Below are 57,671 nucleotides of genomic sequence, written 5' to 3'. Positions count from 1 at the left end.
GGGACCTGCCGACCCGTTCCGCCACCCACGATCTGCTCACTTCGCAGGTACGTCTCGGCCGGTACGCGGAGATCGACCGCAACCCGGCCGCCCGCCGGGGCGCGGGTGCCGCCGTCGACCCTCGCTCCCTGGGGTCATCGCTGCTCGCGGTCGGTCCCTTCGGCTCGGGCAAGACCCGCCACGTGGTGCGGCCCGTGGTGGAATCCCTCGCCCTCCAGGCGCTCGCCGGGAAGGCGGCTGTGGTCGCGGTCTGCGCCGCGGGAACCCAGCTCGGCCCCGACAACGGTTTCGACGTGGTGGTCAAGCCGGGGGACCCCGCCTCGGTCCACGACTTCGACCTCTACGGCGGGACCGACAATCCCGACGAGGCGGCGGCCATGCTGGCCGAGGCTCTCGCCGGGGACCTGCCGGAGGTGGACGTACAACGTGCCGCGACCGCGCTCGCCCAGCTCATCGGGCCCTACCGTGCCGTCCACGGACGCTTTCCGGCCGTCCCGGTGCTGCGTGAGCTGCTCGACGGCTCGTCGGCCGAGGCTTCGGACCTCCGTGCCCGGCTGGACGCGGAAGCGCACCACTCGTACATCCGTGAGCTCGACGCCCGTACCCGGCAGTCGGGAGCGCCGGGTGACCCGGGACTGACTCTCGCCGACCGGATCGCGGTCCTGGACCGGCCGGCCTTCGCGGGGTTCTTCGACACGACGGGGGAGAGCCGGCCCTTCTCGCTCCGCACCCTGGAGCACCCCCTGCGGGTCCGCGTCGACCTGCCGGAGCGGGGCCACCCCGAGGCCTCGCACATCATCACCAGGCTGGTGCTCGCGCAGTTCACCTCGGGCGCGGCCGCCCGCAGGGACCGCTCGCTGTTCGCCTTCCTGGTCCTGGACGACGCGACCCACGCCGTCACGTCCGAGTCCGTACGGGCCGTACAGCGCCTGCGGAACTCCAACGCCGGAGTCCTGTTCACCCTGCGCGCACTCGGCGACGTGCCGGAGAATCTGCACACCGCGCTGCTCGGCTCGGTCGGCTGTCACATGACGTTCTCGGGGGTGACGACCTGGGACGGACAGCTCTTCGCGAAGGCATGGGGCACCGAATGGGTGGAGACCACCGAGGTCGCCAAGCACACGGTCTTCGCCGACCAGCCCCTGACCCGCGCCATGCACGCGTTGCGCAAACTGGCCACGGGCAAGGCCGTGACGACCGACGCGGTCACCGTGCGCAAGGTCGAACGTGAGCGCTGGTCGGCCTCCGATCTTGCGCATCGCGTGCCCAACGGCCACGCGGTGCTCTCCCTGACCACGGTCCGCGGCGAGCACGCACCGCCGCTCCTGGTGGACCTGCGCGACTGAACGAGCAGGGCACACCTGTCCGTCCTGGCAGAATCGGGGTGAGTCGTTCATACGCGGTGGCCAAGGCCGACGCGGATGGCGGCCGACGCCGACATGCGGAGTGGCCCATGCTGTGTCCGATGCCGTGCACGATGCTCCCCGCCCCCTCCCAAAGGTCCCCCGATCCCCATGCCCCCCACGCTCGCCTCGCTCGTCCAGCACTCGGCGCTCAAACTCACGGTGCGTGCGGGGGCGGACCGGCTCGACACACCGGTGCGCTGGGCGCATGCCAGTGAGCTGGCCGACCCCGTCCCCTACATGGAGGGCGGTGAGCTGCTGCTGGTCACCGCGACCAACCTGGACGCGGAGAACCCGGAGGCCATGCGGCGGTACGTGCGACGGCTCGCCGGAGCCGGCGTCGTCGGACTGGGCTTCGCCGTCGGCGTCACCTACGACGACGTACCGCAGCCCCTGGTCGACGCCGCCGAGGAAGCCGGGCTGCCCCTGCTGGAAGTGCCGCGCCGCACCCCGTTCCTCGCCATCGCCAAGGCCGTCTCCTCGGAGATCGCCGCCGATCAGTACCGGGCCGTCACCGCGGGCTTCGAGGCGCAGCGGGAACTCACCAGGGCGGCCCTGGCCGGCGACGGCCCCGCCGAGCTCCTCACCCGGCTCGCCGCGCACATCGACGGCTGGGCCGCGCTGTACGACGCCTCCGGGGCCGTCGTGGCCGCCGCCCCCGACTGGGCGGCCCGCCGCGCCGCCCGGCTCACCCCCGACGTGGAACGCCTGCGGGAGCGCCCGGCACCGGCCAGCGTCGTCGTGGGCGGGGCCGACGACCGCGTCGAGCTCCAGTCCCTGGGCACCGGCCGACGGGGCCGGGGCGCACTGGCCGTGGGCACCGGAGCCGCGCTCGGCACCGCGGAGCGCTACGCGGTGCACTCGGCGGTCGCCCTGCTCACCCTCACGACGGCCCGTTCCCGTTCCCTCCAAGGCGCCGAACAGCGGCTCGGCGCCGCCGTACTGCGTATGCTCCTGGCCGGTCAGCCCGACCACGCGCGCGGCGTCGCCGGGGATCTGTACGGCGGTCTGCTGGACGCGCCCTTCCGGCTGCTGATCGCCGAGGCCGCCGAAGCGTCGGCCACGACGCCGCTCACCGAGGCCATGGAGACCGCAGCCGCCCGCTCCGGGGAAACGCTGCTGATGGTGCCCGAGGGCGGACGCCTCGTCGTGCTGGCCGCCGACGGGGGTGCCGCGGTCGCCGCCTGCGCCGCCTACGCCGAGGCCCAGGAGGCCGCGCCCCCGCACGAACCGGCCGCGGAGGACGGTGAGGTGGTCGTCGGCCTCTCCGCCCCCGCGGGACCGATCGCCGTCTCGGCCGCGTACAAACAGGCCGAGCAGGCCCTCTCGGTCGCCCGTCGCCGAGGAAGAGCCCTGGTCGAGCACGAGGAACTGGCGGCCGGGTCCGTGCTGCCGCTGCTCGCGGACGACGCGGTCAGGGCCTTCGCCGACGGCATGCTCCGTGCCCTGTACGAGCACGACGCCAAGGGGCGGGGCGACCTCGTCGCCTCCCTGCGGGCCTGGCTCTCCCGCCACGGCCAGTGGGACGCGGCCGCCGCGGACCTGGGCGTCCACCGGCACACCTTGCGCTACCGCATGCGCCGGGTGGAAGAGATCCTGGGCCGTTCGCTGGACGACCCGGACGTACGGATGGAGCTGTGGCTGGCGCTCAAGGTCGCGAGCCCTCCCACGGCCTCGTAGGCAGGCCACCGCCGACCTGCCGGAGCTACCCGTAGCCCTGTGACGACCGCCGGTCCGCCGGAGCCCTCCCAGTGCCTCGTCGGTCACCGCCGGCCCGCCCTTCCGTCCGGTCTCGTCGGATCTCATCCGACAAACCGGCGCACCCCGGCCCGCCTGTGCTCCATGCCGGACAAACGCCAGGCGGGTGCGGCGGCTCTACGGTGGGGACGGAACACCCCACGACATCGAAGGGCCGGAACCTCCATGACCTCCACCCACGCCTTCTGGCTGGCCGGCCGCGAGGCCACCGGCGAGGAAAGCTTCGACGTCACCAACTCCTGGGACGGGCGCCTCGTCGGCACCGTCAGCGTGCCCACCGAGGCCCAGGTCGAGGAGGCGGTCGCCGCCGCACACGCCGTGCGCGACGAGTTCGCCGCGACCCCGGCCCACGTCCGGGCCGCCGCGCTCGACCACGTGGCACGGCGCCTGACGGAGCGCACCGAGGAGATCGCCCAGGTCATCTCCGCCGAGAACGGCAAGCCCATCAAATGGGCACGCGGCGAGGTCGGCCGTGCCGTCTCCGTCTTCCGCTTCGCCTCCGAGGAGGCCCGCCGTTTCAACAGCGGCGACGCCCAGCGTCTGGACACCGACGCCGGCGGCACCGGCCGTCTCGGCCTGACCCGCCGCTTCCCGCGCGGCACGGTCCTCGGCATCGCCCCCTTCAACTTCCCGCTGAACCTGAGCGCCCACAAGGTCGCCCCGGCCATCGCGGTCGGCGCCCCGATCATCCTGAAGCCCGCCCCGGCCACCCCGATCTCCTCGCTGATCCTGGGCGAGCTGCTGGCCGAGACCGACCTGCCGGCCGGCTCCTGGTCCGTGCTGACGGTCCCCAACGACCGCATGCCCGCGCTCGTCCAGGACGAGCGCCTGCCCGTGATCTCGTTCACCGGGTCCGCCCCGGTCGGCTACTCGATCATGGACTCGGTGCCGCGCAAGCACTGCACCCTGGAGCTCGGCGGCAACGGCGCCGCGGTCGTCCTCGGCGACTACGCGTCCGAGGCGGACCTGGACTGGGCCGCGACCCGTATCGCGACCTTCTCCAACTACCAGGGCGGCCAGTCCTGCATCTCGGTGCAGCGCGTGATCGCGGACGCCGCTGTCTACGACCGGCTCGTGCCGAAGATCGTCGCGGCCGTCGAGGCCCAGGTCACCGGTGACCCGTCCGACGCCGCCACCGACGTCGGCCCGCTCGTCGACGAGAAGGCCGCCCGGCGCGTCGAGTCCTGGGTCGACGAGGCCGTGCAGGCCGGCGCCCGGCTGCTGGCCGGCGGCAAGCGCGACGGGGCGACGTACGCGCCGACCGTCCTCGCCGAGCTTCCCGACGGCGTCACCCTCTCCCACGAGGAGGTCTTCGGACCGGTCCTGTCGGTGCAGAAGGTGGACGGCGAGGCCGAGGCGTTCGCCTCCGTCAACTCCTCCCAGTACGGCCTCCAGGCGGGTGTGTTCACCCACGACCTGCAGACCGCGTTCCGCGCCCACCGCGCGCTGGAGGTCGGCGGCGTGATCATCGGCGACGTCCCCTCGTACCGTGCGGACCAGATGCCGTACGGCGGTGCCAAGCAGTCCGGCGTCGGGCGCGAGGGCGTCCGTTACGCGATGGACGACTACACCTACGAGCGCGTCCTGGTCTTGACCGGCCTCGCCCTGTAGGTCCTGCCGCCGTATCTCCGCCCGGACAGCGAGACGACAGGCGGCAGGTGAACGGCCCGAACCCCCTGCGCGGGGTTCGGGCCGTTTCCGTTGGCAGGCGCGCGGCCGGCCGGTCCCGGAGCGGTTCCCCGTTCCGTGTCCTGCCCCAGGACACCGGCCGGTCACCACGCCGTGCCCAGGACGCCCGGTCGGCCGTCCCGCACGTCCCGGCGGGCAGTGGAGTGGAGGCCGACCCGATCGGCGTCCGGAGGGTGGTGACCGGTTCAGGAATCGGGTACATACGGACGAGTAGAGACCGATGGGCGCGTACGCACGGCCCGGCCGCCCGTACGGCCCGTCGGAACCACCCACCCGACGACGCGGCGAGGTGAGCTCCTCATGTCCGCACCATCCGCACAACGTCCGTCCGCACCCCCGCATCCGCCCAAGGTCACCGAACGCGAAGCGCGACAGGTGGCCGAGGACGCACGCGAGCAGGACTGGCGCAAACCCAGTTTCGCCAAGGAACTCTTCCTCGGCCGTTTCCGGCTCGACCTCATCCATCCGCATCCGCTGCCCGCCGCCGAGGACACCCGGCGCGGCGAGGAATTCCTGGCCCGGCTGCGCGAGTTCTGCGAGACCCGGATCGACGGCGCCCTGATCGAGCGCGAGGCGAGGATCCCCGACGAGGTGGTCAACGGCCTCAAGGAGCTCGGCGCGCTGGGTATGAAGATCGATACGAAGTACGGCGGGCTCGGGCTGACGCAGGTCTACTACAACAAGGCCCTCGCCCTGGTCGGCTCCGCCAGCCCCGCGATCGGCGCCCTGCTCTCCGCCCACCAGTCCATCGGGGTGCCGCAGCCGCTGAAGATCTTCGGCAGCCAGGAGCAGAAGGACACCTTCCTGCCCCGGCTGGCCCGTACCGACATCTCGGCGTTTCTCCTCACCGAACCGGACGTGGGTTCCGATCCGGCGCGGCTCGCCACCACTGCCGTCCGGGACGGGGACGACTACCTCCTGGACGGCGTGAAGCTGTGGACGACCAACGGGGTCGTGGCGGATCTGCTGGTCGTGATGGCGCGCGTACCGAAGTCGGAGGGGCACAAGGGCGGCATCACGGCCTTCGTGGTCGAGGCCGACGCCCCCGGCATCACCGTGGAACACCGCAACGCCTTCATGGGGCTGCGCGGTCTGGAGAACGGGGTCACCCGCTTCCACCGGGTGCGCGTCCCCGCCGCCAACCGCATCGGGCCGGAGGGCGCGGGGCTCAGGATCGCGCTGACCACCCTCAACACCGGCCGGCTCTCGCTGCCGGCGATGTGCGTCGGATCCGGCAAGTGGTGCCTGAAGATCGCCCGCGAATGGTCGGCGGTCCGTGAGCAGTGGGGCCGCCCCGTGGCCCGGCACGAAGCCGTCGGCGCGAAGATCTCCTTCATCGCGGCGACCACCTTCGCTCTCGAGGCCGTGGTCGACCTCTCCTCGCAGATGGCGGACGAGGACCGCAACGACATCCGGATCGAGGCCGCGCTCGCCAAGCTGTACGGCTCCGAGATGGGCTGCCTGATGGCCGACGAGCTCGTCCAGATCCGCGGCGGCCGGGGCTTCGAGACCGCGGAATCCCTCGCCGCTCGCGGCGAACGGGCCGTCCCCGCCGAGCAGATGCTCCGTGACATGCGGATCAACCGGATCTTCGAGGGCTCGACGGAGATCATGCACCTGCTGATCGCCCGCGAGGCCGTGGACGCCCACCTCAAGGTCGCGGGCGACATCATCGACCCCGACAAACCGCTCTCCGCCAAGGCCAGGGCGGGCGCGAACGCCGCCGGGTTCTACGCGAAGTGGCTGCCGAAGCTCGTCGCGGGACCGGGACAGCTCCCGCGCACCTACGGGGACTTCCACCCGGCCGGCCACGCCGACCTGTCCACGCACCTGCGTCACGTCGAACGGGCCTCCCGCAAACTGGCCCGCTCCACCTTCTACGCCATGTCCCGCTGGCAGGGCCGGATGGAGACCAAACAGGGCTTCCTCGGCAGGATCGTCGACATCGGCGCGGAACTCTTCGCCATGAGCGCCGCCTGCGTCCGGGCCGAACTCCTGCGATCCCAGGGCGACCACGGCCGCGAGGCCTACCAGCTCGCCGACACCTTCTGCCGCCAGTCCCGCATCCGGGTCGAGGAGCTCTTCACCCGTCTCTGGTCCAACACCGACGACCTCGACCGGCGGGTGGTCGACGGCGTCCTGTCGGGCACGTACACCTGGCTGGAGGAGGGCGTCATCGACCCGAGCGGCGACGGCCCGTGGATCGCCGACGCGACTCCGGGCCCCTCGGCCCGGGAGAACGTCCACCGGCAGGTCCGCTGAGTTCCGGACACCGGACCGGCGGGGGCGCCCACCCGATGGACGCCGTGCGCGTGGCACGGCAGGATGGGCGCCCGTGACCGTCATCCATGTCCCCGGCTCCAAGTCCGTCACCGCGCGCGCCCTCTTCCTGGCCGCCGCCGCGAACGGCACCAGCACCCTCGTACGTCCGCTTCACTCGGACGACACCGAGGGGTTCGCGGAAGGGCTCACCGCCCTCGGCTACGAGGTGAAGCGGGAGGACGAGGCCTGGCACCTCACGGGCCGCCCCACCGGGCCCGGCGTCACCGACGCCGATGTCTACTGCCGGGACGGCGCGACCACCGCCCGGTTCCTGCCGACCCTCGTGGCGGCCGGCACCCGGGGCAGCTTCCGCTTCGACGCCTCCGCCCAGATGCGCCGCCGCCCCCTCGCCCCGCTCACCGAGGCGCTGCGCACGCTCGGCGTCGACCTCCGCCACGAGGGAGCCGAGGGCCACCACCCGCTGCGCATCGAGGCCGCCGGCATCAAGGGCGGCGAACTGACCCTGGACGCCGGGCAGTCCAGCCAGTACCTCACCGCGCTGCTGATGCTCGGGCCGCTGACCTCGGAAGGGCTCACGATCACCGTGACCGACCTGGTGTCGGCGCCGTACATCGAGATCACCCTGGCGATGATGCGCAGCTTCGGCGTCGAGGTCACCCGCGGCGGCCCCGGAAACGCGGTCTTCACGGTGCCGCCCGGCGGCTACCGGGCCACCACCTACGGCATCGAGCCCGACGCCTCCACCGCCAGCTACTTCTTCGCGGCGGCGGCCGTCACGGGCGGCGAGGTCACCGTTCCCGGCCTCGGGAAGGGCGCACTCCAGGGGGATCTGCAGTTCGTCGACGTCCTGCGCAGGATGGGCGCGGAGGTGAACATGACGGCCGACGCCACGACGGTCCGCTCCCACGGCGGTCTCGCCGGCATCACGGTCAACATGCGCGACATCTCCGACACCATGCCGACGCTGGCCGGCATCGCCCCGTTCGCCTCGGGACCGGTCCGCATCGAAGACGTCGGCAACACCCGGGTGAAGGAGTGCGACCGGCTGGAGGCCTGCGCCGAGAACCTTCGGCGGATGGGCATCACGGTCGACACCGGCCCGGACTGGATCGAGATCCGGCCGGGCACACCCCGGCCCACGGAGATCGCCACCCACGGCGACCACCGCATCGTCATGTCGTTCGCCGTCACCGGCCTGCGGACACCGGGCATCACGTACGACGACCCCGGCTGCGTCCGCAAGACGTTCCCGCGGTTCCACGAGGCCTTCGCCGAGTTCGCGCAGCGCCTGGTCGGATAGCGGAGCGGGCCGGCCGATCGCCCAGCACGGTCCGAACGAGAGGTACTAGGCTCCGCGCCATGATGTCCGCCGCCGATGTGCTGTCCGTTCTGTCCGTGCTGCGCGAGGCCGGTGCGGAGGTCGTGATCGCCGGTGGCTGGGGAGTCGACGCCCTGCTCGGCGAGGAGACCCGCAGTCACAAGGACCTCGATCTGCTGCACCGCCACGAACAGGAGACCGCTCTCGTCGCAGCCCTGGCGGCGGCCGGCTACGCGGAGGCACTCGACTGGCGCCCCGCACGGTTCGTCCTCAGCCACCCCTCCGGACTCGACATCGACCTGCACCCCCTGCGGTTCGCTCCGGACGGTTCAGCGACGCAGTCCTCGCTCGACCCGGCGGAGCCGTTCCACTACCCGGCGGAGTGCTTTGTCACCGGCACCATCGGCGGCACGCGGGTGCGCTGCATCTCGGCGCTGCGGCAGGCCGAGTTCCACCAGGGGTACGAGCCGGGCGCAGCCGATCTGCACGACATGGCGCAACTCCGCCGGAAGTTCGGCGTGACCACGCACTTCTGAGCCGGGGAGCCGCCCCGGCGCCGCCTTCGGCCCGGTGCCGGTGCGGCACCATCGGGCGTCGGCCGGGAGTGCGACGAAGCAACACGGCAATCAGGGAATCGGGAATGGGGACGGGCATGGACGGGGCGAGGAACCCGCGGAAGCGGTGGCGCGGTTGGGCGGGCATCGGGATCGTGGCCACGATGGCCCTGGGCGCAACGGCCTGCGGCGACGAGGACGAAGCGGGTGCTTCCGGCAGCTCGGCAGGCGCGGGCAGGGACGGCAAGGCCTCGGCCGCGCCGTCCGCGCCCGCGGCCCCCGACAAGGCGCGGCTGACAGCCGCGTCCTTCACGGACGGCGAGAAGGTCGGCACGTACACGGCGTCCGAGTACGTCCTCGACGGCCCGCTCAGTGACGTGTACACCGCCGCCCCGGCGGGCTGTCAGCCGCTCGTCAGCCTCGCCGGAGAGGTCAGCGACCCGGCCCCGGCCGTCCAGGTCCAGCGCAAGGTCGACGTCCCGGAGGAGCTGCTCGGTCTCACCGTCGACGTCACCCTGCGCGGCTACGCGAACGGTGGCGCGGCCACCGTCATGAAGGCGCTCGGCAGGGCCGGCCAGGACTGTGCGGGCGGATTCACCGAGGAGCGGGCCGTAGCGGCCGCGAAGTATCTGAAGGTCGAACCCGCCGAGCCCCCCGCCTTCGCCGCCGAGGCCGACGAGTCGAAGGCGTACCGCTTCACCATCCTCGACGTGAAGGGCAAGGAGAAGCTGTACGAGTACCTCACCGTCGTCCGCTCCGGCTCCACGACCCTCGCCTTCCGGGCGGAGATCACCTCGGCCAAGGACATCGGCGGAGTGCCTCCCGAGGTCATGGCCGCCCAGTGGGCCAAGTTCCGTGCGGCGAAGGGCTGAGACCGGTATGAGTGAGCAGTCACGACGCGGCGCGGGGGACGCCCTGTCCTCACCCACAGCCGAAGCGGCAACAATGGGGGGCATGAGCGACAGCCCCGCCCCCCTCGCCGACCCGCACCTCGTCTTCGACGCCGTGGAAGGCCGCCGGGATCTCGTCATCCTCGGCTCCACCGGGTCCATCGGCACCCAGGCCATCGACCTGGTGCTGCGCAACCCCGACCGCTTCCGTGTCACCGCGCTCTCCGCGGCGGGCGGCCGGGTCGCCCTCCTCGCCGAGCAGGCCCGCCGGCTGGGGGTGCGCACGGTCGCCGTCGCCTCCCCCGACGCGGTGCCCGCCCTGCGCGAGGCGCTGGCCAAGGAGTACGGAGCGGGGGAAACGCCCCCCGAGATCCTTGCCGGACCCGACGCCGCGACGGAGCTGGCCGGCAGCGAGTGCCACACCGTGCTGAACGGGATCACCGGCTCGATCGGCCTCGCCCCCACCCTTGCCGCGCTGAAGGCGGGCCGCACCCTCGCGCTCGCCAACAAGGAGTCGCTGATCGTCGGCGGCCCGCTGGTCAAGGCGCTCGCCGCGCCCGGCCAGATCATCCCGGTCGACTCCGAGCACGCCGCGCTCTTCCAGGCGCTCGCGGCCGGCACGCGCGCCGATGTGCGCAAGCTGGTCGTGACCGCCTCCGGCGGCCCGTTCCGCGGACGCACCAGGAGTCAGCTCGCGGACGTCACGCGGGAACAGGCACTCGACCACCCGACCTGGGCGATGGGCCCGGTCATCACGGTCAACTCGGCCACCCTGGTCAACAAGGGTCTTGAGGTCATCGAGGCGCACCTCCTCTACGACATCCCCTTCGACCGGATCGAGGTCGTGGTCCACCCCCAGTCGTACGTCCACTCCATGGTGGAGTTCACCGACGGCTCCACCCTTGCCCAGGCCACCCCGCCCGACATGCGCGGACCGATCGCCATCGGCCTCGGCTGGCCGCAGCGCGTCCCCGACGCGGCGCCCGCCTTCGACTGGACGAAGGCCTCCACCTGGGAGTTCCACCCGCTCGACACCGAGGCCTTCCCGTCCGTCGGACTCGCGCGGCACGTGGGCACGCTGGGCGGTACCGCACCCGCGGTGTTCAACGCGGCGAACGAGGAGTGCGTGGACGCGTTCCTGGCCGGGCGGCTCGCCTTCAACGGCATCATGGACACCGTCACCGCGGTGGTGGAGGAACACGGAACGCCCGCTGCGGGAACTGCCCTCACCGTCGCGGACGTCCTTGAAGCGGAGACCTGGGCACGGACCCGGGCCCGGGAACTCTCGGCCAAGGCCACCGCGGAGGCGCGCGCATGAGCATGACGACGATCCTGCTGACCATTCTCGGCATCGCGGTCTTCGCCTTCGGCCTGCTCTTCTCCATCGCCTGGCACGAGCTGGGCCATCTGTCGACCGCGAAACTCTTCGGCATCCGCGTCCCCCAGTACATGGTCGGCTTCGGGCCGACCATCTGGTCGCGGAAGAAGGGCGACACGGAGTACGGGATCAAGGCCATCCCGGCAGGCGGCTACATCCGCATGATCGGGATGTTCCCGCCAGGACCGGACGGACGGCTGGAGGCACGCTCCACCTCGCCCTGGCGCGGCATGATCGAGGACGCCAGATCCGCCGCGTTCGAGGAGCTGGAACCGGGCGACGAGAAGCGCCTCTTCTACACGCGCAAGCCGTGGAAGCGCGTGATCGTCATGTTCGCCGGCCCCTTCATGAACCTGGTCCTGGCCGTGGCGATCTTTCTCGGCGTGGCCATGACCTTCGGATTCCAGACACAGACGACCGATGTCGCCGGTGTCCAGAAGTGCGTGATCTCCCAGAGCGAGAAGCGGGAGACCTGCGAGAAGTCCGACCCGGTCTCGCCGGCGCAGGCCGCCGGCCTGAAGGTGGGCGACAAGATCGTCGCCTTCAACGGCCAGAAGATCGACGAGTGGTCCGTACTCTCCGACAAGATCCGCGACACGATCGGCCCGGCCACCATCACGGTCCGGCGCGACGGCCAGGAGAAGACCCTGCACGCCGTGCTCCAGAAGAACGCGGTGGCGAAGAAGGACTCCGAGGGCGAGGTGATCCCGGGGAAGTTCGTCTCCGCCGGCTACCTCGGTTTCGCGGCGGAGACGAAGATCATCCCGCTCTCCTTCGGTGACTCCGTGGTCCGCATGGGCGACATGATCGAGAACGGCGTCGATTCGATCATCGCCCTGCCGTCCAAGATCCCCGCTCTCTGGGACGCGGCCTTCAGCGACGGCGAGCGCGCGGCCGACTCCCCGGTGGGCGTCGTCGGCGCGGCCAGGATCGGCGGCGAGGTGATGACGCTGGACGTACCGGCGCAGAACCAGGTCGCGATGATGCTGTTCCTGCTGGCCGGCTTCAACCTCTCGCTGTTCCTCTTCAACATGCTGCCCCTGCTGCCGCTCGACGGCGGCCACATCGCGGGGGCGCTGTGGGAGGCCCTGCGCCGGAACGCGGCGCGCCTCTTCAAGCGCCCCGACCCCGGCCCGTTCGATGTCGCCAAGCTGATGCCGGTCGCCTACGTGGTCGCCGGGGTCTTCATCTGCTTCACCCTGCTCGTCCTGGTCGCCGACGTCGTCAACCCGGTCAAGATCTCCTGACCGGCCCGCCCGGGGGTCATGCGTACCCCGAGTGACGACGGATGCGCGCACCGCGTCCGGGAGCCCATATTTTGCCCGGGTTCCCGGACGCGGTGTGCTTCGTGGCGGGCCCGGTGCCGTAACCTCGAAGGCTGGAGCCCGCCGAATTCGGGACCTCGATCCACACCTTGGGGATGCTCAGCGCATGACTGCGATTTCTCTCGGAATGCCCACCGTTCCGACCCAGCTCGCCGTACGGCGGGTCAGCCGCAAGATCCAGGTCGGGTCGGTGGCGGTCGGCGGGGACGCGCCGGTCTCGGTGCAGTCGATGACGACGACGCGTACGTCGGACATCGGCGCCACGCTGCAGCAGATCGCGGAGCTGACCGCCTCGGGCTGCCAGATCGTGCGGGTCGCGTGCCCGACACAGGACGACGCGGACGCGCTCGCGACGATCGCCTCGAAGTCGCAGATCCCGGTGATCGCGGACATCCACTTCCAGCCGAAGTACGTGTTCGCCGCGATCGACGCGGGCTGCGCGGCAGTGCGTGTGAACCCGGGGAACATCAAGCAGTTCGACGACAAGGTCAAGGAGATCGCGCGGGCGGCCAACGACGCCGGGACGCCGATCCGGATCGGCGTGAACGCGGGCTCGCTGGACGCGCGGCTGCTGAAGAAGTACGGCAAGGCGACGCCGGAGGCCCTGGTGGAGTCGGCGCTGTGGGAGGCGTCCCTCTTCGAGGAGCACGGCTTCCGGGACATCAAGATCTCGGTGAAGCACAACGACCCGGTCGTCATGGTCAACGCCTACCGGCAGCTCGCCGCACAGTGCGACTATCCGCTGCACCTGGGTGTGACCGAGGCGGGCCCGGCGTTCCAGGGCACCATCAAGTCGGCCGTGGCCTTCGGCGCCCTGCTCAGCGAGGGCATCGGTGACACGATCCGGGTCTCGCTGTCCGCGCCGCCGGCCGAGGAGGTCAAGGTCGGACTCCAGATCCTGGAGTCGCTGAACCTGAAGCAGCGCCGGCTCGAGATCGTGTCCTGCCCGTCCTGCGGCCGTGCGCAGGTGGACGTCTACAAGCTGGCGGACCAGGTCAGCGCCGGTCTTGAGGGCATGGAGGTGCCGTTGCGCGTCGCCGTGATGGGCTGTGTCGTCAACGGCCCCGGCGAGGCGCGCGAGGCGGACCTGGGCGTGGCCTCGGGCAACGGCAAGGGCCAGATCTTCGTCAAGGGCGAGATCATCAAGACGGTGCCCGAGTCGAAGATCGTCGAGACCCTCATCGAGGAAGCCCTCAAGATCGCCGAACAGATGGAGAAGGACGGCGTCGCCTCCGGCGAGCCCGAGGTCTCCATCAGCTGAACCATGACGTCCACGACAGCGCCCCGCAGGAGGAACGGTCCTCCTCGCGGGGCGCTGCGCGTGAGCGAGCTCACCGCATTCCGCAGAAACGGTTCACGGCCACGAGCGGCGCCCCCCAGCCTCTTTGGGTACAGTGCGGAAATCAGCAGACCGCATGGTGAGGCCCCCTCGTGTTGACGCAGACCACCACCCGGGTCCTCGAACCCAGCGACCTCGGCGCCGCCCTCGCGGTGCTGGAGAGCGAACCCGTAGCCAATGCCTTCGTGACCTCCCGGGTCCGGATCGCGGGCCTCGACCCCTGGCGCCTCGGCGGCGAGATGTGGGGCTGGTACGCCGACGGCAGGCTGCGCTCCCTCTGCTACTCGGGAGCCAACCTCGTCCCCATCTGCGCCACCCCCGAGGCCGTCCGCGCCTTCGCCGACCGCGCCCGCCGGGCCGGTCGCCGCTGCTCCTCGATCGTGGGCCCCGCCGGTCCCACCGCACAGCTGTGGCGGCTCCTCGAACCGGGCTGGGGCCCCGCCCGGGAGGTCCGTGCCAACCAGCCGCTCATGGTCACCGAGAGCCAGTCCGCCGACGTGGCCCCCGACCCGCTGGTCCGCCGCGTCCGCAAGGACGAGATCGACGTCCTCATGCCGGCCTGCGTGGCCATGTTCACCGAAGAGGTCGGCATCTCCCCGCTCGCGGGCGACGGCGGACTCATCTACCAGGCCCGCGTCGCCGAACTCGTCGGCGCCGGCCGTTCCTTCGCCCGGATCGACGACGGCAAGGTCGTCTTCAAGGCGGAGATCGGCGCCACCACCGCGCAGGCCTGCCAGATCCAGGGCGTCTGGGTCGCCCCCGAGTTCCGTGGCCGAGGACACTCCGAGACCGGCATGGCGGCTGTCCTGCGGTACGCACTGGCCGACGTCGCGCCGATCGTCAGCCTGTACGTGAACGACTACAACACCCCCGCCCGCAAGGCGTACCGCCGCATCGGCTTCCGTGAGACCGGCGCCTTCATGAGCGTGCTGTTCTGATCCCGCCGCCGGGCTGCCCCGGCCCGTACCCGGCACCCCGCCACGGACAGTAGGGTCTGCTCATGGCAGCAGTTTCCGGGGGCGGCCCCCACACCACCGACGTCCGGATCGGACCGATCGATCTGGCCGCACGCGTGGACGAGGCGCTCGCCGTCCAGGCCGTCGCCTTCGGACTCGGCCCCGAAGAGATCGAAGTGCGCCGCCACATCGTCCTCAGACACCTCGACCACCCCCGTGCCCGCGCGCTCGGTGCCATGACCCCGGACGGGGACCTCGTCGGGTTCGTCTACGGCATGCCCAACGAACGGGGCCACTGGTGGTCCACCGTCGTCGAGCCCTATCTGCGCGCCACCGGCTCGGCCGGCTGGCTCGACGACTCCTTCGTGATCACCGAGCTCCATGTCCACCCGGAGTTCCAGAACGCCGGCATCGGCCGCACCCTCATCACCACCATCACGGACGCCGTCGACCAGCCCCGCTCCATCCTCTCCGCGATCGACACGGAGAGCCCGGCCCGCGGTCTGTACCGCTCGCTCGGCTACCGGGACCTGGCCCGGCAGGTGCATTTCCCCAGCGCTCCCACGCCGTACGCGGTCATGGGAGCGCCGCTTCCGCTGCTCCGCACCGGGCGTCTCTGAGGCAATCGATTTCCGCCCGCCCCCGCCGCCCGGCTAACCTCCTGCACATCACCCTTCCGAGCAGGAGTTCATCATGGCCCAGGTCCAGCGCATGTCCCGATTGATGATCAAGACACTGCGCGACGACCCGGCGGACGCCGAGACGCTCAACCACAAGCTCCTCGTCCGCGCCGGATACGTACGCCGCACCGCGGCCGGCATCTGGTCCTGGCTGCCGCTCGGCAAGAAGGTGCTGGAGAACATCACCCGCGTCGTCCGCGAGGAGATGGACGCCATCGGCGGCCAGGAGGTCCTGCTCCCCGCGCTGCTCCCCAAGGAGGCGTACGAGGCGAGCGGCCGGTACGACGAGTACGGCGACCTGCTGTTCCGGCTCAAGGACCGCAAGGGCGCCGACTACCTCCTCGGCCCGACGCACGAAGAGGTCTTCACCCAGGTCGTCAAGGACATGTGCTCGTCCTACAAGGACCTGCCCGTGATCCTGTACCAGATCCAGACGAAGTACCGCGACGAGGCCCGTCCCCGCGCCGGTGTGCTGCGCGGCCGTGAGTTCCAGATGAAGGACTCGTACTCCTTCGACACCACCGACGAGGGTCTGGCCGAGGCGTACCAGCTGCACCGCGGCGCCTACATCCGGATCTTCGAGCGGCTCGGCCTCGACCACCGCATCGTCTCCGCCGTCTCCGGAGCCATGGGCGGCTCCGCGTCCGAGGAGTTCCTCGCGCCCGCGCCGGCCGGCGAGGACACCTTCGTCGACTGCCCCCACTGCGACTACGCCGCCAACACCGAGGCCGTGACCTTCGTCGCCACCCCGGCCGACGGCTCGGCGACCGGCCCCGTCGAGGAGCTGGACACCCCCGACACCCCGACCATCGAGAGCCTCGCCGCCCACCTCGGTGTCCCGGCCTCCGCCACGCTGAAGAACCTCCTGGTCAAGGTCGACGGCGAGATCGTGGCCGTGGGCGTGCCCGGTGACCGCGAGGTCGACCTGGGCAAGCTCGGCGAGCACCTCACGCCCGCCGTGGTCGAGCTCGTCACCGCCGAGGACTTCGTGGGCCGCCCCGACCTGGTCCGCGGCTACGTCGGCCCGCAGGGTCTGGAGAAGGTCCGCTACATCGCCGACCCCCGCGTCGCCGCAGGCACCGCCTGGATCACGGGTGCCAACAAGGAGGGCAAGCACGCGAGGAACGTCGTGGCGGGCCGTGACTTCGAGGTCGACGACTACCTCGACGTCGTCGTCGTCGAGGCGGGTGACCCCTGCCCCAAGTGCGGCACCGGCCTCCAGGTCGACCGCGCCATCGAGATCGGCCACATCTTCCAGCTCGGCCGCAAGTACGCCGACATCTTCTCCCTCGACGTCCTCGGCCAGCAGGGCAAGCCCGTCCGCGTCACGATGGGCTCGTACGGCATCGGCGTCTCCCGCGCGGTGGCCGCCCTCGCCGAGCAGACCGCCGACGACAAGGGCCTGTGCTGGCCCCGCGAGATCGCCCCGGCCGACGTGCACGTCGTCGCCGCGGGCAAGGCGCTCCAGACGGAGCTCGCCCTCGACGTCTCCGAGAAGCTGAACGCCGCCGGTCTGCGCGTCCTGGTCGACGACCGCCCCGGCATCTCGCCCGGTGTGAAGTTCACCGACTCCGAACTGATCGGTGTCCCGAAGATCCTCGTCGCCGGCCGCCGCTCGGCCGAGGGCGTCCTGGAGCTGAAGGACCGCCGCACCGGTGAGCGCGAGGAGCTCACGGTCGACGAGGCCATCGCCCGCCTCACCGAGTAGGGCTGACCGCTCCGCCGGCAGTGCGAAGGGCCCCGGCACGGATCTCCGTGCCGGGGCCCTTCGGCATGCGGGACTACAGCCAGCCCGCGAACTCCAGCGTCACTTCGCCCTCCTGCCGGCGCCCCGCCGCGAGCGCCCGGGTACCCGACTCCACCGCGCGGAACAGGGTCCAGCCGTGCAGCCGCTCGCGGTCCACGTCCAGCGCGTCGGCGAGCTTCTTGATCCTGCGCCGGGCGGTGACCGCACCGCCGGGGGAGGCGATCAGGTCCTCGACCCGGTCCCGCACCAGCCGCGCCAGATCGTAGGCCCGCTCGCCGACCACCGGCTCGGGGCCGACCGTCAGCCAGGGCACGCGCTCGCCCGAGAGGACCTTGCTCTGCCGGAAGTTGCCGTGCAGCAGCAGGTCGGCCTCGGGGGAGTGGGCGACCAGTTCCCCGCGGGCCGCCAGCGCCGCGGAGACCAGGGGCTCCAGCGTCGGATCGGCCGTCGCGGAGGACCTCATCGCCTCGATCCGCAGCCCGGTCCGTTCGGCGACCGTCTCGAAGGCGTGCTCCGGGGGCGGTTCGACCCAGAGCCGCCGCACCGTGCCCGCCGCCTCCAGCAGGGCCTTCGCCTCGGGCAGCGAACGCAGCGACATCTCGGGGTGCAGCCGCTCCAGCAGCAGGGCACCCCCCGCGGCGGGCGCCCCGTCCTCCGAAGCCACCAGGTTCACCGCGCCCCAGCCGTTCCAGTGGGCCAATGCCGCCCTTTCGAGCTCAGGGGCCGCGCAGGCGGGGGCGAGCTTCAAGGCGGCCGGGGTGCCGGCGGCATCGCGTACCAGCAGGACCAGGCTGCTGCGCCCGCCCGGGGCGGCGACCCGTTCCACGGTCATCTCCCGCCCGGCCGAGGCCAGTGCCTGTTCGGCCAGTAGGGGAAGCCGTGCGAGCCAGTCCCCGGCGGCCGTATCCCCGTACGACTCGCCGAGCGCTCGCACCAGACGCTGCGGCGGTTCAAAACCCATACGTGCCGTGTTCCCTTTCCGATCTCGCTCAGTGCGCCGTGCCGGCCCGGTCCTCAGGCAGACCCGGCCCCCGTCGCCTTGCCCGTCGCACCGGTCCCGTCGGTGCGGGACCCGTCCGCGGCCCGCTCGGCGAGCCCGGGAAAGGGTACGCCGCTGCCGCGCCAGCGGACCGCGCGCACCGCTGCCTCGCGCAGCGCGTCCGCCGCCGACCGCCGCAACGGGCCGTCCGAGGCCCGTACGAGGTCGGAGTAGACGTCCGCGACCCGGTCCTCCAGCTCGGCGGCGAGACGCACGGCCGAGGCGGCGTCCGGTACCGCGAACGGCAGAGCGTACGCGGGAGCGGCGGCCACCGGTTCGCCGCCCAGGCCGCGCACCGTCCGTACCAGCGCGTCGCGCCGGGCCCGGTGGGCGTGGTGCGCGGTGGTGGCCTCGGCGCGGCGGTCCTGGGCGACCCGGCCGCCGGCCACTCCGTATCCGTACACGGCCGCGTGTTCGGCGGCCAGCGCCGCCTGTGCGGCCTCCAGCGTCCCGTCGTCGCTCATGCCTTCGTCTCCTTGGCCAGCTCGGTCAGCAGATAGGCGTGGGCGGAGGACGCGGCCGCGACCGACGCGAGCAGCCGGGCGAGTTCCGGCGGGGCCTTCATCAGCGCCTGGGTGTGCGAGGCCGCGGCACGGCGCTCCGCGGCGGCCAGCTCCCTGACCGCCGACGCGGCGTCACCGGTGCCCGGCCGGGTCCGGACGAGGCCGAGCGCGTCGCCGGGGCCCAGGGCCGTGATGTGGGAGCGGACGGCGTCCCGCAGGGGGGTGAGCCCGGCGGCGGTCGAGGGATGGGCCCGGACGACGCTCTCGTACTGGGCGAAGAGCGAGGTGCTCACGCCACGGGCCTTTCCCCGGAGCGAGGCCTCGGACGCCTCGGACATCTCCGCCGGCGACCGGTCGGCGGCGGTCCGCGCGTCCGCCCGCGCGGAATCCTTGCGGCCCGCGCTCTCGTCGTCGTCGCTGCCGCAGCCTGCCAGCACCGCCCCCAGAGCGATCGCTCCCGTCGCGGTCAGCGCTCCTCTGCGCGTCGTCCCCGTGCGCCGCACCTGTTCTCCTTCGGGCCTGGACCTGTCTTGACTGGATCTGTCCGGAAGTGATCACTGTTGGTGAGCGTACCCGCGCCCCGAAGGCCGGCGGACAGCAACACCCTCCGGGACCGGATACCCTTTGACCAGACACGCGACGATCCCCCACAACAGCACACGCGGCCGAGGAGTCACCCGGATGAGCACCACCCAGAGCGAGAGGCTGCGCGGGCTGGTCGAACCGCTCGTCAGCGCCGAGCAGCTGGATCTGGAAGAGATCGAAGTGTCCCGGGCAGGCCGCCGCCGGGTGCTGCGGATCATCGTGGACTCCGAGGACGGCGTGGAGCTCGACGCCTGTGCGGATCTGAGCCGCGCGATCTCCGCCAAGCTCGACGAGACCGACGCGATGGGCGAGGAAGAATACGTCCTGGAGGTCAGCTCTCCCGGTGCCGACCGCCCGCTGACGGAGCACCGCCACTACGTACGCGCCACGGGCCGCCTGGCCCGGCTGACGCTGAGCGAGGGCGGCGAGCTGGTGGCCCGCGTCCTCGCGGTCGACGAGGAAGGCCTGGACCTCGAAGTGCCGGGCGTCAAGGGCCGTAAGCCCACCTCCCGCCGGATCGCCTTCGCCGAGATCGCCAGGGCGCGCGTGGAGCTGGAATTCAACCGCAAGGACAAGAAGGAAGAGGAGGCGTAGCCGTGGACATCGATGTGAAGCTTCTGAAGGGCTTGGCGCAGGACAAGGAGATCCCCTTCGACGTGCTCGTCGAGGCGATCGAGTCGGCCCTCCTCATCGCGTACCATCGCACGGACGGCAGCCACCGCAGGGCGCGCGTGGAGCTCGACGAGCGCGGCCATGTGACCGTGTGGGCCAAGGAGGACCCGGCCGACCTCGAGGAGGGCCAGGAGCCCAAGGAGTTCGACGACACCCCGTCGGGCTTCGGCCGGATCGCCGCGACCACCGCCAAGCAGGTCATCCTGCAGCGGCTGCGCGACGCGGAGGACGACCGGACCTTCGGCGAGTACGCGGGCCACGAGGGCGATGTCGTCACCGGCGTCGTCCAGCAGGGCAAGGACCCGAAGAACGTCCTGGTCGACATCGGCAAGCTGGAGGCCATCCTGCCGGTGCAGGAGCAGGTGCCCGGCGAGGAGTACACGCACGGCCTGCGGCTGCGCACCTATGTCGTACGGGTGGCCAAGGGTGTCCGGGGCCCGTCCGTGACGCTGTCGCGCACCCACCCCAACCTGGTGAAGAAGCTCTTCGCGCTGGAGGTCCCGGAGATCGCCGACGGCTCCGTCGAGATCTGCGCGATCGCCCGCGAGGCCGGCCACCGCTCCAAGATCGCCGTCCGCTCCACCCGCTCGGGCCTCAACGCCAAGGGCGCCTGCATCGGCCCGATGGGCGGACGTGTCCGCAACGTCATGGCCGAGCTGCACGGCGAGAAGATCGACATCGTGGACTGGTCGGACGACCCGGCCGAGATGGTCGCCAACGCGTTGTCGCCCGCACGGGTGAGCGAGGTCGAGGTTGTTGACCTCGGTACGCGTTCCGCCCGGGTCACCGTGCCGGACTACCAGCTCTCGCTGGCGATCGGCAAGGAGGGGCAGAACGCCCGCCTGGCCGCGCGTCTGACGGGCTGGCGGATCGACATCCGTCCGGACACCGAGACCGACGCCGAGCGTGACGTCGCCGACCGTGAGCGGGCCGAGCGGGCCCGGGAGCGTTCGGAGCGGCGCTGACCGACGGCGGTCCCGAAGGCCCCCCGGACCCCGGTCCGGACCGGGGTCCGCAGGGATGACAGGGAATAGATCTCGTCGGCGCGCCGCTGAGATCACGACAACATCCGTTCGATTGTTGCCCCAAAGGGGTGAGGTCGGTACGGGGAGGTAGACTTAAACGTGTCTGGCCGGACGCACGCCCGCGCTTGCCCCGAGCGAACCTGTGTGGGATGCCGGGAGCGAGTGGCCAAGAGCGAGCTGCTGCGCATTGTGGTGGACGGGGACGCGTGCGTCCCCGATCCTCGCGGTACGCTGCCCGGCCGGGGTGCCTACGTGCACCCCGTCTCCGACTGTCTGGACCTGGCGGTTCGCCGTCGGGCTTTCCCCCGGGCCTTCAAGGTCAAGGGGCCGTTCGACCCCGCTGCGGTGCAGCGGTTCGTCGAGCGGGTGACACCGTAAGAAAATGAACGGCACGGGTCCCCGTGCGGTCAGGTACCTCGCGAGTTGGAAGTAGGTCGAGATTGCGATGAGCACTCGATGAGTACGCGATGAGTACGCCCATGAAGTAGCGACGGTCCGGCGGTAACCCGGACCTAAAAGGAGCGAAGTGGCTAAGGTCCGGGTATACGAACTCGCCAAGGAGTTCGGGGTTGAGAGCAAGGTCGTCATGGCCAAGCTCCAAGAACTCGGTGAATTCGTACGTTCGGCGTCCTCGACGATCGAGGCGCCGGTTGTACGCAAGTTGACTGACGCACTGCAGGGGCCCGGCGGCAACGCCGGCAAGTCCGCTGCAAAGCCTGGCGCGCCCCGTAAGGCCGCCCCCGCCAAGCCCGCAGCGCCCTCCCCGGCCGCTGCGGCACGTCCCGCTGCCCCGAAGCCCGGCGCCCCGGCCCCCAAGCCGGCCGCTGCCCAGGCCCCGGCGAGCAGCACCCCCGCTGCGCCTTCCGCGCCGTCCGCCGGCCCGCGTCCGGGCCCCAAGCCCGCGCCGAAGGCCGCCCCGGTCACCCCGGTGCCCGCGGCCGAGTTCTCGGCTCCGGCTCCGGCCCAGCCGGCAGCGCCGCAGCAGCAGGCCCCGCGTCCCACGGGTGCCACCCCTGGTCCCCGCCCCGCCCGTCCGGCTCCGGCCGGCGGTCAGCGCGACGGCGGTCAGCGTGATGGCGGCCGTGGTGGAGAGCGTGGCGCCGAGCGCCCCGCCCGCCCCGCGGGCCAGGGCGCCCCGCGCCCCGGTGGCGCGCGTCCGGCCGGTCCCCGTCCGGGCAACAACCCCTTCACCTCCGGTGGCTCGACGGGCATGGCCCGTCCGCAGTCGCCCCGTCCCGGTGGCGCCCCGCGCCCCGGTGGCGGCCAGGAGCGTCCCGGCGCCCCGCGTCCGCAGGGCGGCCCCGGCGGCGCCCCGCGTCCGCAGGGCCAGGGTCAGGGCGGCGCACGTCCGACCCCGGGCGGCATGCCGCGCCCGCAGGCTCCCCGTCCGGGCGGTGCCCCCGGTGGTAACCGTCCGAACCCGGGCATGATGCCGCAGCGTCCCGCTGCCGGCCCGCGTCCCGGTGGTGGCCCCGGCGGTGGCCGTGGTCCCGGTGGCGGCGGTCGTCCCGGCGGCGGTGGCGGCGCTGGTCGTCCCGGTGGCGGCGGCTTCGCGGGCCGTCCGGCCGGTCCCGGCGGCGGTGGCGGCGGTTTCGCCGGTCGTCCCGGTGGCGGTGGCGGTGGCGGCGCTGGTCGTCCCGGTGGTGGCGGCGGCTTCGGCGGCCGTCCCGGATTCGGTGGGCGTCCCGGTGGCCCCGGTGGCCGTGGTGGCACACAGGGCGCCTTCGGCCGCCCCGGTGGTCCCGCGCGTCGTGGTCGCAAGTCGAAGCGGCAGAGGCGCCAGGAGTACGAGGCCATGCAGGCCCCGTCGGTGGGCGGCGTCATGCTGCCTCGCGGCAACGGACAGGCCGTCCGGCTGTCGCGCGGTGCCTCCCTCACCGATTTCGCCGAGAAGATCAACGCCAACCCGGCGTCGCTCGTCGGCGTGATGATGAACCTCGGCGAGATGGTCACTGCCACGCAGTCCGTCTCCGACGAGACGCTGAAGCTCCTCGCGGACGAGATGAACTTCGTCCTGGAGATCGTCAGCCCGGAGGAGGAGGACCGCGAGCTGCTCGAGTCCTTCGACATCGAGTTCGGCGAGGACGAGGGCGGCGAAGAGGCTCTGGTCTCCCGTCCGCCGGTCGTGACCGTCATGGGTCACGTCGACCACGGTAAGACCCGGCTGCTGGACGCCATCCGCAAGACGAACGTCGTCGCGGGCGAGGCCGGCGGTATCACGCAGCACATCGGTGCGTACCAGGTCGGCGCCGAGGTCAACGGCGAGGACCGCAGGATCACCTTCATCGACACCCCGGGTCACGAGGCGTTCACCGCCATGCGTGCACGTGGTGCGAAGTCCACCGACATCGCGATCCTCGTGGTGGCGGCGAACGACGGTGTGATGCCCCAGACGATCGAGGCGCTGAACCACGCCAAGGCGGCCGACGTGCCGATCGTGGTCGCGGTCAACAAGATCGACGTCGAGGGCGCGGACCCGACCAAGGTGCGCGGTCAGCTCACCGAGTTCGGTCTGGTGGCCGAGGAGTACGGCGGCGACACGATGTTCGTCGACATCTCCGCCAAGCAGGGCCTCAACATCGAGGCTCTTCTGGAGGCCGTCGTCCTCACCGCCGACGCCTCGCTCGACCTGCGGGCCAACCCGGAGCAGGACGCGCAGGGTATTGCGATCGAGTCCCACCTCGACCGCGGCCGCGGTGCCGTCGCGACCGTCCTCGTCCAGCGAGGCACGCTGCGGGTCGGCGACACGATGGTGGTCGGCGACGCGTACGGCCGAGTCCGCGCGATGCTCGACGACAAGGGCGAGAACGTCGAGGAAGCGGGTCCCTCGACCCCCGTCCTCGTGCTCGGTCTCACCAACGTCCCGGGTGCCGGCGACAACTTCCTGGTCGTCGACGAGGACCGTACGGCCCGTCAGATCGCCGAGAAGCGTGCCGCTCGTGAGCGCAACGCCAACTTCGCCCGCAAGGGTGTCCGGTTCTCCCTGGAGAACCTGGACGAGGCGCTCAAGGCCGGTCTGGTCCAGGAGCTCAACCTCATCATCAAGGGCGACGCGTCCGGTTCGGTGGAGGCTCTCGAGTCCTCGCTGCTCCAGCTCGACGTCGGTGAAGAGGTCGACATCCGGGTCCTGCACCGCGGTGTGGGTGCGGTCACCGAGTCGGACATCGACCTGGCGACCGGCTCCGACGCCATCGTGATCGGCTTCAACGTGCGCGCCGCGGGGCGTGCCGCGCAGATGGCCGACCGCGAAGGTGTGGACGTCCGGTACTACTCGGTCATCTACCAGGCGATCGAAGAGATCGAAGCGGCCCTCAAGGGCATGCTCAAGCCGGAGTACGAAGAGGTCGAGCTCGGCACGGCGGAGATCCGCGAGATCTTCCGCTCGTCCAAGCTGGGCAACATCGCCGGTGTGCTGGTCCGGTCCGGCGAGGTCAAGCGCAACACCAAGGCGCGCCTGCTGCGCGATGGCAAGGTCATCGCGGAGAACCTCAACATCTCCGGTCTGCGCCGCTTCAAGGACGACGTCACCGAGATCCGCGAAGGCTTCGAGGGCGGTATCAACCTCGGAAACTTCAACGACATCAAGATCGACGATGTCATCGCGACGTACGAGATGCGCGAGAAGCCGCGAGGCTGACCCGTACCTCAACAGTCGGGGCCGGTCGACGGGACATATTTCCGTCGATCGGCCCCGGCCGTTCCGTGTACGGTTCTTGTGTCCCTGCCAATCACCGGCGGGGCGCGAACCCGAACCGGCGGGACATCCGGACACATATGTATGTGGGGACACTGTCCTTCGACCTGCTTCTCGGCGACGTACGGTCGCTGAAGGAGAAGCGCTCCATAGTCCGTCCGATCGTTGCCGAGCTCCAGCGCAAGTACGCGGTGAGCGTGGCGGAGACGGGCGGTCAGGACCTCCATCGCAGGGCCGAGATCGGCCTCGCCGTGGTCTCCGGGGACACCGGACACCTCACAGACGTGCTCGACCGGTGCGAGCGACTGGTCGCCGGCCGGCCGGAAGTGGAGCTGCTGTCCGTACGGCGGCGGCTGCACAGCGACGAAGACGATTGAGTAAGGCTAAGGAGACGGACCAGTGGCCGACAACGCGCGGGCTAAGAAGCTGGCGGACCTCATCCAGGAGGTGGTCGCCGAGAAACTGCAGCGTGGGATCAAGGACCCGCGCCTGGGTACGCACGTGACCATCACGGACACCCGCGTCACCGGTGACCTGCGGGAGGCCACGGTCTTCTACACGGTCTACGGCGACGACGAGGAGCGGGCCAGCGCGGCCGCCGGACTGGAGAGCGCCAAGGGCATCCTGCGCTCGGCGGTCGGCTCGGCGGCGGGGACGAAGTTCACCCCCACGCTCTCCTTCGTGGCGGACGCGCTGCCCGAGAACGCCAAGGCGATCGAGGACCTCCTCGACCGGGCACGGGCCTCGGACGCGAGGGTGCGTGAAGCGTCGTCCGGCGCCACGTACGCCGGCGACGCGGACCCGTACCGCAAGCCGGAGGACGAGGACGAGGACTCACCTTCCGCATGACGCAGAACAAAACGCCCCGGGCAGGCAGCAGGAGCGCGGCGGCCTCGGGCAAGGGCGGTAGCGGACCGGAGGACGGCCTTGTCATCGTCGACAAGCCGTCCGGCTTCACCTCGCACGACGTCGTCGCCAAGATGCGCGGGATCGCCCGGACCCGCCGTGTCGGCCACGCCGGCACGCTGGACCCGATGGCCACCGGCGTCCTCGTGCTCGGCGTCGAGAAGGCCACCAAGCTCCTCGGCCATCTCGCACTGACCGAGAAGGAGTACCTCGGTACGATCCGGCTCGGCCAGGACACCGTCACGGACGACGCGGAGGGCGAGATCACCTCGTCCACCGACGCCTCCGGGGTGACACGCGAAGGCATCGACGCGGGTGTCGCCGCCCTGACCGGCGCCATCATGCAGGTGCCGTCCAAGGTGAGCGCCATCAAGATCGACGGCAAGCGGTCCTACGCGCGGGTGCGCGGCGGCGAGGAGTTCGAGATCCCGGCACGACCGGTGACCATCTCGTCCTTCCACGTCTACGACGTGCGCGAGGCCGTTGCCGAGGACGGCACGCCGGTGGTCGACCTGGTCGTCTCGGTGGTCTGTTCCTCCGGTACGTACATCCGGGCCATCGCGCGTGACCTCGGCGCCGGGCTCGGTGTGGGCGGGCATCTGACCGCACTGCGGCGCACCCGGGTCGGTCCGTACGGTCTCGACGCCGCGCGGACGCTCGACCAGCACCAGGAGGAGCTGGTCGTGATGCCGGTGGCCGAAGCAGCCGCCTCGGCGTTCTCACGCTGGGACGTCGACGAACGACGGGCCAAGTTGTTGCTGAACGGCGTACGGCTCGACATGCCCGCACATCCGCCGGGGCCCGTCGCGGTCTTCGGGCCCGACGGGCGGTTCCTGGTGCTCGTCGAGGAGCAGAACGGCAAGGCCAAGAGCCTCGCCGTCTTCGCCTGACACGCGGGGGCCCTGCCCCCGGGCGTGGAGCGGGCAGAGCCCCCGTGCCCGTTCCACGCCCCCACCGGATTCTGTCCGGCGAACACCCCTGATTCACCCCAATGGGCAGGCGCTCGGAGTGAATCAGGGGTGCAAACGGGGCGCTTTTTCCCTGAGTGTCACAAACGTCGATCATCACCGTCCTAACGTCGGCGCATGGGATGCGGGGACCGGGCGACGTTGGTACGACTGTGCGATCCGGCCGGCCGGCCGAGGGGGACCGGCTTCGTCGCCGACGCCCAGGGCACGGTGGTGACCAGCCATGAGGCGGTCGACGGCCTGCCCCACCTCCTCGTGCGCGGCACCGGCGGCCGCAGCTGCCGCGTCGAGGCCCACGACATCACCGCCCTGCCGGAACTCGGCCTCGCGCTCCTGCCCACCGGCGGACCGGACGCACTCGCTGTGCCGCCCCTGCCGATCGCGACCAGGGAGCGGACCGACGCCGGTACGTATGTGGAGATCGCCGCGCACGGCTGGCGCGAGGCCCGCGTCCTCGGCGCGACTTCGGCGACGTACACCGCCGGAGGCCGCACCCATGCGATCGGCCGGGCGCTGGAACTGGCCCTCGGCACCGACGGCAGGGACGCGCTCCGGCTCGGCGGCGCCGCCGTCGGCGGGCCCGTGCTCGACCCGGACAGCGGCGCCGTCATCGCTGTCCTCGGCACCGCCCTGCGCACCGGGCACGGCGCCGCCGGCTGCGCGGTGCCGCTGGCAGGACCGGAGCGGGGCGGCCCGCTGGGCGACCTGCTCCGGCGCAACGCGATGGAGGTACCCGGCTACGGACTCGACCTCAACGCGGCGGGGGCGCTCCAGCTCACCGCGATGTCGGTCGGCTCCGCGGGCGGCCCGAGGGCCTGGCGCGATCCGGTGGAACGGCCCGACGTCCTTGCCGAGTTCGACGCCTTCACCGCGGCCGGCCCGGCCTCGGACGCGAAGCGGTCCGCAGTGGTGCTCGGCCTGGTCGGAGCCCCTGGCACCGGCCGTACCACCGAACTCGCCGCACTCGCCGCGCGACGGGCCCGGTGCCCGGTGCCCGCGCTCACCCTGTGGCTGCGCGGCGCCGATCTGGTGGCCGGCGACTGCTCCGTCGCCGACGCGATCGCGCGCACACTCCGGCAGTCCGGACGCATCGTCACCGCCGCCGGAGCCATCGGTGACATGGAGACCGCCACTCCCGAGCGGCTGGCCGGGCTGGCCGCCGACGCCGGCAGTCCCCTGCTCGTCCTGCTGGACGGTCCCGAGGAGATGCCGCCCGTCCTGGCACACCGGCCGGCCCGGTGGATGTCGGGCACGGCCGACTGGCTGCACGAGCACGGGGCGCGGCTGGTCATCGCCTGCCGGCCCGAGTACTGGGAGACCGCGGGCGCGCTCTGCCCGCCCGCATCCCTCCACCGCCCGGCCCGGCCCGCCGGACGGCTCCCGTCGGCCGTCCGCATCGGCGACCTGACCGCGGGCCAGGCCGAACAGGCCCGGGAGGGATACGCCCTTCCGCCCGACGCCCTGGCCGTCGGCCACGACCGGCACCCCCTCACACTGCGGCTGCTCGCGGAGGTACGCGAGGCCCTGCCGACGGGCACCGCGGGGCGCCCCGGCACGGAGGAGGTCTTCGGTGCCCACCTCGACCTCATGTGCCTGCGCATCGCGGTCCGGATCGCCGCCCAGTGGCGTCCCGCGCCGCACGGCACGGTGGTACGGCGGCTGGCGGCACGAGTGGCGGGCCAGGTACACGAGGCGGCCCGGCGCTGCCTGGGGCCCGGGCAGGGAGAGCTGGACCGGGCCGCGTTCGAGGAGGTCTTCCCCTGGCGCACGGGCTGGGCGTCGGCGGTGCTGACCGAGGGCCTGCTGGTCCCGGCGGGAGCGGGGTACCGGTTCGCGCACGAGGAGCTGGGCGACTGGGTCCAGGGCGCGCATCTGGACCTGGACGCGGCACTGCGGGCGCTGGTGCACCGGTGGCACGCGGACCCGGGTGCCGTGGCGGGGGAGGGCCGGGACCGCGTTCCCCACCCGCGCAGGCCGGGCGGGCCGGCCGCGCCGGAGGCGGCACCCGCACCGGAGCAGCCGCACACTCTTCCGGTGCCGCGCCACCGCATCGGGCCGGTGATCCAGGCGCTGCTCCTGCTGGGCCGCCGTCAGGGGCCGGCCGCGCTGTCCCACCGGCTGGCCGACCTGATCGAGGCACTGGACCGGCTGACGGCGGGGGACGCGGACCGGCCCGCCCGGCCCGCGGGGGCCTCACCTGCCGCCGGGCCCGCCCGGCCCGCGGAGGCCGCGTCGGCCAACCGGCCCGCACAAGCCGCTGAGCCCACGGGCGACAGCCCGGACAGCGGTGTGCCGTTCCCCGACGCCCGCTGGTGGGCCGTGCATCTGCTGTCCGAAACGCTGCTGCGGGTCCCTGACGCCCGGCCGCACCTCGGGGTGCTCCGGCTGCTCGCCGGGCGCATCGTCCGGAGTGCGGCCGAGGGCGACGGGTTCGGTGCGCGGGGGGCGTACGCCGAGTTCGGCCCGTGGTTCTGGCAGCGGCTGCGGCTGCCCGAGGCGGACCGGATGGACCTGTTCCGGCGGCTCGTACCTGCCGATGGGCCACCACACGGCGACGCCGACGGCGACACCGGCGGGGGGCGGTTCCTGGACGCCGTGGCCCGGCGGCTCGCCGCCCATCCGCGTACACTCCAGCCGCTCCTGTGCGCCTGGTTCACCGATGACCACCCGCTTGCCGCCGAGGAAGGGGTGGCCCTGCGGCCCACCGTCGCGGCGGCCGCCCAGGCACTTCTCTACGCACGCCGTGACCTCGCCGTGGACGATCTGACCGACGCGCTCGTCTCGTCAGGACACCCCAGGGCGGACGAACTGCTGGCCGCGCTGGCCGAGGACGAGCCCGCCGCGCTCTGCCGCGCCGTCGAGCGGTGGTCCCGTGACGAGGACCGTCGCGTCCAACGGATCGCGGCGGCCTGGTACGGGGCGCTCCTCGCTCCCCGCCTGACCCGCGACACGGATCGCGCCCTGCTGCGCCGCGCCGCTCTCACGCTGCTGGCCCGCCCCTCCGACACCGATCTGCACGGCCCCGTGCTCGCCCTGCTCGTGGCCGATCCGCAGACCAGGGACCGCTATCTGCCGCAAGCCCTCCGGGCCTTCGTCACGGACGGGCCCAAGGTGACCGTCGCCGCCCTCGCCGTCGCGCTGCCCACGCATCCGGAACCGGTGCTGGCCGCGTACCGGGAGCGACTCGCAAGCCCCGGGGAGGGCGCGGGCGAAGCGCTCCGCGCGCTGGCCGGTGTCGATGCCCCCGCACTCGCCCTGCACACCGCGGGGCTCGTACGTGCCTACGTCGACAGCCATCCCGGGGACACCACGCACACCGCCGCCTACCTCGACCGCAGGCTGGAGCACGGGCCTGCCGCACGGGCGCTGCTGCTTCCCCTGCTGACCGGACTGCTCCGGGACCGGCCGGCCCCCGCGCCCGTCAGAGGCGCACTTGCCGGGGTGCTGGCCTCGCCCGGCAGCGCCGCGTCCCAGCAACTGCGGGAGACCCTGCTGGAGGTGCTGCTGGAATTCGAGCAGGGCGGCGAGTACCGGGACCCGGTCGTGCTGGAAGCGCTGTTGCGGGCTGCCGCGACCGGCTGCGGCGGGCGGCCGCAGGCCCGCACCCGGGCCCTGGTGCACCGCACCGGGATACTGCTGGTCCGTACCCCCGAAGGGGCCTGTCTGTTCGACCGGCTGCTGGTCACGCTCGCCCGTGAGGTGCCCGGTTTCGGCGGCCTGGTCCTCGGCTGGCTGGCCGACGCCCCGCAGGAGTGGGCGGCGGTCGTCGGCCCCGGTGCGCGGCGGACGGTGGAGGCGCTCGCGGCCCCGATGACCATGCCGATGCAGGCCGCAGGGCGTGAGCATGGCAGTCTTAGACCTGCGTAAGAGACAAACCCACGTACACAGGTTCGGGCGAGGAGCGGTCAGAGTGCAGCGCTGGCGTGGCTTGGAGGACATCCCCCAGGACTGGGGACGCAGCGTCGTCACCATCGGCTCCTACGACGGGGTGCACCGCGGACACCAGCTGATCATCGGCCGGGCCGTCGAGCGGGCCCGTGAGCTGGGGGTGCCTTCGGTCGTCGTGACGTTCGACCCGCATCCCAGCGAGGTCGTCCGGCCCGGCAGCCATCCGCCGCTGCTCGCCCCGCACCACCGCCGTGCCGAGCTGATGGCCGAGCTTGGCGTGGACGCGGTGCTGATCCTGCCGTTCACCACCGAGTTCTCGAAACTCGCCCCGGCCGACTTCATCGTGAAGGTGCTGGTCGACAAGTTGCACGCACGGCTGGTCATCGAGGGCCCCAACTTCCGGTTCGGCCACAAGGCCGCGGGGAACGTGCAGTTGCTCACCGAGCTGGGCAACACCTACGACTACCGCGTCGAGGTCATCGACCTGCGGGTGCGCGGCGAGGCGGGTGGCGGCGAGCCGTTCTCCTCGACCCTCACCCGTCGGCTCGTCGCCGAGGGCGACGTGGCCGGTGCCGCGGAGATCCTGGGCCGTCCGCACCGCGTCGAGGGCATTGTCGTCCGAGGGGCGCAGCGCGGTCGTGAGCTCGGCTTCCCCACCGCCAACGTGGAGACCCTGCCGCACACCGCCATCCCCGCCGACGGCGTGTACGCGGGCTGGCTGCATGCGAACGGTGAGGCGATGCCCGCCGCGATCTCGGTCGGCACCAACCCGCAGTTCGACGGCACCGAGCGGACGGTGGAGGCGTACGCGATCGACCGCGTCGGCCTCGACCTGTACGGCCTGCACGTCGCCGTCGACTTCCTCGCCTACGTACGCGGCATGCTGAAGTTCGACTCGATCGACGATCTGCTCGTGGCGATGGCCGCCGATGTGAAGCGGTGCAGCGAGCTGATCGCCGCGTACGACCGGGGCTGAAACCGTCCCGACCGTCACGGCACCTCGCCGTGCTGCCGAGACGCCCGCACGCGTCCCGGGCGCGGGGATCTCTCCGCCCTGCGGTGCGTCGCACCCGACGCCGCGTGCTGATCCACCCGCGATTGCGGGGCGGCCCTTAGGGTGGCCGCATCAGGGCCGGTCGGACCGGGCCGGAGGAGGTCCCCGCCGTGCGTGAACTGCTGTCGGAAATCCGCGCCTGGCACGACGCCGGTACCCCCTTCGCCCTGGCGACCGTCGTCTCCGTCCGGGGCAGCGCTCCCCGGGCGCCCGGCGCCGTGATGGCGGTGACGGCCGACGGCACGGTGGCGGGGAGCGTTTCCGGGGGCTGCGTCGAGGGCGCGGTGTACGAGGTGGCCGGAGAGGTGCTGGCCACCGGTACTCCGCAGCTGCGGTCGTACGGGATCAGCGACGATGAAGCGTTCGGCGTGGGACTGACCTGCGGCGGGACCATCGATGTCCTCGTCGCCCCCTTTGCCTCGGCGGCTGACCGGTCCTGGCTCCGGGACGTCGGTGAGACCGTCGCCCGCGGTGAACCGGTCGCCGTGGCCACCCTCCTCCCGGATGCCGCCCCCACCGGCGCGCGACGGGTGGTGCGGGCGGGCGGCGCGGAGGGCTCGCTGGGCAACGAGGGGCTGGACGCGGCCGTCACCGACGACGCCCGGGGCCTTCTGGCCCAGGGCGTGACCGGTCGGCAGTGGTACGGGACCCACGGCGAGCGCCGGATGCAGAACGTGTCCGTCTTCATCCAGGCGTACGCGCCACCGCCCCGCATGATCGTCTTCGGCGCCATCGACCATGCGGCGGCAACCGCCCGTATCGGATCCTTCCTCGGCTACCGGGTCACCGTGTGCGACGCCCGCCCGGCCTTCGCGACCCGTGAGCGCTTCCCCACCGCCGACGAGGTCGTCCGGGCCTGGCCGCACAGCTATCTCCCGGGCACGGACGTCGACGCGCGCACCGTGCTGTGCGTGCTCACGCACGACCCGAAGTTCGACGTTCCCCTGTTGGTGGCCGCCCTGCGCACGCCGGCGGCCTACATCGGGGTGATGGGCAGCCGACGCACGCACCTCGACCGGCTGGCCCGGCTCCGGGAGGAGGGTGTGAGCGAGGCGGACCTGTCCCGCCTCGCCTCACCGGTCGGGCTCGACCTCGGAGCGAGGACACCGGAGGAGACGGCCGTCTCGATCGCCGCGGAGATCATCCAGCACCGTTGGGGCGGCACCGGGCGGCCGCTCGGTGAACTGTCCGGTGCGATCCACCACCACGCACGGCGCTGACGGGCAGAGCCGGCGAGCCCGGGGGCCTGCCCGCTCTCCCCGCTGTTCGCCGCCCCCGCGTCACTGCTGTCGCGCAGGCCATTCGCTGACCTCGCGTGACCGCTGCCGGGCAGACCCGGTGAGCCGAGGGCTTGCCCGCAGACCGCTCCCTACCCCCGCGCCCCCGCCGTCGCACCGGCCCAGTGGCACGCCACCTGGGTCTCGCCGCCACCCGTGAGCACCGGCAGGTCCCGCGTACGGCAGGCGTCCGCGACACCGGCCCGCTCGGCCTCGCCGGAGGCCAGGATCTGGCAGCGCCGGTGGAAGCGGCAGCCGGACGGCACCCTGGACGGGTCCGGCGGCTCACCCGTCAGCACCACCGGCTCGCCCTCGGCCTCCGGCAGCACCGACAACAGCGCCCGGGTGTACGGATGCTGCGGCGCCGTGAGGATCTGCTCCACGTCGCCCGTCTCCACGATCCGGCCGAGATACATCACCGCCACCCGGTCCGCGATGTTCCACGCGAGACCGAGATCGTGCGTGACCACCAGCGCGGACAGGCCCAGCTCGTCCCTCAGCCGCAGCAGCAGTGCCAGGATCTCGCCGCGCACCGAGGCGTCCAGGGAGGCCACCGGCTCGTCGGCCACGATGAGTTCCGGTTCCAGGCCCAGCGCCCCCGCGATCACGACGCGCTGGCGCTGACCGCCCGACAGCTCGTGCGGGTAGCGCAGGAAGAAGCGCTCCGGAGGCCGCAGCCCCGCCCGGGAGAGGGCGTTCGTCACCGCCTCCCGTTCGTCGCCGCCGTACCGGTGGATGCGCAGGCCCTCGGCCACCGCGTCGTACACCGTGTGCCGGGGGTTCAGCGAGCCGCTGGGGTCCTGGAGGACCAGCTGGACCCGCTTGCGGTACGCCTTCAGCGCGCGGCTCCCGTAGTCGAGCGGCTTGCCGTCGAAGGTGACCTGCCCGTCCGTCGGCCGGACCAGACCCAGCAGCGAACGGGCCAGGGTCGTCTTGCCGCACCCCGACTCGCCGACCAGTGCGACGATCTCGCCGGGGCGGATGTCCAGGTCGACCCCGTCCACCGCACGTGCCGGGTCGGCTCCGTGCCTGCCGGGGAACGTGATCCGGAGATCCCGGGCGCTCAGCAGCTCCGTGGTGGTGGTCATGATGTGCTCCTCGCTTCCTCGGCACCCTGCGGGGACGCCGCCCCCTCCGGTCCCACCAGCACACAGGCGGCCTCACGTCCGGGTCCCGCCACCCGCAGCACCGGGTCCTGCGTGGTGCAGGAGTCCAGGGCCACCGTGCAGCGCGGGTGGAACGTGCAGCCGGCCGGCAGCGCGGCCGGGTCGGGCGGATCGCCCGGCAGCCCCCTCGGCGCGAACCGCGAGGCCGGGTCCCCGATCCGGGGGAAGGCGCCCGACAGGGCCTTGCTGTACGGATGGTGCGCCCGCTCGTAGACCTCGGACGCAGGCCCCTGCTCCACGACCCGTCCCGCGTACATCACCGCGAGCCGGTCGCAGGTGTCCGAGAGCACCGCGAGGTCATGGCTGATCATGACCAGTCCGAGGTCCTGCTCGGAGACGAGCTCCTCGATCAGCCTCAGGATCTGGGCCTGGATCATCACATCGAGGGCCGTCGTCGGCTCATCGGCGATGATCAGCCCGGGGTCGCAGGCGAGGGCCATCGCGATCATCACGCGCTGCCGCTGCCCGCCCGAGAGCTCGTGCGGGTAGGCGTCCACCCGGGCGGCGGGCAGACCCACCTGTTCCAGCAGCTCACCGGCGCGCTTGCGGGCCGCTGCCTGCGTCGTCCTCCGGTGCAGCACGATCGGTTCGGCGATCTGGTCCCCGATGCGGTGCACCGCGTTCAGCGAGTGCATCGCGCCCTGGAAGACGATCGACGCGCCCGCCCAGCGCACGGCCCTGACCTGGCCCCACTTCATGGCGAGTACGTCCTCGCCGTTCAGCAGGATCTCGCCGGTGACCTTCGTGCCCGCCGGCAGGAGCCGCAGCAGCGCGAGCGCCAGTGTGGACTTCCCGCACCCGGACTCCCCGGCGATGCCGAGCTTCCTGCCCGCGTCGACCTCCAGGTTCACCCCGCGGACCGCTTGCGCCCCGCCCGCGTACGTCACCGTCAGGTCGCGTACGTCGAGAAGCGGCGTGTTACGGATGCTCGTCGTGCTCAACGGGCCACCCCCAGCTTGGGATTGAGGACGGTCTCGATGGCGCGGCCGCACAGCGTGAACGCCAGGGCCACCAGGGCGATGGCGATGCCGGGCGGTGCCAGGTACCACCAGTCGCCCGCGCTCACCGCACCGGCTTCGCGTGCGTCCTGGAGCATGCCGCCCCAGGAGGTGATGGTCGGGTCGCCGAGGCCGAGGAAGGCCAGCGTGGCCTCCGTCAGGATCGCGCTGGAGATCACCAGCGTGGTCTGCGCGAGCACCAGCGGCATCACGTTCGGCAGGACGTGCCGGAGCATGATGTGTCCGTGCCCGCCGCCCAGCGCGCGGGCGCGCTCGATGTACGGCCGGGACTCCACGGCGAGGGTCTGCGCCCGCACCAGCCGGGCGGTCGTCGGCCAGGTCGTGACACCGATCGCGATGATGACGGTCCACAGCGAGCGGTCCATCACGGTGGCGAGCGCGATCGCCAGGACCAGCGTCGGCATCACCAGGAACCAGTCGGTGACCCTCATCAGAACCGTCGAGTACCAGCCGCGGAAGTGCCCCGCGACGATCCCGACGACCGTACCGATGGCCACGCAGAGGAAGGCCGCGAGCAGCCCCACGGTGAGCGAGACGCGTGCCCCCCAGATCAGCAGGGCGAGGACGCTGCGTCCGAACTGGTCGGTGCCGAGCGGGAATTCGGCGCTCGGTGACTCCAGCGCACCGCCCGGCGCCTCGGTGACGCTCTGCGCGTTCGCCCCCGTCAGTACGGGCGCGCACACGGCGATCAGCGCGATCAGGACGAGGCCGGCCAGGCCCCACAGACCGCCGCGGTGGCTGCGGTACTCCCGCCAGAACCTGGCCAGGGAGCGCCGCTTGCGGGCACGGGCCAGCGCGCCGGGGCTCTTGGTGGTCCCGGGCCCGGACTCCTCGGGCACGGGGGCCTTCGCCCCCGGCGTGGACGCGGGCATGGATTCGGTCGTCATCGGCCCACCCGGGGATCGAGCAGCGGATACAGCACATCGGCCAGGGTGTTCGCCAGGATCACCGCGGTGGCGAAGACGAAGAACAGTGCCTGTACGAGCGGAAGGTCGGGGACGCTCAGCCCTTGGTAGAAGAGTCCGCCCAGACCGGGCCAGGAGAACACGGTCTCCACCAGGATCTGTCCGGCGACCACATGGCCGAGGTTGACGAACATCAGCGTGAAGGTCGGGAGCATCGCGTTGGGGACCGCGTGCTTGCGGCGGACCGTGTCGTCGCGCAGCCCCTTGGCGCGCGCCGTCGTCAGATAGTCGCTGCCCATCTCGTCGAGGAGCGAGGAACGCATCACGAGGAGCGTCTGCGCGTAGCCGACCGCGACCAGGGTGATCACGGGGAGCACCATGTGGTGCGCGACGTCGAGTACGTACGCGAAGCCCGTCTCGTTGCCCGACTCCAGGCCGCCGGTCGGGAACATTCCCGGGATCGGTCCGACCCCCACCGAGAAGACGATGATCAGGAGCAGGCCGAGCCAGAAGGCGGGCACCGAGTACAGCGTGAGCGCGAGCGCGGTGTTGAAGCGGTCGCTCTTCGACCCGTTGCGCCAGGCGGTACGGGTGCCGAGCCAGATGCCCAGCGCGCTGTAGAGGACGTACGCCGTGCCGGTGAGCAGCAGCGTCGCCGGAAGCGCCTCGGTGATCTTGTCGATGACCGGGGCGTGGTACTGGAACGAGGTGCCGAAGTCGCCGGTGAGCGCGTCGCCCACATAGCTGGTGAACTGCTGCCACATCGGCTGGTCGAGGCCGAACTGGCGGCGCAGCGATTCGAGCTGCTCGGCGGAGACGGGCCGCCCGCCGGTCATCTGCTTCACCGGGTCGCTGGGAATCAGCCGGAAGAGGAAGAAGCTGGTGACCAGTACGGCGAACAGCGAGACGGCCGCGCCGAAGATCTTGGCGGCCACGTACTTCAGATAGGCCGTGGTGTTGCGCGCCCGTGGCCCGCGGGCGGCCGGGGACCCGGCCGGAGCCGTGCCTTCCGTGTCCGCGTCCGCCTGCTTCACGAGCGCCGGAGTGCTGTCAGCTGTCATGGGAACTCTCGTTACTCGTGCTGCGCTTAGAGGGACGGGCCGGCGGGACCCGGGTGTCCGGGCCCCGCCGCCGATCGCTCTCGTCCCGTCCGCGGGAACTGCCCGCGGCCCATGGAACTACTCGCGCTCGTCCGCGGTGGTGCGACGGCGCCGGGAGAGGAGGAATCCGCCACCTGCGAGGACCACCACGGCCACGACGATGCCGATGACGATCCCCGTCGAACTCGAACCGGAGTCGCTGCCACTGTCACCGTCGCCCGCCGGAACGGCCGACCACCAGCTCCAGTACCCGTCCTGGCCGTAGATGTTGCCGGCCGCCTCGGGCATGGTCGTGATCGACTTGATCTGGTCGGTGCGGTAGGCCTCGACCGCGTTCGGGTACGCGATGACGCTCATGTACCCGGAGTCGTACAGCCACGACTGCATCTGCCCGACGAGGTCCGCGCGCTTGGCGGGGTCGTACTCGGCGAGCTGCTTCTTGTAGAGCCCGTCGTACGTCTTGTCGCAGATGAAGTTGTCCGTGGCGGCGCTCGCCTTGGCCTTGACCGGCAGGGCGGCACAGGTGTGGATACCGAGGACGAAGTCCGGGTCCGGGTTGACGGACCAGCCGTCGAAGGCGAGGTCGTACTCACCGGCGTACCAGGGCACGGAGACGTCGTCGAGGCAGTCGACCTTGAGGCCGACGCCGAGCTTGCCCCACCACTCCTTGAGGTACTTGCCGATGGCCTTGTCGTTCGGGTCCGTCGCGTGGCACAGGATGCGCAGGTCGAGAGCCTTGCCGTCCTTGCCGACGCGCTTGCCGTCCTTGAGCTCGTAACCCGCCTGGTCCAGCAGCTGTCCGGCCTTGGCGGGATCGTAGGCGAGGCTCTGGCTCGCCGACGGCTCCCAGTTGTACGCCGAGAAGCGCGGCGGGATGTATCCCTTGCCTTCGACGGCGTGGCCCTGGAAGACCTTGTCGATGATCGTCTTGCGGTCGATCGACAGGAACAGCGCCTGGCGGACCTTCTGGTCGAGCAGCGCCTTGTTGCCGTTGCCGAACTTCTTGCCGTCCTTGGTCTGCGCGCCCGGGTTGGTGGCCAGCGCGAAGAAGCGGCGGCCGGGACCCTCGTTGACCTTGATGTTCGCCTCACCCTTGAGCGAGGCGGCCTGGGCGGGCGTCAGCGCGGGCGAACCGGCGACGAAGGAGACCTCGCCCTTGCGGAGTGCGGCGACGGCGGCGTCCTGGTCCTTGTACGTCTTGAAGACCAGCTCGTCGAACTTGGGCTTGCCGCGCCAGAAGTCCTTGTTCGCCTTGAGCTTCACGTACTGGTCGACCTTGTAGTCGCTCAGGACGAACGGCCCGTTGCCCACGATCGGGAAATTGGTGTCGTTGTTGAACTTCGAGAAGTCCCCGACCTTCTCCCAGACGTGCTTGGGGACGATCGGCACATCGAGCGCGGCCATCGTGGCCTGCGGTTCCTTGAGCTCGATGACCAGCTTTGTCGGGCTGGGAGCGGTCACCTTCTTGAAGTTGGCGACGAAGCTGCCGTTCGCCTGGGCGGCGGCCTCGTCCGTCATCATCTTGTTGAACGTCCAGGCCGCGTCCTCGGCCGTGGCCTGCCGGCCGTCCGACCACGTGGAATTGGACCGAATGGTGTACGTCCACGTCAGCTTGTCGGCCGACGGCTCCCACTTGGTGGCGAGACCCGGGACGGCGTGATTGTCCTTCGGGTCGTAGTTCGTCAGGAAGTCGTACATCAGCCGGGAGACGCTCGTGCTCAGCAGCTTCTGGGCGAGGAACGGGCTCAGGGAGTCGACGCTCTGCGCGACCGCGACAGTCAGCGTCTTGTCGCCGCTGTCGGCTGCCCGGGCCTGCTGGGGCTCGGGCCCGAAGGGCACACCCGGCACGACGGACCCGGCTGCGAGAGCAAGGGAGGCGGTGCCGGAGGCCAGGAGGATACGCAGACGTGAGCGTGGCTGGGCTGAGGGTGGTGGAACTCTTTCGACCATGGTCAGGGACCTCGCGTCATGACTCGCACGGAGAAGGCGGGTTGATCTGTGGTTCGCCAGCTGGTGAAGCGAAGGTTTATCAGCGGTGGTCGAGCCGCGTCAACGGTCATCGAAACGGCGTGTGGTCTGCGGGAATGCAATGAGGGTCCACATCGTGGAAACGATGTGGACCCTCATTGGTTCAGACCTCTGACGCCTTACTGCTGAGGCGCTGGCGGCGGCTGCTGCGCCTGCTGCTGCCACCCCGCGGGCGGGACCGGACCCTGGAGTTCGGGATGGGCCGGCTGTCCCGGCTGACCTGGCTGTCCGCCGTACTGGGGCTGGGGCGGCGGACCCGCCTGCCCGGCCGACGGCTGCGCCTGGGAGGGCGGCTGCTGCTGCCAGTTCTGCCCGGCGCCGGGTGCGGGCTGCGGGGGATAGGGCTGCTGCGGCTGGCCGCCGTAGGGCTGCTGCGGGTACGGCTGACCGGGCTGCTGGGGTGCGTACGGCTGCTGCTGTCCGGGTGCGGGCTGGCCCGGCAGCTGCTGACCGGGCATCGGCGGGGCGTACTGCGGCGGCGGGTTGCCGCCGTTCGCCGTCCACAGCCCCTGCTGCTGCTGGGCGCGGGCGAAGTCCTCGGCCACCAGGGCGGAGAGGTGGAAGTACGCGTCCCGGGTCTTCGGACGCATCATGTCGAGGTCGACCTCGGCACCGGCCGCCAGGTGTTCGTCGAACGGTACGACGACCACACCTCGGCAGCGCGTCTCGAAGTGCTGGACGATGTCATCGACCTTGATCATCTTGCCGGTCTCGCGGACCCCGGAGATGACGGTGAGGGACCGCTGGACCAGCTCCGCGTACCCGTGTGCCGACAGCCAGTCCAGCGTGGTGGAGGCACTTGACGCACCGTCGACCGACGGGGTCGAGATGATGATCAACTGGTCGGCGAGATCCAGCACACCCCGCATCGCGCTGTAGAGCAGCCCGGTACCCGAGTCCGTGAGGATGATCGGGTACTGCCTGCCCAGCACCTCGATCGCACGCCGGTAGTCCTCGTCGTTGAACGTGGTCGAGACCGCCGGGTCCACGTCGTTGGCGATGATCTCCAGACCGGAGGGCGCCTGCGAGGTGAACCGCCGGATGTCCATGTACGAGTTGAGGTGCGGGATCGCGTGCACCAGGTCGCGGATGGTCGCCCCGGTCTCGCGGCGCACCCGGCGGCCCAGCGTTCCGGCGTCGGGGTTGGCGTCGATGGCGAGGATCTTGTCCTGCCGCTCGGTGGCCAGGGTGGAGCCGAGCGCCGTGGTCGTCGTGGTCTTGCCCACGCCGCCCTTGAGGCTGATCACCGCGATCCGGTAGCAGGAGAGCACCGGGGTACGGATCAGATCGAGCTTGCGCTGCCGCTCCATCTCCTCCTTCTTGCCACCCAGCTTGAAGCGGGACGCGCCGGACGGGTTCCGGCTGCTCTTCGCCTTCTGCTTGCCCCGGACGAGCCGGTCGGACGAGAGCTCGACGGCCGCCGTGTAACCGAGCGGTGCGCCCGGCACGGAACGCTCGCGCTGGTCGTGGGTGACCGGAGTGGGCCATGCGGCTCCGGCCCGGGGATCGGCGTGCTGTCCCTGCGGCGGGAGTGGGTGCGGCTGCTGCGGATGGGGCTGCTGCTGGGGCAGCTGGTGCGGCTGCGGCTGCTGAGGTTGCTGCTGAGGGTGGATCTGCGCGGGCAGATTCGGCGTGGCCTGAGCCGGCGGCTGGGTGCCCTGCGGGAATCCGTAGCCGCTGCCGCCCTGCGGTGGCTGCCCGGTCTGCGGCAGCGGCTGCTGCGACGGCTGCTGCGGAGCCTGCGGCAACTGAGGGGCCTGAGGGCCCTGATGCGCCGGCGGAAGCGGCGCCGCACCCTGCTGCTGCGGGGCCCACTGGTAGGCCTGCGGTGCCTGAGGCACATGGGGCGCCTGCGGTGTGGGTGCCGGAGGGAGTTGCGCCGGAAGCGCGGCTCCCGGCAGGGCCTGCTGGGGCTGCGGTTGCTGCGGGAAGCCGTATCCGCCCTGCGGCACCGGGGCGGCCTGCTGGGGGAGTTGGGGAGACTGCGGGCTCTGCGGGGCCGCAGGGGCCTGCGGGAATCCATAGCCCCCGGTCCCCGTGTCGGCCGGGCCCGTGGTGTCGGGAGCCTGCGGAGGCCAGTGGGATGCCGGCTGGGGTGCGGCGGGCTGTGATGCCGCCGGCTGGAACGAGGGCGGCAGCGGGGGCAGTCCGCCCGCTCCCGGCGCGGGCGTCCAGGCAGCCGGTGCCGCGTCCTGGGGAGCGCTGCCCGACGGTACGTCGACGGGGGCCGCACCGGTGAGAGCGGCAGGGGGCGCGGTGGTGGAGGGTGCCGAGTCCGAGGGCGCCGTGTCCGCGGGTACGGCGTCGGAGAGCCCGTCGGCCTGCGGGGCGTCGCCCGACTCGTCCTGACGCCCGGCGCCGGCGGCGGCCTCGTGGGCCTCGTCCTCCTCGGCGGAGGACGGTGCGGCGGAGGACGGCTGCGAGGAGGGCTCGAACGTGTCGGGTCCGAACGCGGAGGATTCCGGATCCGCGCCGATCCTGCCGGAGTCGGTCCCCCCGGAGCCGGTCGTCCCGGACTCGTCCTCGCCGGTCTCCGCGGAGTCGTTCCGCATGGCGTCCGAGGCCGCATCGGGACCGGTGCCCGCGGTATCTTCGCCGGCGCCTGCCGCAGGAACGTCGGCTCCCGGGTCAGCCCCCGCGTCGGACCTCGCTTCGGCGTCGGCCTTCGCGGCGGCCTCGCGCTCGGCGAACTCGCGCTTCAGGGCGGCGGACGAGATCCGCACGGTCGCACCGCTCTCGACATCGCCGTCCCCGAAGACCGGTGCACCGCTCACGCCAGACGCATCCGGTGCCGGTGCCGGTGCCGGCGGCGCCGGGGTCCAGTCGGGTTCGAAACCGCTCCCGACAGGCAGTCCGGGCACGGATACCGGGCTGCCACTGGGCGGGGGCGGTGCCAGGTGCGTTCCGGCGCCGCCCGACGAATCGCCCGGCGCGTTCTGCGTGTACCAGGCCGGCGGGGTGTAGTCGATGGTGAACTCACCCGTCATCTCGGCGGGCTCCGCGTCGGACGACTCGTCGACGGGCTTGTTCCAGCTCCCGCGCATCTCGTCCCGATCGCCGTTCACTTTGCCTCCTGGTGTGGTCGAGCACCCTTGTGCCGTGGGGGTGGGGGCGACCGTTCCCTGTAGTGCGTACCGCCCGGCTCTCCCCCTGGGACGCGCGTTGCCTGCCCGCAGGTTCTTCTGCCGCGCCCCGACCCACCCTAATCGTCATTCGGCCCGCCACGGCAGGCCGTACGGCACTGTGACTGTTGTCCCGTACGTCATGTACTGCCCCCAAGTGGACTGAGTGCGGCCGGGAGTGAGGCGCAAAACGGCCAAACATGCACATCTGTGCAGGGAAATGCGAACAATTGGCGCGCGTGGTGGTCGGTCGTCAGTCCGTCCCGCGTGCGCTGCCCAGCAGTTCCGATTCCGCATCGGGCGGATGGATCATCACGAATCGGCGGTCCCGCCGGGCGGACCAGAGGGTGACCCGGTCCGTGAGGGCGTACGGGGTCCGGGTCTCGCCGGACCCCGTACGCATGAGATGCCCGATCCGTTGGGCTTCGTCGGGAGGCAGTCGTCCGATACCGGCCAGGGACGGCTTCCCCAACGGCCCGGACGCCACTGGGCTCGGACGCGGGAGCGGCGTCACCACCGACGTCCAGGGGCCGGCCGCCCCCGCCCGCGCGGTGGCCCTGCGCCGCAGTCCCGTGCCGCCGCGACCGGTGTACGGCCGCGCTGCACGCCCCAACTCATGGCTGAGGGAGAGGAGTTCCCGGTCGGCGCGACCGGTGGGGCGGACGAAGCCGCCGCCCCGCGCCCCTGCGGTCTCCGGGCAGAGTTCCGGGGCCGTCGACCGCCGGAGCGGCACGCGCGAGAGCCAGGGGGAGTGGCCGCACGGGCCGTTCCGCGCACAGTGCCGTGCGGTCCGCGTCGATCCTGAGGGCGGCCGGCAGGTACGTACCGTCGCCGACCGGCCCGCCGGCCATGGACACCGAACGCATGTGTACGCAGCGCCGGTTCGTACCCGGTCAGGGGCGCGATACCCGGTTGCCCGGGCCGCAGAGGTCCCCGGCGGGGAACGGCCCGACCCGGACCGCGACACCCGTGAACCGACAGGCATAGTAGGGAGCCGGTCCTGCATCGGGGGGTCCGGTACGGGACGCCGGCCGAGGCCGTTCCCGGTGCCGCGCCGTCGGACACGGGGAGACGGACGGACTCATGGCATCGCGGCGCGACGACCTGAACGCCTACACCTTCGCGAAGCGACGTGTGGTGGCGGCTCTCCTCCGGCCTTCGCTCACCGGCTCCGACGACGGCGCCCCGCGTCCGCTGCGCGCCGTCCTGCCGGGCCTCGTCGCCGGCGCCCTGATCCTCGCGGGGGCCGGCGCCTACGGCATGTTCAGGCCGGCCGACCCCAAGGGCTGGGACATCCCCGGCACCAAGCTGATCGTCGGCAAGACGTCCACCACGCGCTACGTGGTGCTCACCACCGGCAAGGGCGAGAGCCGAAGGACGCTCCTGCACCCCGTGCTGAACCTCGCCTCCGCCCGGCTGCTGCTGACCCCGCAGAAGTACGGCGTCGTCCGGGGCGCCGATGACATCCTCGATGCAGTCGGGCCTCCGCGCGGGCCCGTCCTCGGAATCCCGTACGCCCCCGACCGGCTGCCCGACGAGGAGGACGCGGGCTCCGCCAAGCGCTGGGCGGTCTGCGTGCAGCCGGGCGGCGGGGACACCGTACAGAAGGCGGCCTTCGTCCTCGCCGCACGCGACAACGGACTGACCGAAGGCGCCGGCCGGCTCACCGACGGCCAGATCCTCTACGTCAAGGGACAGGACGGCACCCGCTACCTCGTCGACGCCCGAGGCACCAAGTACCGCATCGACGAGACCGAAGCCGATCTCGGCCGTCTGACCGACGCCCTGGTCGGCAGCGCACAGCCGCAGCCGGTCACCGACGACTGGCTGGCCACGCTGCGCGACGGCAGCCCGGTGGCCTTCCCGCGGATCCCCGGCGACATCGGCGCCCCGGCGCACATCGAGGGACAGCTGTCCGCTGAGGAGAACCGCGTCGGCACGGTGCTGCGCACCGGGAACGGAGAAGGCGCCGCCCACTACGTCGTCCTGGACGGCGAGGTCCGCCCGGTCTCCGAGTTCACCGCCCGGCTGCTCACCGGCTCCCCGCAGACCGCGCCCCTCGACCTGGGCGGTGAGGCGCGCCCCGCCGGCCTCCAGGACTTCGTCCCCGGCCCGGAGCCCTTCGCCGGCCAGGCCGCGCACTGGCCGGAGCGCCGAGCCGTCCGCGTCAACGCCACGGACGCGGGCGTCTCCGGCCGTGACACCGTCTGCAACGTGCTGCGCCGCACGGACGGTACGGGCCGGACGACGCTGAGCACCTGGGCGGGCGCCGCGTTCCCCGCCCCCGTCGGCGCCGGCGGCACGAGTACCTATGTGACCCCGGGCAGCGGGCTGCTCTACACCCCGGTGAGGGAAGGGCGGACCGGCCCGGACGGAACACTCTTCCTGGTGACCGACACCGGACTGCGGTACGCGGTTCAGGCAAACGGCGCCACCGCCACCGACACCAAAAGGCCCGGCACCGCCACAGGAACCGGCGCCGGTGATACGGACGACGGCTCCATCAAGCGGCCCGGCCCCGGCCCCGGCCAGGCACAGATCAGGCTCGGATACGGGAAGGTCACGCCGGTCCCCGTCCCGGTCGCCTGGTCGGAGTTCCTCGCCGAGGGCCCCCGGCTCGACACCGACGGCGCCCGTCGGCCCCAGGGTTCGTGAGCACCCGGGCGGGGCGGCGCGACACCAGTCGCGACACCAGCGCACACACGTGGGGAGAGAGCACGATGCCGTACAGGAGAAGGGTCCTGCTGGCGGCGTACGCTGCCGCGCTGAGCGCCCTTGCGGGGCCACAGGTCCCGTACGCCGTGCCGGACCCGGGCGGTCTGCGCATTGACGGCGGCGGTGTGTGCGACTTCCCGATGAAGGACCAGTTCGAGGGACGCCCGTGGCCGCTCCAGCGGGTGCTCCTCGACGAACTGTGGCGGGACACCCGGGGCAAGGGGATCCGCGTCGCGGTCATCGACACCGGGGTCGACGACACCAATCCCCAGCTCAGGGACGCCGTTGACGCCTCAGCGGGCGTCGACTACACCAACGGCGGCGGGAGTGACGGGACAGTGGACCTGGTCGGTCACGGCACCAAGGTCGCCGGCATCATCGCAGCCCGCCCCCGCAGCGGCACCGGCTTCGTCGGCCTGGCCCCCGAAGCCACCGTCATCCCGATCCGGCAGAACGACGGGCGGCACAACGGCAAGGACAGCGCCATGGCCGCCGCGATCGACCACGCGATCGCCCAGGGTGCCCAGGTCATCAACATCTCCCAGGACACCACCCGGCCGCTGGCCGACGACTCACTGCTGGGGCGGGCGGTGGCGCGGGCGATCGCCGAGGACGTGGTGGTCGTCGCCGCCGCGGGCAACGACGGCGCCGACGGCATCCGCAGAAGCACCTACCCCGCCGCCTTCGACGGTGTCCTCGCCGTGGCCGCGTCCGACCGCGACAACGAACGCGCGCCCTTCTCCCAGGCAGGGGATTTCGTGGGGGTCGCCGCCCCCGGTGTCGACATCGTCTCCACCGTCCCGGGCAACGGCCAGTGCATCGACAACGGCACCAGCTTCGCCGCTCCGTACGTCACCGGCGTCGTCGCTCTGATGCGCGCCAGGTACCCGGACTGGACGGGGGCACAGATCATCGCCCGTATCGAACAGACGGCAGAGCGCTCCGTCAGCGGGCGTGACGCCTCCATCGGATGGGGCGTGGTCGATCCGGTCCGCGCGCTGTCCGGTGACGACCCCCCGCAGGACGCCCCCCACCCGGACGCACCGCCCGCCCGGGCCCAGGCTCCCGAGCCCGCGCAGCCGGTTATGGCCGAGACCTCGCGGCCACGCGACAAGCGGTACGCGGCCTACGCGCTGGCCGCGGCGGCCGTGCTGGTCGCCGTGGTGGCCGGCACCGCGACCGTGGCGCGCGACCTCCGCCGACGCCGGGCACCGCGCCGTCGGTGATCCGGCGCTTGCGGGCGGGTGCGGACAGGAAGGGCGCGCCCGTCGGAACGCGCCCCCGAGGTTCGCCGCCCGCCCCTACGCCAGGTCGAACTCGCCGTCCCGGGCGCCCAGCACGAACGCCCGCCACTCGGCCTCCGTGTACCGCAGCACGGTGTCCGGATCCAGCGAGGACCTCATCGCCACGGCCCCGCCCGGCAGATGCGCGATCTCCACACGCTCCTCCGCCTCCTCGGTGCCGGGCGCACTCAGCCATTCCACCCCCGAGATGTCGAGTGCGTACAGCTCGTCCTTCTCCGCCTGTGTGCCCATGGTCAGCGTTCCTCTCCGTACGTGGCTCTGCACGGCACCGTACAGGCACCGCAGGGCCCCCATGTCCTGTCCGCGATTCCCCGGCGAACGGCGCCGTTCTGTGCTTCCGGGACGTCGTCCGCGTTCCCCGCAGCCCGTCCCGGGACCGCTCGGGGAGCCGTCCGGTCCGCACCGGCGGACTGCCGTGTCACGGGGTGGCGGAGAGCGCGCTCCCGCTCTCCCCGCTCCGTCCGGCGGCTCTCGACGTCTTCGCCGGGGCCGGGGCCGTCGCTGACGGGCCGAGGCCGGTCGGGGGCCGCTCCGGACGGCTGGTAGTCTGGCTGTGGCCGTTTGTGTACGCGTTCCCGGTTGACTCTGGGGGCTGCGCTCATCGGACCTTCGCTCCCGAGTCACTCAAGCTCCCCTGAGATCAAGACCAGGGGCACTCGTGGGCGCATCGAACACCAAGAGGAGTACCGCGTGCCGCTCGACGCCGCTACGAAGAAGCAGATCATGACCGAGTTCGCGCAGAAGGAGGGCGACACCGGTTCCCCCGAGGTCCAGGTCGCCATGCTTTCGCGCCGTATCTCGGACCTGACGGAGCACCTCAAGACGCACAAGCACGACCACCACTCCCGTCGTGGTCTGCTGATCCTGGTCGGCCAGCGTCGCCGCCTCCTGCAGTACCTGGCCAAGAAGGACATCCAGCGCTTCCGTGCGCTCGTCGACCGCCTCGGCATCCGCCGTGGCGCGGCCGGCGGCGCCAAGTAAGGACGCTGTGAAAGGGAGCGGTTCCCACTTCTAGGGGGCCGCTCCCTTTGCCGTACGTGCGGTACTGGCGTCAAGCTCAGTAACCTGGACGTACAACACCAGACGAGGAGAGGCGCCCCGCAGCCGCCGCCGGTCCTCGGTAGTGGCCCCCGGGACAACGCCCGGGAGCTTCGATCGAAGACCGGCCCCGCACACAAGGTGCGCCTCTCCGCACCGTCCTCCGCCACACGGGCGTCAGGACGAAAGACGACGAGTATGGAGAAATCACTAGTGGAGAACGAGACCCACTACGCCGAGGCCGTTATCGACAACGGAACCTTCGGCACCCGCACCATCCGCTTCGAGACGGGCCGCCTGGCCAAGCAGGCCGCAGGCTCCGCCGTCGCGTACCTGGACGACGACACCATGGTGCTGTCGGCCACCACCGCTTCCAAGCGGCCCAAGGACCAGCTCGACTTCTTCCCCCTCACGGTGGACGTCGAGGAGCGGCAGTACGCCGCAGGCAAGATCCCCGGCTCCTTCTTCCGCCGGGAGGGCCGCCCCTCCGAGGACGCGATCCTCACCTGCCGTCTGATCGACCGCCCGCTGCGCCCCTCCTTCAAGAAGGGCCTGCGCAACGAGATCCAGATCGTCGAGACGATCATGGCGCTCAACCCCGACCACCTGTACGACGTGGTCGCGATCAACGCCGCCTCCGCCTCCACGATCCTGGCGGGCCTGCCCTTCTCCGGCCCGATCGGCGCCACCCGCGTCGCCCTGATCAAGGGCCAGTGGGTCGCCTTCCCGACGCACACCGAGCTCGAGGACGCCGTCTTCGACATGGTCGTCGCGGGCCGTGTCCTGGAGGACGGCGACGTCGCGATCATGATGGTCGAGGCCGAGGCCACCGAGAAGACCATCCAGCTCGTCAAGGACGGCGCCGAGGCCCCGACCGAAGAGGTCGTCGCCGCTGGTCTGGAAGCCGCGAAGCCCTTCATCAAGGTGCTCTGCAAGGCCCAGTCCGACCTCGCCGCCAAGGCCGCCAAGCCCACCGGTGAGTTCCCGGTCTTCCTCGACTACCAGGACGACGTCCTGGAGGCCCTCACCAAGGCCGTCAGCACCGAGCTCGCCAAGGCGCTCACCATCGCCGGCAAGCAGGAGCGCGAGGCCGAGCTGGACCGCATCAAGGAGATCGCGGGCGAGAAGCTCCTCCCGGCCTTCGAGGGCCGCGAGAAGGAGATCTCCGGTGCCTACCGCGCGCTGACCAAGAAGCTGGTCCGCGAGCGCGTCATCAAGGACAAGGTCCGCATCGACGGCCGCGGCGTGACGGACATCCGTACGCTCGCCGCCGAGGTCGAGGCCATCCCGCGCGTGCACGGCTCGGCGCTGTTCGAGCGTGGCGAGACCCAGATCCTGGGCGTCACCACCCTGAACATGCTCCGCATGGAGCAGCAGCTGGACACCCTTTCCCCGGTGACCCGCAAGCGCTACATGCACAACTACAACTTCCCGCCGTACTCCGTCGGTGAGACCGGCCGCGTGGGCTCGCCCAAGCGCCGCGAGATCGGCCACGGCGCGCTCGCCGAGCGCGCGATCGTGCCGGTGCTGCCGTCGCGCGAGGAGTTCCCCTACGCGATCCGCCAGGTCTCCGAGGCGCTGGGCTCCAACGGCTCGACGTCCATGGGCTCGGTCTGCGCCTCCACCATGTCCCTGCTGAACGCCGGTGTGCCCCTCAAGGCCGCCGTCGCCGGTATCGCCATGGGCCTGATCTCGCAGGAGATCGACGGCAAGACCCACTACGTCGCCCTCACCGACATCCTCGGTGCCGAGGACGCGTTCGGCGACATGGACTTCAAGGTCGCCGGTACGAAGCAGTTCGTGACCGCGCTCCAGCTCGACACCAAGCTCGACGGCATCCCCGCCTCGGTCCTGGCCGCCGCGCTGAAGCAGGCCCGTGACGCCCGCCTCCACATCCTCGACGTGATGAACGAGGCCATCGACGTCCCGGACGAGATGTCCCCGAACGCCCCGCGGATCATCACCGTCAAGATCCCGGTGGACAAGATCGGTGAGGTCATCGGCCCCAAGGGCAAGATGATCAACCAGATCCAGGAGGACACCGGCGCCGACATCACGATCGAGGACGACGGCACCATCTACATCGGTGCCCAGCAGGGCTCGCAGGCCGAGGCCGCGCGCGCCACGATCAACGCGATCGCCAACCCGACCATGCCGGAGGTCGGCGAGCGCTACCTGGGTACGGTCGTCAAGACCACCACCTTCGGTGCGTTCGTCTCCCTGATGCCCGGCAAGGACGGCCTGCTGCACATCTCGCAGATCCGCAAGCTCGCCGGTGGCAAGCGTGTGGAGAACGTCGAGGACGTGCTCGGCGTCGGTGCCAAGGTCCAGGTCGAGATCGCGGAGATCGACTCCCGCGGCAAGCTCTCGCTCATCCCCGTCATCGAGGGTGAAGAGGACGAGAAGAAGGACGACACCGACAAGTGACGTCCCGTAGTTCCGTGACGACGGCCCGCCCCTCCTCCGGGGGGCGGGCCGTCGCCCGTACCCAAACGCTTCTCAAGGGCAGCAACGGCATCGGCACCGTCCGCCGCACGGTCCTGCCCGGCGGCCTGCGCATCGTCACCGAGACGCTGCCCTCCGTACGCTCCGCCACCTTCGGTATCTGGGCCAACGTCGGATCACGCGACGAGACCCCGACGCTGAACGGCGCGACGCACTACCTCGAACACCTCCTCTTCAAGGGCACCGCCAAGCGCAGCGCCCTCGACATCTCCGCCGCGATCGACGCGGTCGGCGGCGAGATGAACGCCTTCACGGCCAAGGAGTACACCTGCTACTACGCGCGGGTCCTCGACACGGACCTGCCGCTGGCCATCGATGTCGTCTGCGACATGCTGACCGGCTCACTGATCACCTCCGAGGACGTCGACGCCGAGCGCGGCGTCATCCTTGAGGAGATCGCGATGACGGAGGACGACCCGGGCGACTGTGTGCACGACCTGTTCGCGCACACCATGCTCGGCGACACCCCGCTCGGCCGCCCGGTCCTCGGCACCGTCGACACGATCAACGCCCTGAACCGCGGCCAGATCGCCCGCTTCTACAAGAAGCACTACGACCCCACGCACCTGGTCGTCGCAGCGGCCGGCAACGTCGACCACGCCACGGTCGTACGCCAGGTCCGCAAGGCGTTCGAGCGCGCCGGCGCACTCTCCCGCACCGACGCCGTCCCCACGCCGCCGCGCGAGGGTGCCCGCACGCTGCGCACCGCGGGCCGGGTCGAACTGCAGAACCGCAGGACCGAGCAGGCCCATGTGGTCCTCGGCGTGCCGGGACTGGCCCGCACCGACGAGCGCCGCTGGGCACTCGGCGTACTCAACACCGCCCTCGGCGGCGGCATGAGCTCCCGCCTCTTCCAGGAGGTACGGGAGAAGCGCGGCCTTGCGTACAGCGTCTACTCGTACACCTCGGGCTTCGCGGACTGCGGACTCTTCGGCGTGTACGCGGGCTGCCGGCCCAGCCAGGTCCACGACGTCCTCAAGATCTGCCGCGACGAGCTCGACCGCGTCGCGACGGACGGACTCGACGACGAGGAGATCAGCCGCGCGATCGGCCAGCTCTCCGGCTCCACCGTCCTCGGCCTGGAGGACACCGGCGCCCTGATGAACCGGATCGGCAAGAGCGAGCTGTGCTGGGGCGAGCAGATGTCGGTCGACGACATGCTGGCCCGCATCGCGCAGGTGACCCCGGACGACGTCCGCGCGGTGGCGGGCGAGGTCCTCGGACACCGCCCCTCGCTCTCCGTCATCGGCCCGCTCAAGGACAAGCAGGCCGACCGCCTCGACGAAGCGGTCTCCTAAATCCCTTTGTAAGGAAGCAGAGCAATGAGCAAGCTGCGCGTAGCCGTTCTCGGCGCCGGGGGCCGTATCGGCTCCGAGGCGGTACGGGCGGTCGAGGCCGCCGACGACCTGGAACTGGTGGCCGCGCTCGGCCGCGGCGACAGGCTGGAGACCCTCACGGACTCCGGTACCCAGGTCGTGGTCGAGCTCACCACCCCCACGTCGGTGATGGACAACCTCGACTTCTGCGTCCGGCACGGCATCCACGCCGTGGTCGGCACGACCGGCTGGAACGACGAACGGCTCGCGCGGCTCAACACCTGGCTCTCCGACTCACCGGCGACCGGTGTGCTCATCGCGCCGAACTTCTCGATCGGCGCGGTCCTCACGATGAAGTTCGCCCAGCAGGCCGCCCGCTACTTCGAGTCGGTCGAGGTCATCGAGCTCCACCACCCCAACAAGGCCGACGCCCCCTCCGGCACCGCCGCCCGCACCGCCCAGCTGATCGCCCAGGCCCGCCGTGAGGCGGGGCTCGCGCCCCAGCCGGACGCCACCGCGACGGCACTGGCCGGGGCACGAGGCGCCGACGTGGACGGCATCCCGGTCCACTCGGTACGGCTCCGAGGCCTCCTGGCCCACCAGGAGGTCCTGCTCGGGGGCGAGGGCGAGACCCTCACCATCCGGCACGACTCCCTGCACCACAGCAGCTTCATGCCGGGCATCCTGCTCGGCACGCGCCGCGTGGTGACCACTCCGGGCCTCACCTTCGGCCTGGAAAACTTCCTCGACCTGAACTGACTGAGCCCACCGCCATGCGCGCAAAGATCACTTACGCCGTCACCGCTGCCGTCCTGGTCTTCTACTTCGTCCTGGTCGGTAGCCGAGGTGTCCTGCTCATCAAGCACGGCACGCTGCTCACGGTGACCTTCGGGGTCGCCGTGCTGATCCTTCCGGTGATCGGCATCTGGTTCCTCTGGAAGAACACCCAGTTCGTCCGGAGGGCCAACGCCCTGGCCGCCGAACTCGACGCCGAGGGCGGACTGCCCGTCGACGATCTGGTCCGCACCCCGAGTGGGCGCATCGACCGGGAATCGGCCGACGCGGTCTTCGCCCGCCGCAGGGAGGAGACGGAGGACACGCCGGACGACTGGCGCTGCTGGTTCCGCCTCGCTGTCGCCTACCAGGACGCCCGGGACACACCCAGGGCCAGGAAGGCCATGCAGCGGGCCATCGCCCTTCACCGAGGCCGCACACCGGCCGCACCGGCCCCCTCCGGCAACTAGGGGCTGCCGTTGGCCCCGGGATCCCTCCCGGGGCAGAACAAGACCGTCCGGCGTTCTTTCCGAACGCCGGACGGTCTTGTTCTGCCCCGGTCCGCCAGGCCGGGCGGACCGGCGTTCAGCGCTGCCGGTACTCGTCCCCCCATGCCTCGATCGTGTCCGCGGCCCTGTCGAACGCCTCGCCGCGCGCCAGGAAGTCCGCGTTGGAGTCCGTGAGCAGCGGCGGCACGGCGTCCCCGCCCTTGCGTACGACGATCAGGGCCTGGCCCTGCACCGTGCGCGGGAAACCGAGCCACTTCACCGGCTGCTGCACCGTACGGACCGCGGTGGCGCGGTTCCACGGCACGGTCGTGGTCCGGAAGAAGGCCACCCGGCGCACACCGTGCCGGCTGACCCAGGCGCCGATCCGCAGCATCCGCAGGGCGCAGATGATGACCGCGAGGGCCAGGGCGAGACAGGCCCCGGCGCCGGGCAGCGCTCCGGCGAAGGCCGTGATCATCCCGGCGAACAGGATGAACGAGGCAAGCAGCAGCAGGCCGGCCGCGGCGGCGACACGCCAGGGTCCGGGGCGGTAGGGGCGCCGCCAGCTGTCGTGGTCGTCGAACGGCAGCGCGACGTCCTCAGCGCTCGCGTCAAATGCGCGGTCGGCCGTCAGAAAGGGCAGGGGCACGACTGATCCTCACTCACAAGCACGCTCGATTGCTGTGCCCGGTGAGGCTACCGAGGAGGCTACCGACCGGGCCACCCCAGGGGGCCCGGTCGGGTCAGTGCGCCTGTGCGCTCTCGGTCTGCTGGTTGTGCAGCGGCGACTGCTCGGGCCCCAGGGCGGGCAGCCCGAGCAGCAGCGATCCGGCGAGCCCGGCGACCACGACGAGACCGATCAGGGTGCGGCCCGCCTTCTCGGAGAGAGAGGCGCGCTCCCGAGGGGGCGGTGTGACATTACTGCGGAATCGGTCGGCCTCGGCCACGAACGAGAACGGGACGGATTCACGCCGGCGGAACATGAGGAAGCTCTCCTTGAACTCTGATTCGGGTGGTGCTACTGAGTCAGACGCTCAGGAAGCCCGTTCGGTGCCCCGAATCACCGAATTGACCGAAGAAATCATCGAACGGGCGGTGCTGCCCTCGTTGTCAGTGGCGGCCCGTAGAGTGGGCGCCGCCCGAGCGACGCCATTGGAAGGACCCCGCCGGTGACCGAGACCCCCGAGCCCGCAAAGCCCAGCTTCCGCAGCGATGTCACCGTTGAACTGGTGAAACACGCCGCCGGTGATGCCGACGTGCTGTTCGCCGCCCGCGTTTCCACGGCCGGTGAGCAGTCCCTCGAAGAGGTCACCAAGGACCCTGAGCGCTCCAAGGGGCTCATCAACTACTTGATGCGGGACCGGCACGGAAGCCCGTTCGAGCACAACTCGATGACCTTCTTCATCAGCGCCCCGATCTTCGTGTTCCGCGAGTTCATGCGGCACCGCGTCGGCTGGTCGTACAACGAGGAATCGGGCCGCTACCGGGAGCTGGAGCCGGTCTTCTACGTCCCGGGGGAGTCCCGCAAGCTCGTCCAGCAGGGCCGTCCCGGCAAGTACGAGTTCGTCGAGGGCACGGAGGCGCAGGCGGAGCTCACGAGCCGCGCCATGGAGGCCTCCTACCGTCAGGCGTACGAGGCCTATCAGGAGATGCTCGCGGCAGGAGTGGCCCGTGAGGTCGCCCGCGCGGTCCTCCCGGTCGGCCTGTTCTCGTCGATGTACGCCACGTGCAACGCCCGCTCGCTGATGCACTTCCTCGGCCTGCGCACCCAGCACGAGCTCGCGAAGGTTCCGTCGTTCCCGCAGCGGGAGATCGAGATGGTCGGCGAGCAGATGGAAGCGCACTGGGCACAGCTCATGCCGCTTACCCATGCAGCCTTCAACAAAAATGGACGGGTTGCCCCGTAGGCAGTGTCCGTATTGCGGCGTTTCGTGAAGTTCATCTAGGCTGATCAAACGGACCCGGCACTGCTTGAACCCCCGAGCAGGCAGTGCCGGGCTCCTCTTGCTTGTCCCCCCGAGGGGACACCGGGCGCCGAGCAACGAGTAGCGTGGTACCCATGGCTCCGATCTCCACTCCGCAGACCCCCTTCGGGCGGGTCCTCACCGCTATGGTCACGCCCTTCACGGCGGACGGCGCACTCGACCTCGACGGTGCCCAGCGGCTCGCTACTCATCTGGTGGACGCAGGCAACGACGGCCTGATCATCAACGGCACCACCGGCGAGTCCCCGACCACCAGCGACGCGGAAAAAGACCAGCTCGTACGGGCTGTGCTGGAGGCGGTCGGAGACCGGGCACACATCGTCGTCGGCATCGGCACCAATGACACCCGTCACAGCGTCGAGCTCGCACGCACCGCGGAGCGCGCCGGCGCGCACGGCCTCCTCGCGGTCACCCCTTACTACAACAAGCCGCCGCAGGAGGGACTCCTCCGCCACTTCACGGCGATCGCGGACTCCACCGGCCTGCCGGTGATGCTCTACGACATCCCCGGCCGCAGCGGTGTACCGATCGACACGGAGACCCTGGTCCGGCTGGCCGAGCACCCGCGCATCGTGGCCAACAAGGACGCCAAGGGTGACCTCGGCCGCGCCAGCTGGGCCATCGCACAGTCCGGCCTGGCCTGGTACTCGGGCGACGACATGCTGAACCTGCCGCTTCTGTCGGTCGGCGCTGTCGGCTTCGTCTCTGTCGTCGGTCATGTCGTCACCCCGGACCTGCGGGCCCTCATCGAGGCCTACCTCGGCGGAGACGTACAGAAGGCCACGGAGATCCACCAGAAGCTGCTGCCCGTGTTCACCGGCATGTTCCGCACGCAGGGCGTGATCACCACCAAGGCCGCACTGACTCTCCAGGGCCTCCCGGCAGGCCCGCTGCGCCTCCCCCTGGTGGAACTCAGCGCACAGGAAACGGCTCAGCTCAAGATCGATCTCGCCGCCGGCGGGGTACAGCTGTAACCACAGACTTCACAACTGAATACGCGAGGAACCTCGCAACAGAGCAACACCAAAGACAACAGCAAGTGCACGAATGACATGCGCGCCACGTGCCCAAGCGGTACGTGGCGTGCGTGGTAAGGAGAGTCTTTTGAGTCATCCGCATCCTGAACTCGGCACCCCGCCGAAGCTCCCGAAGGGCGGCCTGCGGGTCACCCCCCTGGGCGGCCTCGGCGAAATCGGCCGCAACATGACGGTCTTCGAGTACGGCGGCCGCCTGCTCATCGTCGACTGCGGCGTTCTCTTCCCGGAGGAGGAGCAGCCCGGAATCGACCTGATCCTTCCGGACTTCACCACCATCCGCGACCGCCTCGACGACGTCGAGGGCATCGTCCTGACGCACGGACACGAGGACCACATCGGTGGTGTCCCGTATCTGCTGCGTCTGAAGCCGGACATCCCGCTCATCGGCTCCAAGCTGACCCTCGCGCTCATCGAGGCGAAGCTTCAGGAGCACCGCATCCGTCCGTACACCCTTGAGGTCAAGGAGGGGCAGCGCGAGCGCCTCGGAGTCTTCGACTGCGAGTTCATCGCGGTCAACCACTCCATCCCGGACGCTCTCGCGGTCGCCATCCGTACGCCCGCGGGCCTGGCTGTCGCCACCGGTGACTTCAAGATGGACCAGCTGCCGCTGGACGGCCGTCTCACCGATCTGCACGCGTTCGCGAGGCTGAGCGAGGAAGGCATCGACCTTCTGCTCTCCGATTCCACGAACGCGGAGGTCCCTGGCTTCGTCCCGCCCGAGCGGGACATCCAGAACGTTCTGCGGACGGTCTTCGCCAACGCCCAGAAGCGCATCATCGTGGCGAGCTTCGCCAGCCACGTGCACCGCATCCAGCAGATCCTCGACACGGCCCACGAGTACGGCCGCCGGGTCGCCTTCGTCGGCCGCTCGATGGTCCGGAACATGGGGATCGCCCGTGATCTGGGCTACCTGAAGGTTCCCGCCGGCCTGGTCGTCGACGTGAAGACCCTCGACGATCTGCCGGACGACGAGGTCGTGCTGGTCTGTACGGGTTCGCAGGGCGAGCCGATGGCGGCCCTGTCCCGGATGGCCAACCGTGACCACCAGATCCGCATCGTCCAGGGTGACACCGTCATCCTGGCCTCGTCGCTGATCCCGGGCAACGAGAACGCGGTGTACCGCGTGATCAACGGCCTGACCCGCTGGGGGGCCAACGTCGTCCACAAGGGCAACGCCAAGGTCCATGTCTCCGGCCACGCCTCGGCCGGCGAGCTGCTGTACTTCTACAACATCTGCAAGCCGAAGAACCTGATGCCGGTCCACGGAGAGTGGCGTCACCTCAGGGCCAACGCGGAGCTGGGCGCTCTCACCGGTGTCCCGAAGGACCACATCGTCATCGCGGAAGACGGCGTGGTCGTCGACCTGATCGACGGCAAGGCCAAGATCGTCGGCAAGGTCCAGGCCGGCTACGTGTACGTCGACGGGCTCTCGGTCGGCGATGTCACCGAGACCTCGCTCAAGGACCGCCGCATCCTCGGCGACGAGGGGATCATCTCGGTCTTCATCGTGGTCGACAGCTCCTCCGGCAAGATCGTGGGCGGCCCCCACATCCAGGCCCGCGGATCCGGCATCGACGACTCGGCGTTCAGCGCGGTCGTACCGAAGGTCGAAGAGGCGCTCAACAAGTCGGCCCAGGACGGCGTGATGGAGCCGCACCAGCTCCAGCAGCTGGTCCGTCGCACCGTGGGCAAGTGGGTCTCCGACACCTACCGCCGACGCCCGATGATCCTCCCCGTCGTCGTCGAGGTCTGACCTCAGACAGGCGCGAACTCCGGAGCGGGGCGCCCCGATTTGCATCGGGGCGCCCCGCTCCAGTACGTTTACCTCTCCGCCTCACCGGGAAGCACCGCGCACACATGTGCGCAGGAGGCCCCCAGGTAGAACGGAAATTCCGACTCGAAACTTCTGATAAAGTCGGATCCGCCGAAAGGCAAGGCCACTTCAACGGCCACCGGAAATCAAATTCGAACCGGAAACGGTACGGAATGAGTCTGGTAAGGTTGAAACCGCCGGAAAGGGAAGCGCGAAAGCGAAGAACTGGAAAGCGAAAATGCGAGACCCGCTTCGACCGGGAATCGGACACGAAAGAGTCTGATAGAGTCGGAAACGCAAGACCGAAGGGAAGCGCCCGGAGGAAAGCCCCAGAAAATGTTCTGAGGTGAGTACAAAGGAAGCGTCCGTTCCTTGAGAACTCAACAGCGTGCCAAAAGTCAACGCCAGATACGTTGATACCCCGA

General features: G+C 71.2%; 47 protein-coding genes (1 of these 47 running past the window's edge). 33 read left to right on the top strand and 14 right to left on the bottom strand.

The genetic code is table 11. The features are described from left to right. The 13 genes from ACZ4LX_RS10450 to ACZ4LX_RS10390 all read left to right on the top strand — a co-directional run. Positions 1-1,346: the 3' portion of an ATP/GTP-binding protein gene (locus tag ACZ4LX_RS10450; protein WP_467640716.1), read on the top strand. 1,006 nt of this gene lie to the left of the window's left edge; only the last 1,346 of its 2,352 coding nucleotides appear in the window; its start codon lies beyond the left edge, outside the window; it ends in the stop codon at positions 1,344-1,346. 168 nt (positions 1,347-1,514) lie between these two features. After that, positions 1,515-3,083 (top strand): PucR family transcriptional regulator, encoded by a 1,569-nt coding sequence (locus tag ACZ4LX_RS10445; RefSeq protein ID WP_467640714.1) that lies wholly within the window; start codon positions 1,515-1,517, stop codon positions 3,081-3,083. Between the two features lie 243 nt (positions 3,084-3,326). Continuing rightward, a complete protein-coding gene (locus ACZ4LX_RS10440; protein WP_467640711.1) occupies positions 3,327-4,772 on the top strand; it encodes an aldehyde dehydrogenase family protein in 1,446 nt (481 codons plus the stop codon). Positions 4,773-5,150: 378 nt separating this feature from the next. Then, the gene (locus ACZ4LX_RS10435; protein WP_467640708.1) at positions 5,151-7,112 is read left to right on the top strand and encodes an acyl-CoA dehydrogenase family protein; all 1,962 of its coding nucleotides are present in this window, start codon (positions 5,151-5,153) and stop codon (positions 7,110-7,112) included. A 73-nt stretch (positions 7,113-7,185) separates the two neighbouring features. Then, positions 7,186-8,433, top strand: coding sequence for a 3-phosphoshikimate 1-carboxyvinyltransferase (gene aroA, locus ACZ4LX_RS10430; RefSeq protein ID WP_467640705.1), 1,248 nt, complete (start codon positions 7,186-7,188; stop codon positions 8,431-8,433). A 59-nt stretch (positions 8,434-8,492) separates the two neighbouring features. Then, positions 8,493-8,987, top strand: a complete 495-nt coding sequence (locus ACZ4LX_RS10425; protein WP_467640702.1) for a nucleotidyltransferase domain-containing protein — start codon at positions 8,493-8,495, stop codon at positions 8,985-8,987. Between the two features lie 182 nt (positions 8,988-9,169). Further along, positions 9,170-9,877, top strand: coding sequence for a hypothetical protein (locus tag ACZ4LX_RS10420; protein WP_467640699.1), 708 nt, complete (start codon positions 9,170-9,172; stop codon positions 9,875-9,877). 82 nt (positions 9,878-9,959) lie between these two features. Then, on the top strand, positions 9,960-11,213 hold the full coding sequence (dxr, locus tag ACZ4LX_RS10415) for a 1-deoxy-D-xylulose-5-phosphate reductoisomerase (RefSeq protein WP_467640696.1): 1,254 nt from the start codon (positions 9,960-9,962) through the stop codon (positions 11,211-11,213). After that, positions 11,210-12,520, top strand: a complete 1,311-nt coding sequence (locus ACZ4LX_RS10410) for a M50 family metallopeptidase (RefSeq protein ID WP_467640693.1) — start codon at positions 11,210-11,212, stop codon at positions 12,518-12,520. The genes dxr and ACZ4LX_RS10410 overlap by 4 nt, the downstream gene beginning before the upstream one ends. Positions 12,521-12,704: 184 nt before the next feature. Then, positions 12,705-13,859, top strand: a complete 1,155-nt coding sequence (ispG, locus tag ACZ4LX_RS10405; protein WP_356319585.1) for a flavodoxin-dependent (E)-4-hydroxy-3-methylbut-2-enyl-diphosphate synthase — start codon at positions 12,705-12,707, stop codon at positions 13,857-13,859. A gap of 170 nt (positions 13,860-14,029) precedes the next feature. Continuing rightward, positions 14,030-14,875, top strand: a complete 846-nt coding sequence (locus tag ACZ4LX_RS10400; protein WP_467640690.1) for a GNAT family N-acetyltransferase — start codon at positions 14,030-14,032, stop codon at positions 14,873-14,875. A 62-nt stretch (positions 14,876-14,937) separates the two neighbouring features. Next, positions 14,938-15,513, top strand: coding sequence for a GNAT family N-acetyltransferase (locus ACZ4LX_RS10395; RefSeq protein WP_467640687.1), 576 nt, complete (start codon positions 14,938-14,940; stop codon positions 15,511-15,513). A 73-nt stretch (positions 15,514-15,586) separates the two neighbouring features. After that, entirely contained in the window at positions 15,587-17,281 is a 1,695-nt protein-coding gene (locus tag ACZ4LX_RS10390; RefSeq protein ID WP_467640684.1) for a proline--tRNA ligase, read from the top strand. Positions 17,282-17,354: 73 nt separating this feature from the next. Here ACZ4LX_RS10390 and ACZ4LX_RS10385 read toward each other — a convergent pair whose 3' ends face one another. The 3 genes from ACZ4LX_RS10385 to ACZ4LX_RS10375 are packed head-to-tail and all read right to left on the bottom strand — an operon-like array spanning position 17,355 to position 19,365. After that, complete coding sequence (locus ACZ4LX_RS10385; protein ID WP_467640681.1) at positions 17,355-18,281, bottom strand: aminoglycoside phosphotransferase family protein; 927 nt, start codon at positions 18,279-18,281, stop codon at positions 17,355-17,357. Between the two features lie 53 nt (positions 18,282-18,334). Further along, positions 18,335-18,823 carry a ferritin-like domain-containing protein gene (locus tag ACZ4LX_RS10380; protein WP_467640677.1) on the bottom strand — a complete coding sequence of 163 codons (489 nt, stop codon included), beginning with the start codon at positions 18,821-18,823 and terminating at the stop codon, positions 18,335-18,337. Beyond that, positions 18,820-19,365 (bottom strand): hypothetical protein, encoded by a 546-nt coding sequence (locus tag ACZ4LX_RS10375; protein WP_467640674.1) that lies wholly within the window; start codon positions 19,363-19,365, stop codon positions 18,820-18,822. Before ACZ4LX_RS10375 ends, ACZ4LX_RS10380 begins: the two co-directional genes overlap by 4 nt. A gap of 178 nt (positions 19,366-19,543) precedes the next feature. Here ACZ4LX_RS10375 and rimP point away from each other — a divergent pair, with 178 nt between their 5' ends. The 10 genes from rimP (at position 19,544) to ACZ4LX_RS10325 (ending at position 32,874) form a co-directional block, all read left to right on the top strand. Beyond that, positions 19,544-20,041, top strand: coding sequence for a ribosome maturation factor RimP (rimP, locus tag ACZ4LX_RS10370; protein ID WP_467640671.1), 498 nt, complete (start codon positions 19,544-19,546; stop codon positions 20,039-20,041). A gap of 2 nt (positions 20,042-20,043) precedes the next feature. Next, positions 20,044-21,084, top strand: coding sequence for a transcription termination factor NusA (nusA, locus tag ACZ4LX_RS10365; RefSeq protein ID WP_467640667.1), 1,041 nt, complete (start codon positions 20,044-20,046; stop codon positions 21,082-21,084). 159 nt (positions 21,085-21,243) lie between these two features. Beyond that, a complete protein-coding gene (locus tag ACZ4LX_RS10360; protein ID WP_467640664.1) occupies positions 21,244-21,522 on the top strand; it encodes a YlxR family protein in 279 nt (92 codons plus the stop codon). Between the two features lie 148 nt (positions 21,523-21,670). Then, the gene (gene infB / locus ACZ4LX_RS10355; protein WP_467640660.1) at positions 21,671-24,781 is read left to right on the top strand and encodes a translation initiation factor IF-2; all 3,111 of its coding nucleotides are present in this window, start codon (positions 21,671-21,673) and stop codon (positions 24,779-24,781) included. A 137-nt stretch (positions 24,782-24,918) separates the two neighbouring features. Next, positions 24,919-25,215, top strand: coding sequence for a DUF503 domain-containing protein (locus ACZ4LX_RS10350; protein ID WP_326739190.1), 297 nt, complete (start codon positions 24,919-24,921; stop codon positions 25,213-25,215). A gap of 22 nt (positions 25,216-25,237) precedes the next feature. Further along, the gene (rbfA, locus tag ACZ4LX_RS10345; protein WP_467640657.1) at positions 25,238-25,687 is read left to right on the top strand and encodes a 30S ribosome-binding factor RbfA; all 450 of its coding nucleotides are present in this window, start codon (positions 25,238-25,240) and stop codon (positions 25,685-25,687) included. Beyond that, entirely contained in the window at positions 25,684-26,634 is a 951-nt protein-coding gene (truB, locus tag ACZ4LX_RS10340) for a tRNA pseudouridine(55) synthase TruB (protein WP_467640654.1), read from the top strand. Before rbfA ends, truB begins: the two co-directional genes overlap by 4 nt. Before the next feature lie 195 nt (positions 26,635-26,829). Then, positions 26,830-30,579 (top strand): trypsin-like peptidase domain-containing protein, encoded by a 3,750-nt coding sequence (locus tag ACZ4LX_RS10335; RefSeq protein ID WP_467640652.1) that lies wholly within the window; start codon positions 26,830-26,832, stop codon positions 30,577-30,579. Positions 30,580-30,622: 43 nt separating this feature from the next. Next, positions 30,623-31,576 carry a bifunctional riboflavin kinase/FAD synthetase gene (locus tag ACZ4LX_RS10330; RefSeq protein WP_467640649.1) on the top strand — a complete coding sequence of 318 codons (954 nt, stop codon included), beginning with the start codon at positions 30,623-30,625 and terminating at the stop codon, positions 31,574-31,576. Positions 31,577-31,764: 188 nt separating this feature from the next. Beyond that, complete coding sequence (locus ACZ4LX_RS10325) at positions 31,765-32,874, top strand: XdhC family protein (protein ID WP_467640646.1); 1,110 nt, start codon at positions 31,765-31,767, stop codon at positions 32,872-32,874. Positions 32,875-33,023: 149 nt separating this feature from the next. Here the strand turns inward: ACZ4LX_RS10325 and ACZ4LX_RS10320 are convergent, their stop codons facing one another. From ACZ4LX_RS10320 to ACZ4LX_RS10290, 7 genes are all read right to left on the bottom strand, one after another. Further along, positions 33,024-34,019, bottom strand: coding sequence for an oligopeptide/dipeptide ABC transporter ATP-binding protein (locus ACZ4LX_RS10320; protein WP_467640643.1), 996 nt, complete (start codon positions 34,017-34,019; stop codon positions 33,024-33,026). Beyond that, a complete protein-coding gene (locus ACZ4LX_RS10315; protein ID WP_467640641.1) occupies positions 34,016-35,038 on the bottom strand; it encodes an ABC transporter ATP-binding protein in 1,023 nt (340 codons plus the stop codon). Before ACZ4LX_RS10315 ends, ACZ4LX_RS10320 begins: the two co-directional genes overlap by 4 nt. Continuing rightward, entirely contained in the window at positions 35,035-36,003 is a 969-nt protein-coding gene (locus tag ACZ4LX_RS10310) for an ABC transporter permease (RefSeq protein ID WP_467640638.1), read from the bottom strand. Before ACZ4LX_RS10310 ends, ACZ4LX_RS10315 begins: the two co-directional genes overlap by 4 nt. Further along, positions 36,000-37,082: an ABC transporter permease gene (locus ACZ4LX_RS10305; RefSeq protein ID WP_467640635.1), complete on the bottom strand. Its 1,083-nt coding sequence runs from the start codon at positions 37,080-37,082 to the stop codon at positions 36,000-36,002. Before ACZ4LX_RS10305 ends, ACZ4LX_RS10310 begins: the two co-directional genes overlap by 4 nt. Positions 37,083-37,199: 117 nt before the next feature. After that, positions 37,200-39,071 carry an ABC transporter substrate-binding protein gene (locus ACZ4LX_RS10300; RefSeq protein WP_467640632.1) on the bottom strand — a complete coding sequence of 624 codons (1,872 nt, stop codon included), beginning with the start codon at positions 39,069-39,071 and terminating at the stop codon, positions 37,200-37,202. Between the two features lie 197 nt (positions 39,072-39,268). Continuing rightward, the gene (locus ACZ4LX_RS10295; RefSeq protein ID WP_467640629.1) at positions 39,269-42,214 is read right to left on the bottom strand and encodes an SCO5717 family growth-regulating ATPase; all 2,946 of its coding nucleotides are present in this window, start codon (positions 42,212-42,214) and stop codon (positions 39,269-39,271) included. 310 nt (positions 42,215-42,524) lie between these two features. After that, complete coding sequence (locus tag ACZ4LX_RS10290; RefSeq protein WP_467640626.1) at positions 42,525-42,674, bottom strand: hypothetical protein; 150 nt, start codon at positions 42,672-42,674, stop codon at positions 42,525-42,527. Between the two features lie 680 nt (positions 42,675-43,354). On the opposite strand from ACZ4LX_RS10290, the gene eccB reads away from it, so the two are divergent. Beyond that, positions 43,355-44,926, top strand: a complete 1,572-nt coding sequence (gene eccB / locus ACZ4LX_RS10285) for a type VII secretion protein EccB (protein WP_467640623.1) — start codon at positions 43,355-43,357, stop codon at positions 44,924-44,926. 65 nt (positions 44,927-44,991) lie between these two features. Further along, a complete protein-coding gene (gene mycP / locus ACZ4LX_RS10280; RefSeq protein WP_467640620.1) occupies positions 44,992-46,212 on the top strand; it encodes a type VII secretion-associated serine protease mycosin in 1,221 nt (406 codons plus the stop codon). Between the two features lie 75 nt (positions 46,213-46,287). Here mycP and ACZ4LX_RS10275 read toward each other — a convergent pair whose 3' ends face one another. Next, on the bottom strand, positions 46,288-46,521 hold the full coding sequence (locus tag ACZ4LX_RS10275; RefSeq protein ID WP_467640617.1) for a DUF397 domain-containing protein: 234 nt from the start codon (positions 46,519-46,521) through the stop codon (positions 46,288-46,290). Between the two features lie 459 nt (positions 46,522-46,980). Here ACZ4LX_RS10275 and rpsO point away from each other — a divergent pair, with 459 nt between their 5' ends. From rpsO to ACZ4LX_RS10250, 5 genes are all read left to right on the top strand, one after another. Beyond that, on the top strand, positions 46,981-47,271 hold the full coding sequence (gene rpsO, locus ACZ4LX_RS10270; RefSeq protein ID WP_018551846.1) for a 30S ribosomal protein S15: 291 nt from the start codon (positions 46,981-46,983) through the stop codon (positions 47,269-47,271). Between the two features lie 270 nt (positions 47,272-47,541). Then, complete coding sequence (locus ACZ4LX_RS10265; protein ID WP_467641130.1) at positions 47,542-49,755, top strand: polyribonucleotide nucleotidyltransferase; 2,214 nt, start codon at positions 47,542-47,544, stop codon at positions 49,753-49,755. Continuing rightward, complete coding sequence (locus tag ACZ4LX_RS10260; protein WP_467640613.1) at positions 49,752-51,131, top strand: M16 family metallopeptidase; 1,380 nt, start codon at positions 49,752-49,754, stop codon at positions 51,129-51,131. The genes ACZ4LX_RS10265 and ACZ4LX_RS10260 overlap by 4 nt, the downstream gene beginning before the upstream one ends. A gap of 24 nt (positions 51,132-51,155) precedes the next feature. After that, positions 51,156-51,908: a 4-hydroxy-tetrahydrodipicolinate reductase gene (gene dapB / locus ACZ4LX_RS10255; RefSeq protein WP_467640610.1), complete on the top strand. Its 753-nt coding sequence runs from the start codon at positions 51,156-51,158 to the stop codon at positions 51,906-51,908. A gap of 14 nt (positions 51,909-51,922) precedes the next feature. Continuing rightward, positions 51,923-52,393: a hypothetical protein gene (locus tag ACZ4LX_RS10250; protein ID WP_467640607.1), complete on the top strand. Its 471-nt coding sequence runs from the start codon at positions 51,923-51,925 to the stop codon at positions 52,391-52,393. Between the two features lie 115 nt (positions 52,394-52,508). Here the strand turns inward: ACZ4LX_RS10250 and ACZ4LX_RS10245 are convergent, their stop codons facing one another. Both ACZ4LX_RS10245 and ACZ4LX_RS10240 read right to left on the bottom strand, forming a co-directional pair. Next, on the bottom strand, positions 52,509-53,060 hold the full coding sequence (locus ACZ4LX_RS10245; protein WP_467640603.1) for a hypothetical protein: 552 nt from the start codon (positions 53,058-53,060) through the stop codon (positions 52,509-52,511). A gap of 94 nt (positions 53,061-53,154) precedes the next feature. Further along, the gene (locus ACZ4LX_RS10240) at positions 53,155-53,394 is read right to left on the bottom strand and encodes a hypothetical protein (protein WP_467640601.1); all 240 of its coding nucleotides are present in this window, start codon (positions 53,392-53,394) and stop codon (positions 53,155-53,157) included. A gap of 186 nt (positions 53,395-53,580) precedes the next feature. Here ACZ4LX_RS10240 and thyX point away from each other — a divergent pair, with 186 nt between their 5' ends. From thyX to ACZ4LX_RS10225, 3 genes are all read left to right on the top strand, one after another. Next, positions 53,581-54,318: an FAD-dependent thymidylate synthase gene (gene thyX / locus ACZ4LX_RS10235; protein WP_467640598.1), complete on the top strand. Its 738-nt coding sequence runs from the start codon at positions 53,581-53,583 to the stop codon at positions 54,316-54,318. Positions 54,319-54,470: 152 nt separating this feature from the next. Further along, positions 54,471-55,370, top strand: a complete 900-nt coding sequence (gene dapA, locus ACZ4LX_RS10230; protein WP_467640595.1) for a 4-hydroxy-tetrahydrodipicolinate synthase — start codon at positions 54,471-54,473, stop codon at positions 55,368-55,370. A 130-nt stretch (positions 55,371-55,500) separates the two neighbouring features. Then, positions 55,501-57,186 carry a ribonuclease J gene (locus tag ACZ4LX_RS10225; protein ID WP_467640592.1) on the top strand — a complete coding sequence of 562 codons (1,686 nt, stop codon included), beginning with the start codon at positions 55,501-55,503 and terminating at the stop codon, positions 57,184-57,186. A 189-nt stretch (positions 57,187-57,375) separates the two neighbouring features. Here ACZ4LX_RS10225 and ACZ4LX_RS10220 read toward each other — a convergent pair. Continuing rightward, positions 57,376-57,671: hypothetical protein (locus tag ACZ4LX_RS10220; protein ID WP_467640590.1), on the bottom strand; the 296-nt coding region annotated here is incomplete at its 5' end.

This window comes from Streptomyces sp. NPDC026062, from assembly GCF_055568375.1.
This window is presented reverse-complemented; position numbering and strand designations above follow the sequence as displayed.

Bases quoted from the DNA above. Each gene is read 5' to 3' on its own strand.
- ACZ4LX_RS10350 (WP_326739190.1), top strand. From the start codon at position 24,919: ATGTATGTGGGGACACTGTCCTTCGACCTGCTTCTCGGCGACGTACGG.
- ACZ4LX_RS10425 (WP_467640702.1), top strand. From the start codon at position 8,493: ATGATGTCCGCCGCCGATGTGCTGTCCGTTCTGTCCGTGCTGCGCGAG.
- ACZ4LX_RS10250 (WP_467640607.1), top strand. From the start codon at position 51,923: ATGCGCGCAAAGATCACTTACGCCGTCACCGCTGCCGTCCTGGTCTTC.
- ispG (WP_356319585.1), top strand. From the start codon at position 12,705: ATGACTGCGATTTCTCTCGGAATGCCCACCGTTCCGACCCAGCTCGCC.
- eccB (WP_467640623.1), top strand. From the start codon at position 43,355: ATGGCATCGCGGCGCGACGACCTGAACGCCTACACCTTCGCGAAGCGA.
- ACZ4LX_RS10445 (WP_467640714.1), top strand. From the start codon at position 1,515: ATGCCCCCCACGCTCGCCTCGCTCGTCCAGCACTCGGCGCTCAAACTC.
- dapB (WP_467640610.1), top strand. From the start codon at position 51,156: ATGAGCAAGCTGCGCGTAGCCGTTCTCGGCGCCGGGGGCCGTATCGGC.
- ACZ4LX_RS10410 (WP_467640693.1), top strand. From the start codon at position 11,210: ATGAGCATGACGACGATCCTGCTGACCATTCTCGGCATCGCGGTCTTC.
- ACZ4LX_RS10275 (WP_467640617.1), bottom strand. From the start codon at position 46,521: ATGGGCACACAGGCGGAGAAGGACGAGCTGTACGCACTCGACATCTCG.
- mycP (WP_467640620.1), top strand. From the start codon at position 44,992: ATGCCGTACAGGAGAAGGGTCCTGCTGGCGGCGTACGCTGCCGCGCTG.
- ACZ4LX_RS10290 (WP_467640626.1), bottom strand. From the start codon at position 42,674: ATGCGTACGGGGTCCGGCGAGACCCGGACCCCGTACGCCCTCACGGAC.
- dapA (WP_467640595.1), top strand. From the start codon at position 54,471: ATGGCTCCGATCTCCACTCCGCAGACCCCCTTCGGGCGGGTCCTCACC.
- ACZ4LX_RS10395 (WP_467640687.1), top strand. From the start codon at position 14,938: ATGGCAGCAGTTTCCGGGGGCGGCCCCCACACCACCGACGTCCGGATC.
- ACZ4LX_RS10310 (WP_467640638.1), bottom strand. From the start codon at position 36,003: ATGACGACCGAATCCATGCCCGCGTCCACGCCGGGGGCGAAGGCCCCC.
- ACZ4LX_RS10305 (WP_467640635.1), bottom strand. From the start codon at position 37,082: ATGACAGCTGACAGCACTCCGGCGCTCGTGAAGCAGGCGGACGCGGAC.
- dxr (WP_467640696.1), top strand. From the start codon at position 9,960: ATGAGCGACAGCCCCGCCCCCCTCGCCGACCCGCACCTCGTCTTCGAC.
- ACZ4LX_RS10320 (WP_467640643.1), bottom strand. From the start codon at position 34,019: ATGACCACCACCACGGAGCTGCTGAGCGCCCGGGATCTCCGGATCACG.
- ACZ4LX_RS10385 (WP_467640681.1), bottom strand. From the start codon at position 18,281: ATGGGTTTTGAACCGCCGCAGCGTCTGGTGCGAGCGCTCGGCGAGTCG.
- ACZ4LX_RS10440 (WP_467640711.1), top strand. From the start codon at position 3,327: ATGACCTCCACCCACGCCTTCTGGCTGGCCGGCCGCGAGGCCACCGGC.
- ACZ4LX_RS10435 (WP_467640708.1), top strand. From the start codon at position 5,151: ATGTCCGCACCATCCGCACAACGTCCGTCCGCACCCCCGCATCCGCCC.
- ACZ4LX_RS10380 (WP_467640677.1), bottom strand. From the start codon at position 18,823: ATGAGCGACGACGGGACGCTGGAGGCCGCACAGGCGGCGCTGGCCGCC.
- ACZ4LX_RS10390 (WP_467640684.1), top strand. From the start codon at position 15,587: ATGGCCCAGGTCCAGCGCATGTCCCGATTGATGATCAAGACACTGCGC.
- truB (WP_467640654.1), top strand. From the start codon at position 25,684: ATGACGCAGAACAAAACGCCCCGGGCAGGCAGCAGGAGCGCGGCGGCC.
- ACZ4LX_RS10240 (WP_467640601.1), bottom strand. From the start codon at position 53,394: ATGTTCCGCCGGCGTGAATCCGTCCCGTTCTCGTTCGTGGCCGAGGCC.
- ACZ4LX_RS10335 (WP_467640652.1), top strand. From the start codon at position 26,830: ATGGGATGCGGGGACCGGGCGACGTTGGTACGACTGTGCGATCCGGCC.
- rimP (WP_467640671.1), top strand. From the start codon at position 19,544: ATGAGCACCACCCAGAGCGAGAGGCTGCGCGGGCTGGTCGAACCGCTC.
- ACZ4LX_RS10420 (WP_467640699.1), top strand. From the start codon at position 9,170: ATGGCCCTGGGCGCAACGGCCTGCGGCGACGAGGACGAAGCGGGTGCT.
- ACZ4LX_RS10300 (WP_467640632.1), bottom strand. From the start codon at position 39,071: ATGGTCGAAAGAGTTCCACCACCCTCAGCCCAGCCACGCTCACGTCTG.